Genomic DNA, 41730 nt, shown 5'->3' on the forward strand with positions numbered 1-41730 from the left:
GAATAGGGCTTGGGCATGGCAAATCACCTCCTACAGGAAGTGAATCATGAACCACGCCTCACTGGAATCCCTCGCGATTCAAACTGAACGTCCGACGCTCTAGACCGTCCCTCGTAGAGATCGGCCTCAGGTTCTGCCGTGATCTGCGAGCCCGGGGCAAGCCTGATCACGGCAGGCCCGCCGACAAGGCGTTTCGCGACAGCCTGTACGAGAATGACTGATGTTCATCGACGCCTCGGCCCTGACGGCGCTGATGATCAACGAGCATGATGCGCGCGAACTCCTGGCCGGGACCCGGCGCGGCTGAACGGTGTTGAACCGGACTTTACTTGGCTGCCAGATTGGATCACGTTCAAGAACCTAAAATGCGGCGGGCTTGCTTCGGACGGTTAAGGCCAGGAGCGCCTCCGAAAGCCGTTTCTTCGCCCGCTCCACCCCGTTCTCGTCGATTGCCTCAACATCGAGGAACAAGTCGAGGCCAGTCGCGTGCTCGCTGATGACCTGAGGGCGCTGGGCGAGTTCACCCAGAAGGCCCTCGACTTCGTAGGGGACAACCTCCCGGCTGATCCCCTTCATGGCAATCGGTGCTAATGGACGCGCCCGGACAAGGTCGCGCACGAGCGCGTAAGTCTCATAGCTGAGGCAGATGCCGCCGGGCTCGGCAATCGACTGCAGACGGGCCGCCAAGTTCGCTTCGGCTCCGATGATGGTGTAGTCCATCCGATCATCGGAACCGAAGTTCCCAACATTGCAATAGCCCGTGTTGATGCCCATGCGAGCTCGGAAGGGCCGTTCAACTCCGCGGTCACGCCACACCCTGTTTAACTGCTCCACCCGACGCTGCATGTCGACAGCCATGCGCAAGCAGGCTCTCGCGTCTTCCTCGATGCCTTGCGTCTCGGGGTCTCCGAAGAACACAAGAAGCGCGTCGCCGATGAACTTGTCGACGGTGGCGCCGTGTTTGAGCGCGATCGTCGACATCTCGGTGAAGTACTCGTTGAGGAGAAGCGTCAGGTCCTCGGGCTGGAGCCGTTCCACGATCGCGGTGAAATCCTTGACGTCGGAGAAAAAGATCGTGAGCTTCTTGCGCTCGGTTGCGATGGTGACGTCCTTCTGGCCGCTGAAGATGCTTTTGTAAATTTGAGGCGAAAGGTATTTGGCGATCTTCAATGAAATCGCGGCCAGGAAGTCGTTTGCCTCGGAAAGCTCCTTGTTGATGCCCTGAACCAACGTGGACTGCCGACGCTGCAGGAGAATGAACGTCAGGCCCGCCGCCGCTGCGAAGCCGAAATATAGAAGCAGATACTTGAAGGTCAGCACGTTCGCAGCGATAGGCTGATTGACTGATATCTCCTGGATCCCTCGGACATCCCCTACCTTCCAGTCCGTCTTGGGGCTGTCCGGGTGTGAGTTATGGCAGGTCACGCAGACTTGTCCCATTACAACAGGGGCCGCGGCGCGGACCTGCCGGTCAAACAGTGAACCCGAGACCTCGATGATCGGCTCCTTCGGGTTGGCGCGCAAAGCCAAGATTGCATTCCGCTCGAACGCATCGAGCTGGTGGGGCGCGCGACCTTTGAAGGGCAGATCCGAGACGAACCGATATTTGACCGAGCCGTCATGAGCGCTGATGCGCTTGCCGAGTTCGATCGAGAGGGTTGCTGGAATAGGGATCGCACCTGGCACGTCCCGGTAGTTGTGCGTCGCAGTCACGGCGCCGTTAGCTTGCAGCACGCGTCCCACGACGTCGCTGCCGTAAAATCCGCGCATTTCGTCGATGATGCGGCTGATTTCGCTGGCTTGCCTGCGCAGCATCCGTTCCGACAGGTCTCGGAGGTCGAGCCAGGCTGCGACCGGCAGACCGATAAGGCCGATGACCACTGCCGCCACGAGGAGCGGTCCCATGGTGCGCTGCTGGCGCGCAATCTGTTCACCCAGTCCAGCCATTGTGCAAGCGCCCGGCCGTCATTAGTATCTGAACTATAGCTCATTCCCGGCACGGTACCAGAGTCAGTCTTGGCTCGATGAAAACACGTCAGCCCTGCAATGTCGGAACGACCTTGAGCGGTTGTTGCGAAGCCCCGACCCTCACAGCGGATTTCGCATTCTGGCGCTAGACGGACAGTGAATCAGTGAAGGGATGTCGCAAAGTCGGTTGTGGCCCGGAATCCGCTCCGCGATAACTGCTCAGCGGTCAAGAATTCACCTCTGGCAAGGTTGGGACTTCTGCGCTCGGAGAGCGCGTCGGAGAAGAAAGTGTCCCGCAAAACGTATCCGCGCGTCGGTCGCACTATGGAATGGGACACCGCGGCGGGGTGACGCGCGCTGCTGGCAGCATGACGCGCACCTGAATGGTGCGCCGCTCGCCTGCGGTAAGCGCAACCAGAGCGACGACGAGGATTTCGCCAATTCGCATTTCGTTGCCAGCGGCAAGGCTGCCACAGTCGCTTAGCCACCATGATTGAACTCCGATGCCATCCCGGCTCGTCGCCCGCGCAAATGACGCTGTCGCGTACGCGACGCCTGAGTGAAGCACTTATTTTCAGCCGAACCCTTGTGGCTGGAGTAACCATCCGGTGTGGCTCGTGGCATAGGCGGTTTCGCGTGTCAGACTGCTTGCATGGAGATCGACACCGACAAGATCGACGACGCCGTTCTGGGCCTGCTTTGGCTGACGCTGCATGAAGAGAGGCGCGCCTGGAAGGGTTTGGATTGGAATGCTCTGGATCGCTTGCACGAGAAGGGGCTGATCGCGAATCCGGCAAACAAGGCGAAGTCAGTGGTTCTGACAGATGAAGGACTGCGGCGTGCTGAGGAGCTATTCCGAACCCTGTTCACTCGCCCGGCGCCCTGAGCCAGAGCGCGGGACGGGCGCCTGCGAGCTGATAGCGCACATGGCTGAATTTCGACACCGGCGGCGCGCTGACCGCAGGCGGGACGGCCAGTGCTCTCGCCGTACGGCCAAATTCGTCTACGCCAACGGGCGCATCCAACTGTTAAGGCAGTGGCAGAGAACACCGCAGCCGCGGCCCTCAATGTCAACGGCATTGGCGCGAAGTCCATCCGCAAATGCTTTCTGCCGGCGAATCGGCGTTGCCCGGGCCGAGTTGCAGGCAGGCAGCGGGTCTGCGCCCGCTGCTGGCACATGGGATGTTGAAGAGGCAGATTACCGCAAGCAATGTGTCATCATGGCTGCGGATTTCCGAAGGCAGGTTTCTCAAGCACGAGCACATGACTACCAAGAGGCGATGTGTGAGTGCTCTTCACCTGGAACCCCTCGTCAGAAAGCGTTTCGATGAATTCGCCATCCGTTCCAGGCGGAACGCGGGCAACGACGTTTGAGGTGCGCCTCACAATATTGGAAAGCACCCTTCGCGCCTTGCCTGGGCCGATGTTGCGCTGCATGTGCTGATAGACGGCCAGCAGCAGGACGATATCGTATTTCGGTAGAAGGATATTGCCGAGGCGCCGGCTGCCGAGATTCAGGCGATCGAACCGGGCATGTACCGGGGAGCCGCTCAATAACATTTTTGCAGTCTCGATGTGCGGCTTGGCGATGTCGATCCCGTGGATCGAGCTGGGTTTCAGCTTGGATATCTCATAGGCGACAACACCCATATTGCAGCCAACATCGAGAATGGATTTTCCGGCGTAGTCGACCTTTGCGGAGAATAGTCCGTCAAGTCTGTCGTCCCACGTTCCGGCAAAACCCCTTTTGAATCTTGACCACCACAAATTATCAGCTCCTTTGGGAAGAGCCCCCTTGAGCGCCTCCTACCACGAGAGAATTAATGGTCGATACCCTTTCAACTGGAATTGATCACATTGACGAACCAAGGCAGGGACGTGTGCGGCCGCGTCACAACCCCATCACCTTGAGTGCCGCGGGAACCGCATAGCGGCTGCCGTCATAGCGCATCCGGTAGGTCCGCTTCACAGGCTTGCCAGGATGGGACTGGCATTCGCCATTCTGGTCGGGGGAGGGATTGTCGGTATCCGTCCGCTCGACCGCAATGATGTCATGATAGCCGTGGTGGCGCGCCGGGCTCATCGTCAGCCTGACCTGGCTGGAATGGAAGGATCCGGCGCAACTGGCATCGCCTTCGCCGCCAGTGCCGGCCACCACGAGACCGTCGAGCACCACGCGCAGCGCACCGCCGGCGAGGGCATAGAGCCGCAGGTCGGTTTCAGTGAAGGGATTGGCCTGAGAATGGTTTGCCATTTCGATGCGCAGGCCGAAGGCGGTGACCTCAGGGGCCATTGCATAGCGGCCGGTGTCGAATTCCACCTTACGGATCGCGATGGCATCATCGGTCATCAGTCCAGGCTGGAGCAGGCGCTGGCGCACACGCAGCGTATTCCTGTCGACGACCAGAAGCTCGATATCGCCGACATGCAGGTCGTCGCCGTTAGCGCTGTCAATCAGCGGTACCGCGACCAAAAGCAGGTCGTCATGAGCCGGCCAGATCTTGCAGGCCAGGCCGAATGGCGCATCGCTCTCCGGGAGCGTCGAGGCGATGCTGGTATGGGGTTCAAGCGTGAACGAGGTGCCGTCGGCGCTCTTTCGGGCCTTGGGATAGGCCTGCTGCACCAGCGCGGCGGCATCGCCGCAATCGCCCGCCGCGGCCTTGGCGGGCGACAGGCTGGTCAGGCAGAGGAAGAAGACAGGCAACAGGATTCGCATGAGGTTCTCACGTCACAGCGCGGATGCGGGCAGGCATGTCTACGCGAGATTGCTGGCGGCGCACAGGGGTGCGCGGAAAGTGCGGCTAACGAGGCCTCGATGAACTGCTGAATCGAGAGAGCTCGTTTGAGTCCCCTACGACGCATGCCCCCAGCGCTGAACCCGGTCATCCACGGACCGACTGTACTGGCAGATCAAGATGTGTGGCGGGGTCGGCCGCGGATCGAGCCCTTGTACCGCCCATGAACCGTTTCACATCGGCCTCCCTCCAAAGCCGGGACCAGGCGCATTTGTCGCCAAGATAATCTCGACTAGAGGATTGCCTCTGGCGTCGGCAGCCTGAAAGAAAGCAAAGGCGCTCGCTTCCTTTCGAAGATGTAGGAGCTCGGCCTCCATACCCCCCGACCGAATTCCGTTAACGGGGCCAGTGCGCGGGTGCGGGCTGAGAAATGGGGTGCCGCTAAGGGGTTCGGAGCGACCGCTCGGCACACAAGGCCGGGATACTGGCGACCCTATGGCGCCTTGGAAAAGCAGCACTGCCTCGGCGCGACCCCGGTTTGATCCGTCGTTGTGGCTGGGCTGCTTGGCTCGTGGGTTTCGCGCGCACGACCGAGCGGAGCGACCAACGCGATGACGAGGATTCGCCAACCTGCATTTCATCGCCAGCGGCAAGGCCACCATCCGCGCTTAGCCACCCTGCTGGACCCGCTCCCGGGTCATCGCCCGCGCTATTGACCCAGCCGCATAAAAAGCATCCCGCCGCAGAATAGCTGATACGCAGTGGCGATGATCAGCTCTTTTGCTGGTCAGCCCAATTACCGGGATCCCTATCCCGAATTCAAAAGGCGATCTTCACACCCAGCTTGCCGCTGACGGTTGAACTGTCTTGAGACCACTTACCGCGAATTTCGCTGCTGAGCATTATCGATTGAGACATTTTCAGGTTGAAGCCGGACGACAGTGCAGCCGAAAAGTCCGCGTCATCAAAGTCACTCTCTCTACCGTCGGCGCTTGCCGTGTTGGAATAGCCGAAGCGCTCCTGGATATCCAATCGCGCATAGGGGCTGATCACCATGCCATTGCCGAGCAGAAAATCAGCGTAGACTCCAGGTTCGAATTTGACTGCGCCAAACGACAACCGGCTCTTTCCATAGACAGTGTCAAAGCTGTCTGTGTATCCATCGCCGGTAAAGATGACGCCCAACAATCCGCCGCGGATGTCGAGTCGCACCCGATCGGTCAGGTTGAAGATGCGACCAATTGAGCCTGTCAGTGCATAGCCCTGTGTGTCGTAGCTGCCGAAAGTGCGTGCCGCCCTTTCGATGTCGGTGTTCCCAAGGAACGCAGATGCTGCCACGAGCGCATAACTTGTGCCGCGTCGAATGAGCCCGTAGCCGCCGAACATCCCACTTCTGTTGGTTGCTTCACCCTCCCCGATGAACCCGAATGCGTCGGAATCGACTTTGGCCGAGGCATACCCGGCGAACAGGCCGAGGTTCAGCCCATGCTCGCTGCCGAATCCAAAACGCTTTGCGGCATTGAAGTCGACGCTGATGGCAGCGGAGAATTCATCTACGCGGAAGCTCGGCCCATCAAGGACGCCCAAGCTATTCGAAATCGAGAAGCCGTCATGTTCCGTGCGAGCCAACTGACCGGAAGCGAAAACACCGAACGGCGTCGACTGAGCGAGCGGAACCCCGTTCGCGAGGCCGACGTCCGCTTCGACTACGCTGTCAACTACATCACCAAGCGCCCCCAAAGACGTGTCGACAATTACGCTGTTGGTCGCACCTCCAAGATAGCAGTTCGTGTCCAGAAAGATGCCCTCACTGTCGATAATGCAGGCGCTTGCCTGAGAAGGCGGTAAGATCAATGCAGCGGCAAACGAGAATATGCCCGCTGCGCATAAGCGCCGAGCGAAGCTTTCCTTCATTGTCCTTTCCCCTCTTAACTACAAAGCTAATGTAATAAGGGATGCGATACGCAGAAGATTCTCAATGCAATATCTGGCTGTGGCAGCGTGGGTGCAACATATTGCACCGGCGCTGGCAAGAGTGTAGCAGGTTCTCGCCGCTCGGGATATGGGTTTTGTACATTGCTCGATTTCTGCTTGCTAGAACCTGCGGCGGAGCTTGCCGACCGGATCTGTCGATTGCACGCGCCAGCGCTACTTTGTCGGATGATCACTGCGTCAAGAAAGCGGGCTAGCACCACCCTTGCGCTTTCTTTGAGGTGATTTCTGGTGTAAAAAAACCGCTGCACTCCGAGACATAAGTTTCACGCGCAAGAGTAGCGTGAGCCGGTTCGACACTTCGACGACTCTGAGATTGTCGCATGCTGAAACGAGCCTATTACATGACCCACAGTCCCTTCCTGCGCATCATAATGGTTCTGCTGGTGACACTGGTTGGATCGGTACGCGCTCAAGCGGCGGTCGAAGATGAACCAACGCCACAGTCAAGCAAGCGGCTCGCCATTGTCATCGGCAACTCCGATTACCAAAGTGTTCGTCTCCCACACTTGCCCAATGCGGTGAACGACGCCACAAGGCTTTCCGAAAGCCTGGGAAGGCTGAATTTTGATGTGCTGCTGGGAGTGGATCTCTCCCTTGCCGGTTTCGGCAAGCTCTTTCGCCAGGCCGATGGCAAGCTTGTGGGCGCCAGCGCGGTGCTGATTTTCTACGCCGGGCATGGCGTGCAGCTTCAGGGCGAGAATTACCTGCTGCCGGTCGACACGCCCGATCCTGAAACCATCGGGGAACTGACTGCGAAAGCAATCAAGCTCAACGACCTGATCGCACGATTCTCAAGTCGGGAACGGCAGACCTTCATTTTCCTCGACGCGTGCCGAAACAACCCGATGGGCAAAGGCCCAAGTGTAATGGATGGGCTTGCGCAGGTCGAAGTGGGCGAAAACACGTTTGTTGCCTTTGCAACCCAGCCAGGCAACATCACGGCGGACGGCTCGGGAGACAACAGCCCGTTCACCACAGCCCTTTTGAAGAATGTCGAGATCCCAGGGCTCAGCATTTCGGACATGATGATCCGCGTGCGCAACGAGACTGAAGCACTCACTGTCGGTCGTCAGGTCCCGTGGGATCAGTCCAACCTTCGCGAGCAGTTTTACTTCACCGAGCAGCAAGTGCTCGACCCGGCTCAGTTGAGCGCCAGCTTGTCGCGCATCCTGTCGGATCCTGTCGCGAAGCAAAGACTCCAGGTAGAACTTGCTTCCAACGACTTGCAGACTGCGGTGATTATCGTGGGACAGACTTTACGATCGCTGGAGGCTTCGGCGCCATCCGGCGCGTCAGCCGATGCGGTTGGTACGGAGATTGCCAGCCTCGAAGGGGCCCGGAAAAGTGTGATCTCCGGTCTCGAAACTTTGATCGTTGGCACGCAGGCTGGTGCAACGAAGCCTGAAAAACAAGCCGAGCTCGTACGCAGTGTCCAGACAGAATTGCGCCGCCTAGGTTGTTATCGAATGACCGTCGACGGAGATTGGGGCAAGGGCTCGCTCCATGCTCTCAGCACGTATTACAAGAACACCAAGCGAATAACGTCGGCCACCGAGCCGACCGTTGAACTTCTGGGGGAGCTCTTTTTGCACTCCGGCCGCGTCTGCAAAGACCCTGTGACCGTACCGCAGAGGCCCAGGCGAGCAAGTGTCGCCTCAGATGTTGCGCCCGTGCGGAAAAAGGGTGCTCCCAGCCGAAAAAATCCCAGAAACCCGCAGCCGCAATCCTCGCCTCCCGCAGCTGCTCCTCCCGATATCAATGGCGGAATTGGGATTGGCGGCGTTTTCTAGAGAAGCCATTGTTCCACGCGTACCCTTCTTGTCACGCGACCACAGCATGGCGTGATTTGGGCCCGCCTGCCGCAGCTAAACAACCTGGCTCGTACCGATCGCTGTTCCGGCGATCCGTTCCGCGTATATGAACGCGATTGTCTGGTGAGGTCTTCCGGACCGGAGAAGGTTGGATACGAGTTCCTCCCCCTCCGCCATACACTCGGACCCAACAATCTTGCCTCGGCTCGATGGTGCACGAACCGCGCAGAACCGCCGGGCTTTTCAATTCTAGCTGCCGGGACAATCGTCAAAATGCCGCTTCGCTGGGCAACGGGAACGAGTTTGCTTACGACGGCCGCCGTAGTGCTCAATCCGGTCGACTGTACTAGCCGAGATATGGTTTGGCGCGGGCGCGGGTCCAGCTCTGTGTCGCCGTGAACTGTTCGTGACCCGGATTTGATCCGTCGCTGTGCTTGAACTGGCAGGCTCGTAAGTCGCGCGTGGCCGACCGAGCAGAGCGCCAGGGATCGGAAGAGCACGCCTGGAGGTGTGACAGACGTTGCAGACACTCGGTCCCTGATGTAATTTAGCATTCGATCAAGTGAGGAATATGCCCGCTGTCGCGACGGCTTTTCTCTCTTTCTGTCTCGGCAGATTGCATGCTCTCTGACGGACCTTGCTACCACATGCTGTGTTCTTGTGGGCGAGGCAATAGCGTTCAAGGGAATTGCCATGCTCCGACTTTGCGGAATCATCGCAGCCTTCCTCCTCGCGAGCTTCACGACCTTTGAGGCTAGCGCCGACCGAAGGGTCGCCTTTGTCATCGGCAACTCGGAGTACCGACAATTCCCGGCACTCAAAAACCCGGCCAGGGATGCCGAGGACGTATCGAAAACGTTTCGACTGGCCGGTTTTGAGGTCTTCGTCGCAAGCGATCTGACCAAGCTGCAGTTCGAGGAGCAGTTTCGCAACTATCTGGCCGCAGTCGACGGCGCCGACCTAGCCGTCGTCTACTATTCCGGTCACGGCTTCCAGATCGGCGGCGAAAACTTCCTGATTCCGGTCGATGCCTCCTTGAAGCAGGCGGCAGACATCGAAGTCCAGGCCGTCAAGCTCAACGATGTGCTGGAACAGTTGCGTTCGAAATCGAAGATCCAGGTGATCATCCTCGATGCCTGCCGCAACAATCCGTTCCCACGCAAGAATTACTGGCTGAGGGACCAGCTCATTACTGCCGGCAACGCCGGGCTCGCACAGGTGAGGAGCTCGCTGAACACCCTGATTGCGTTTGCCACCGAACCCGGGGCGGCGGCTTATGACGGCGCCGGCGAACTCAGTCCGTTTTCGGCAGCGTTTTCCCGTCGCGCGCTGGCCCCGAACCAGGAGATCCGCACCGTAATGGCGGCGGTGCGCCGCGATGTGGTGGAAGCCACAAACGGCCTCCAAGTTCCCTGGGAGAACTCGTCGCTGATCGACGAGGTCGTGCTAATGCGCCGCAGCAATCGCCCCTCGCTGCCGCCGGTGCTGGAGAAGGTCGTGCTGTCGGGAGTGGGACCCGTCGGCTTGGGCCTGCCCGAACCGATCGACGTCGACGGCGGCACGATCACATTGAGCATCGAAAGACCGCCTGCCTTGGGGCGCCTGATGCTGGACGGCAAGCCTGTCGAGGTGGGCGTGCCGATCCAAGGCAAGGACCTGCCCCATTTGCAGATGGATGTTCCCAAGGGTGTCGCTACGCAGGAAGAGGTGGATATGCTTGCCTATGCCACGCATGACGACTGGGGAGGCCAAACCCAAGGCATCGTGGTATTTCGGGTCAAGAGCGGCGAAGGCGCGCAAGGCGAAGAGATCATGGCCTCGCTCGAAGCCGAGCAGAAGCAGAACGTGCTGGAGCGCGGCATTCATATCACCGGTGCGGCCGAGGCGCTCGAAAACCGAAATTTCAATGTTCCCGTGGGTGTCGGTCCGGTTGCGCTGAACCTTGACTTCCCGACCGATGATCCCGCCGTCAGCCTGAAAGTTTCGGGTTATCCGGCAACGGGAACGCTCTCGCTGCCGGATCGAACCCTGGCGCCCGACTCGAGCCTGAGGTCCGGTGAAGTCGACCGGCTGCGCTACGAACCCCAGATCGGCGCCGAAGCCACGGTCGAGGTTGGCTTCGAAATCCGGGCGGACAGCAGATCATCCAAGCCCGCCACAATGAAACTGTCGCCGACAGTCGATCCGTGCGATACGGCTGCCGGCGAACCTCTCGACCTGCAAGGCGTCGTCCCCGGCTTGCTGCCGAACGAAATAGGCACCAGCGCGGTAGAGCTTTGCGAGGCCGCCGTGAAGGCTTATCCCGCCGTTCCGCGCTTCCGCTATGAACTGGGGCGCGCGCTCCTTGCGGCAGGCAAGGTCGACGAGGGCAGGACAGCCATCGAGGAAGCCGCAAAGAAGGGACACGTCCGTGCCGTGTTCGAGCTCGGCTACATGTATGCGACGGGAACCGGAATGGCCGTCGACCGCGCACAGGCCAACGCGCTTTATGCGGCGGCGTCGGACAAGGGGGATCCCTATGGCATGACGTCGTGGGGTCGCGCCTTGTTCAATGGGTATGGCGTCAAACCTGATACCAGCAAGGGTTTGGACCTGCTGCTCAAGGCAGCGGCGATGGGGCACACCTATGCAATGAACGATCTTGCCGCAATCTTCACCGAGGGCCGCAACGGCGTGACCGCCGATCCGGCCCGCGCCGTTGCGTTTCTGCAGGCCGGCGTCCAGCGGCAGGATATGTATTCGATGAACCTGCTCGGCCGCAATTACTTGTCTGGGCAGGGCGTGGAGAAGGATCCGAAAGAGGCGCTGGCGCTTTTTCAGAAGGCAATCGATCTCGGCCAGCCCTACGCTCCGGGCAGCCTCGCACGCATGTATCGGGACGGTGTCGACGTGGAACGGAACCTAGCGGAAGCGCAAAGATTGTTCGAAATTGGGATCGCGCGGGGCGATCAGTTCGCAGCTTTCGATCGCGCGGCCCTCGAATTGCAAAAGGGCGACAAGGCGGATCAGGCCGTTGCAGTGCGTTTCCTCGCGTTTGCGGCTGCGCTCGACCTGCGCAAGGAACTGCCGGACGCCCAAAGGACGCTGGCAAAATTCGGATCGAAGCCGAAAACGGCGGCGTTGAAGCAGCTGCGCCAGGAACTGAAATCGAAGATCCCCGGGTCCGGTTCACTCGACACTCAACTGGTTCGCGCGGCCAGACGAGTCTGGGAAGAAGCCAATCCGCGTCGGGACTTGTTTTGATCAAGGAGGAGGCAATGGTGGAAAGGGCATTGAAGCGAGCAATCATCGGAACAACGCTATCCGGCGTCCTGGCGGGCCTCATGGGCTGCAATTCTCTGACACCCAAATTTGAACCGACGGCGCTGGTCGGCACGCCCCCGCCGAAGGTCGTTCGCAGGGTTCCTCCGCCAAAGGTCGTCAAGCCCGCTCCCAAACCCAGGGCCGCCAAGAAAGTGATTATACCGGTTGAAGAGGAGCCTGTTCCTGCGCCTGTCATCATTCCTCCTTCGGGCGGGAGCGGCGGGAGCGGAGGCGGGGGAGGCGGCTGGGGGGGGTGATCAGGTCAGGGTGTGAGGGCCAAAGAAGGATCGCACGACCGTAGCGTTCCGTGGCCTTTGATCGATTCAGGAGGACCAGTAAGGCACCGCCGGACGAAACGGGCGGCAAACAGATATGTTCAACCTACCGCCACCGCGCCACACCTCGACTGTACCAGATGTTCCGGTTCCTGAACCAGGAGGTTGCGCCATTTCCTGACGCCTAAGAAAGAGAGACAAAGTCCGGATCGGCACATATTGTCCTTCGCAATGTCGTCCCGCTGGATGCTTGCCCAGCTGACCTCGACTCGCACGTTGCCAAAGCGCTTCTTTCACCTCACATGTCTATTTCCGCGCTGTCGCCGTTATCATGCCCACCTGAAGCGACATGGAGCCGTCCACCACGAACTGCTGCCATTGCGCAGATGTCCCGCTCGAGCGCATCGCGTTTCACCGGGTCGGCTTGAGCGACCAACACCCGCTTTATGATTGCTTCAAGCTCTGATCGGGCGCGTTGCCCGACCGGCTCGTTGTGCGGGAGGGACTGATTTGACTCTATGGCCCAGCAGGAGCAGTGGCAGCCGGAGGGCAGCGCCGCGGGACTCTACGAGCGCTACCATTATGACGGCAGGAACGAAGAAGCAGTAGTAGTCATGGACCGAAGCTATGCCTTCAATCACGCCCAGCATGGCGCGGACATAGGCGAACTCCCGCGAAAGGTTTGACAGCGCAGATCAGCGCAAGATGTCCGACAGGCTCTCGGGCTTCTTCTCGCCAAGCGTCAGATCAAGGCCCGACAGCAGGTCGACGAGATGGCTTCGCATCAGGTCGGACGCGTCTTTTGCGTCGTGTTTTTCGATGGCATCGACAAGGGCGTGATGGGCCTGGCTTTCGCAGGTGGTGTCGCGGCGGCGCCAGTAGAGCGCGATGATCAGCGACGACCGCGACAGCAGGTCTTTGACGAAGCCGGTTAGGATCGAATGGCCGGCGATTTCGGCGATGCCGACATGGAATTTTGCCGACAGCATGATGGCGTCGCTGTCGCGGCCGGCATGCAGGGCCTCGTGCTCTTTTTCGAGATGAAGCCGCAGTTGCGCGATCTCGGCCGGCTTTGCCAGTTCGGCGGCAAGCGCCGCGACCTTGGGCTCGATCAGCGCCCGCGCTTCGAACACCTCGCGCGCTTCCTGCTTGGTCGGCTGGGCGACGAACGCGCCGCGGTTCGGCTCGAGCCGAGCCAAGCGGTCATGCGACAGCGCCTGCAGCGCCGCGCGTATCACCGCGCGGCTCACCGAATAGATCGAGGCGAGTTCGTCCTCGGGTAGTTTTGTGCCCGGTGCGAGGCGGTGGCTGACGATGGCGTCGCGCAGGCCGGCATAGACCGGAAACCAGCGCATCGTCGGCTTGTCGCCATCCCGTGGCTTTGGCCCAAGCAGGTCCATCGTCTCATTGTCCCGGCGACCGGATCGCATAGCGGCGCGAACACCGCGTTTCCGGCCGGACATCGAACATCCTGTGTGGGAATGTCAACAATTTTGCACGCATCAGGATACACGGCCGGAGGGCGAAAAGGGCGAAAAGATTCCGGCGAAGGATTTTTCGAGTGGAACCTGGTAGCCGCCGCGCTTTGAGGTCGACAGGCCAAGGCCGACGAGGCTCTCGCAGAGTTTTACTGCGCAGGCGACGCCGTCGAGCACGGGAAGGCTATGTTCGCGGCTGAGCGCGGCGGCGAGGTCGGCCATGCCGGCGCATCCCAGCACAATCGCTTCGGCCCGGTCGTCGCGGATGGCGCACTCGATCTCCTCAGAAATTCGATGGCGGGCGTTGGAGCCGGGCACTTCGAGCTCCAGAACGGGAACGTCGCTTGCCCGCACCCTGGCGCAGCGGCTGGCGAGGCCGTAGCGCACCAGATTGTGCTCGATCGCCGGCACCGAACGCGACAGCGTCGTCACCACGCTGAACTTGCCGGCAATCAGGCTCGCCATGTGAAACGCCGCTTCGCCGATGCCGACCACCGGCATCTCGCCGACGCAGCGCGCCGCGTCTAGGCCGGTGTCGTCGAAGCAGGCGATGACGCAGGCGCTCGCCGCCGGATGTTTTTGGATCTCGCCGATCATTCCCGGGATGGCGAAGACCTCGTCGAAATAGCCTTCTATGCTCGGCGGCCCATCCTTCGGATTGGCCGCGATGATCCTGGTGCCGGCCGAAGCCGCGCCGCGTGCCGCCTTGCCGATCTTCTCGGTCATGGACGCGGTGGTGTTGGGATTGACGACGAGTATGTCCATTTGCGCCTTCATATTTCGCCGCCGAGATAGAGTTTCTTGACCCGGTCGTCGCCAAGCAGCTCAGCCGAATGTCCGGCCAGCGCGATCTTTCCGGTCGTCAGTGCGTAGGCGCGCTGCGAGATGCGCAGCGCCATGCGCGAATTCTGCTCGACCAGCAGCACGCTGACCTTTTCGTCGCGGTTGATTGCGACGATCGAGCGGGCGATGTCCTGCACGAGCTTCGGCGCGACGCCGAGCGAGGGTTCATCGAGCAGCAGAAGCTTCGGTTTGGCCATCAGCGCCCGCCCGATCACCAGCATCTGCTGTTCGCCGCCGCTCATCGTGCCCGCCATCTGCGAATAGCGTTCCTTCAGGCGCGGAAAACGCCCGAGCACCATGTCCAGCGTCCTTGCGATGTCGGCCTTGTCGGTGCGGGTGAATGCGCCCATCATTAGATTGTCGCGCACGGTCATATAGGAAAAGACGCGCCGCCCCTCCGGCACCATGGCGATGCCCATCCTGACCAGCTCATCCGGCCGCGTTTTGTCGATGCGACGGCCCTGGAAATGGATCTCGCCGCTGCGGACCTTTTTCAGGCCGGTGATGGCGCGCAGGACTGACGATTTGCCCGCACCGTTCGCGCCGATGAGCGCTACCGTCTCGCCCTCGTTGACGTTGAGCGACACACCCTTCAGTGCATAGACATGGTCGTAGTAGAGTTCGACGTCGGAGACTTTCAGCAGTTCGCTCATGGCTAAAATCCGATCGTCTCATCTTCGGCGCCGAGGTAGGCCTCGATGACCTTTTCGTTCTCCTGGATTTCCTTCGGCGTTCCCTCGGCGATTTTCACACCGAAGTTCAGGACGACGATTCGGTCGGAAATGTTCATCACGGCTGGCATGTCGTGCTCGACGAGCAGCACGGTCACGCCGCGTTTGCGGACGCCGCGCACCATCTCCACCGTACGCGCGGTTTCGTCGTGATTCATGCCGGCAAAGGGTTCGTCGAGCAGGAGCACGGTCGGGTTGGTGGCGAGGCCGATGGCAATCCCCAGCGCGCGCAGATGGCCGTGCGGCAGCGTGCTGGCGATCTCATGCCGTTGCGCGCCGAGATCGAGGAAGTCGATGATCTCGTCGGCGGATCGCCCGAATTCATCCTCGTCGCGCCGCGCTGTAGTCGTGCCGAGATAGAAGCCGGCAAGGGTGGCATTGGAACGCAGGTGATGTGCGATGATGACGTTGTCGCGCACGGTCATGCCCTTGAAGATCGTCGTCTCCTGGAATGTGCGGACGACGCCCTTCCGGGCGACGATATGCGGCGCCAGACCTGAAATCCGCTGTCCGCGAAACAGCACCTCGCCCGAGGTCGGACTGATGAAAGAGGAAATCAGCTTGAACAGCGTCGATTTGCCGGCGCCGTTGGGACCGATCACGGAGAGGATTTCGCGTTCCCGGACGGCGAAGGAAACATTGTTAACCGCGACCAGCCCGCCGAAGCGTTTGGTCACTGCCTTGATCTGGAGAAGCTCGGTCATGGTCCTAGCCCTGCTTCTTGCCGAACAGCCGCAGGCTGAGCAGGCCGTTGGGAAGGAACAGCATCAGCGCGATCAGCACCGACGAGAAGATCAGCAACTGGAACTCGCCGGTCTCGAACAGGAAATCCCAGCCGAAATAGAGCACGAAGGTGCCGATCATCGGCCCGAAGACGTAGCTGAGCCCGCCGAGGAAGCAGTTCAGCATGAAATTCACCGAGTCGGTGACGGTGAAGCTGGACGGATAGATCGACTGCGAGATGGCGACGAACATCGCGCCGCCGAGACCGCCGAGGAACGAGGAGATGGCGTAGGCGATGACGCGCAGATAGGCGATGTTGACGCCGATCGAGGAGGCCAGTTCCTCGTTCTGCTGCAGCGACTGGCAGAGCTTGCCGATGCGCGAATGGACCAGGCGGTAAAGCCCGGCAAAGCACAGCACCATCAGCACCACCGAGACGAGATAGAACGCCGGGCGTGGATTGGCGAGCGTCGCGAAATCGGGAAGGATGGTCAGGCCGACGATCGAAATGCCGCCGGGGAGCGGAATGCTCACCATGCCCTTGGCGCCGTTGGTGATCGGCAGCGCCAGCGCCAGCAGCCGCGCTACTTCGGTCAAAACCAGCGTGACCATGGCGAAATAGACGCCGCGGAGCCTGAGGATGGGCAGTCCGATCAGCACGCTTGCAGCGGCGCAGAACAGCCCGGCCAGCGGCAGTGTCAGCCAGAACGACACACCATACTGGACGACAAGGATGGCCGAAACATAGCCGCCCATAAGCGCGAAGGCACCCTGGCCGATATTGATGCGGCCGATGTAGAAGGTCACCCATACGCCGGCGCTGGCGATACTGAGCAGCGCGACCGAGGTCAGCGTATAGTAGAGGTCGAGCCGACCGGTCGCCTCGATCAGCCAGGGCACGCCGATGAGTACGACCAGCAGGAAGACAGCGACGGCGAGGATGTTGCGTGTACGCTTCATGTCCATCACCCCCACGGCTTGCCCATGAGCCCGTTCGGGCGGATGCTGAGGAAGACCATCAGCGCGGCGAAGATGACGAGATAGGTAACGTCGCCATACTGGCGTAGCACTGTCAGGCCGACCGATTCCATCATGCCGAGGATGAAGCCGCCGGCGATTGCTCCGCTGACGACGCCGGCCCCACCGATCATCACCATCAAGAACGCCTTGATCGAGATCGGTCCGCCGATGCCCGAATTGACGCCGGTGATGGCGACCAGCAGCCCGCCGACTATGCCGGCAAGCATGGCGCCAAGCGCAAAGCCGATCATCGAATAGCGGTCGACCTCGACGCCCATAAGCTGCGCCGCGACCCGGTCCTGCGCCAGCGCCCGCATGGCGCGTCCCGGCTTGCTATACTGCATGAAAAGCACGAAGGATGCGATGAACAGTATGGCGAGAGCGCCGACCAGCAGCCGGTCGTAAGGCATTATGAGGCTGTCGGAGACGAAGACGCCGTTGACGATCTTCGGCACGCCGCGCTGCTTTTCACCGAACAGGAGGAGGATCACGGCGTCGAGGAAGAATGCGACCGCCGCCGCGAGAAGCATCGTACTTTCCTCCCGCACGCTTCGCCTAATCACCGTTCTGAAAAGGAATTTCTCGACCAGCGCTCCAATGACCAGCAGCGTGATCCCGGACGCAACGAGCGCGACGACGAAAGGCATGCCGAGCTGGCCATAGACGGTGTAGGTGATGAAGCCGCCGAGAACGTACATCTGCCCATGGGCAAAGTTAAGCACGTTCATCAGCGCGAAGATCAGGGTCAGACCGAGCGCGATCAAGGCGTATTGCGCGCCAAGATAGAGCCCGTTGGCGATGACTTGTTCCATCAGGATGGTTCCCCGGCCATTCAGAGGCTCAAGACGAATGCAGAGCCTCTGCGGCAATCCGCTTCAGTGCGGTTGCGTCAATCGACTTGAGCGACGAAGAGCGTCTCGAACTTGCCGTCGCGGTATTCCGTGACTACCATCGGGACCGAAAGCTGGCGCTTCTGGCCGAATGACGTCATTCCGACATAGGTCAGCTTGGCATCGTCCTTCAGATAGGGATTGGGCGCCGAGAAAGTGTCGATCGTCTTCTTGAACTCCTCGACTTTGTCGATCGCGGCCGGGTTCGCCTTCAGCGTCTCGATGATGTATTCGAGGGCGTAGACCTTGGTGTTGGACTCGTCATTGTATTCGCCAAACATTTTCGTATAGCGGTCGACGAATTCCTTCATCGTGTCGGACGCGATTTCCGGCGTCGAGGCGCCGCCGACTGAGATGAAGCCGTTGGCCAACTCGCCCGCGCCCTCTTCCAGCACCTTGGCATCCTGCGCCGTTTCGGTGGAGATCAGACCTTCGTAGCCGAGCTCGCGCGCGGCGCGGATCAGCAGCGGCGCATTGCCGGGCGCGACACCCGAAAGCACCAGCAGGTCCGGTTTTTGCAAAACGATCGGCGTCAGTACCGGCGTGAAATCGCGGGTATCGTTTTGGTAGACATCCGTTGCAGCCACAACCTCGAGCCCGAGCGCCTTTGCCGCGGCAACACCGCCATCCCGCTGGCTCAGCGGATCGGATTCGTTGGCGGCGACAAAGGCAACTTTCTTCACGCCCCTGTTTTCCATGAGATATTTGTAGATCGCCGGAGCCGACTGGTAGTTGGCGATCATGCCGAGCACGGCGTTGGACGCCGGCGGGCTGTAGAGTTCCTTCGGGAACGCGTAGGGAAAATAGATGATGCCCTTGGATTCAGCCACAGGACGCACCGCCGCCGCGCCGTCGTCGACATTCGGACCGACGACATAGTGGATGCCCTCCTGGGCCATCTTCTCCATGCCGGCGATCGCCCGCTTCGGGTCCTTCTGGTCGTCGAAGGTGACGATTTTAATGTCGTAGGTCTCGTCACCAATCTTCACACCGCCGGTTTCGTTGATCCAGGCGGCGCGCGTCTGCATCGAGCGGACGTTGGATGTGCCCCACGCAGCGGCCGCGCCACTCGTCACGCCGACAAAGCCGATCTTGAGTTCCTTGTTGGCGGCGTGCACCGTGATTGTGCCGCCGGCCATGATTGCCAGCGCGGAGACGGCGCCGCGCGCCGCGGATGTGATTATTGAACGCCTGTTGATCATTGTTCTTTCCCCTTTGGAGGCCGCGCATTGTTGCGACAGAACTCGACCGATACGCGGACTTTTGTGAGTGAAGGCTCAAATCAACCACCTGTCAACAAAACTTTTTCCGATTGTTGACAATCTTGTGAGCGGTCGTAGATGAAGAGCGCAAAGATTCGAATCGGCGTCGATTCGGGTAGCGCTGGTTGGGGCGTATTCATTCATTCGGCTGCCATTTCCCCCTACGGCTGACTACGGCTGGGAAGCACAATGAACATGCCGATGCCGGGAACGTCGGCGGGAGGATAGGGGCGGGAGCGGGCTCCAGCTCTGCGGTTGGCTGCCAATCCGCTTCCGCCCTGGAGACGTTCCCCGTGTTCGTGGCTGGAGTCCTCCTTGTCCATGCGCTCGGTCGTGAGAGCGGCCTCAGCGAATGGGGAGCTAGTCTCTATTTCTCAGTCAGGCTGGTTTATCTCCCGCCCTACGCAGCGGGGGTTCCCCTGTTTCGTTCCCTCGTCTGGAATGTCGCATTCGTTGGAATTGTGCTGCTTTTGCCTGCGTCACTCTGGCCCGAGCTATAGTGCCCAGAGCGCCATCACACGGCGAGATTCCCTTCCACCTATTCTCTGAAAGATCGACCGGAAAGGATCGTCAGCGGCCCGCTTGGCGCAACGGCCATCGAAGAAGAGCATCAGACGCGCTGTGGAGAACATCCACTCGCTGACTGACCGAAAAGGGTACATGGGAAGAGACCACATTGTTGGTAGCGAAGGTAAACCGGATGCTGCGCGGATGGGCGAACTAGTTCTCGGTAGGAACCACCAGCAAGGCATACCGGGCCCTCGACAGTTACACTGCAGTGCGGTTGCGCCGGTGGCTGCGTTCCAAACACAAGACCAGACGATGCAAGGGCGGGGCCCATCCAGACTCGCATCTTACGAGCACTTCGGGCTCGTACGTCTGACCCGACTTGGACGTGGCGTGTCGTGGGTGAAGGCGTGAGTTTTTGTCCGAGACCCGGATGCGGGAGATCTGCAGGTCCGGTTCGATGAGCGAGGTGTGGAAACGGAGCCAAGGTTGAATCAATAAGGCAGGGCCAGACGAAGGGGCGGCAAACAGATATGTTCAACCTACCGCCACTGCGCCACACCTCGACTCTACCGTTTCTTCGCGTTCACCAAGGGCGAAGAAACGCGGAAGGCTGGCATCTGATTGACGGTCGGAAAAGCGCGGTCGCGCCAGTTGTCGCACCTCATTAGACCGTTTCGAGCCGGCTGAACCGAACCGGGATGAGTTTGCGAGTCTTCAGTTGCCCTGCCGAATCCTTGTCGATGACCGTCAGCAACTGCACATCTTGAGGTCCCACAGGCAGAACCAGGCGTCCCCCCGGCTTGAGCTGCTCAAGCAAGGCCGGCGGCGCCCGCCCAGCCGCGACGGAGACCAGGATCTTGTCGTATGGGGCGTGCTCGGGCCAGCCGCGCGACCCGTCTCCGACACGAATGCCGACATTGGATAAGCCGAGGCCCTGCAGCAGAGCCTCGGCATGGCTTGCGAATTCCTCGATGATTTCTACGCTCCAAACCTGCCCGGCGAGTTCCGCGAGGATTGCGGTTTGATAGCCCAGGCCAGTGCCGATCTCGAGCACCGCCTCGTGCGGTTGGGGAGCAAGGAGATCGGTCATGAGAGCGACGATGAATGGCTGCGAGACGGTTTTATCGAAGCCGATCGGCAGCGGCATGTCCTGGTAGGCATAAGGTGCAACCGAGGCTGGCACGAAGAGATGCCGCGGCACTCGCCGCATCGCTGCCATCACCCGCTCATCGAGCGCCGCCTTGCCGAGTTCTTCGCTTGCAAGGTCGGTATGGATTGCAATCATCTCGACCATGTGCCTGCGTAGGACCGCGAGGTGCTCTTCGTTCATTGGCTTCATGACGGTGGGGCTTTCCTCAACCAGATTGCTGCCGGTGAGCATTATATCCTGTTCGTCACGGTAGCGCCCGCCATCGTTTCCATTACGGGTGCCCAGGGCAAGCGTGGGTGACCGTCTTGGCAGGCTATCGCCGGCGGCGACCCTGGAGATTCTGGGCGCTATATCGCCATAGCGATGTGTCCCGTATGCGGCTATCTCGCGCATCAGCTTCGCCAGCACCGGCCGGGAGGGCGAGGCGCCGGAGCCGTGCTCCTGGTGGACGAGGCGGCAGCCAGCCACCTTGACCTCGTCGACTTGGGCGTCGGTCGCCCGATCCTCGGTCGACGCGGGCATCGCCAATGGGCGACCGATCGGGAGAACTGGACGTTGTGCGTGCATTTGGCCGGTTTCGGGGCCTTTTGTGGGTTTTTGTGCACACAAGGAATGTGCCAGAACACGAACGTGTGAATGCGTCTGGTGAGGCCTCAACGACGTCTCATCCGCCAACCGAGACTTGTAGTCCGTCGCGCAATGCCATATCTTATGCACAAGAAATGTGTTTCTGAATATGGCAAGGGAGACAGGAATGACCCAAGCGTTGAAAGCTCCAGTTCAGAACGAACCGTTGGTGCTGTCCTATATGGATCGGGCTGGGAAGATCGCTGTCGCCCAGGTTGCTGATGGATTCGGTATGTCCAAAGGTCAGCTTGCCGAAACGGCGGGTCTTGCGCGGGAAACCCTCTATAGGGTTGAGCGTAGCCGTGCTGCAAAGACGCAAGGTCGCCTTCGTGAAATGCTTGAGATCATCAGCAGGGTGACCGACTGGGCTGGAGGCAAGGAGCAGGCGATGGCTTGGTATCGGGCGCAGCCGATACCGGCCTTCGGCGGACGGACGGCGGAAGCTCTGGTTAAGGAAGGCAAGGCCAGCGCGGTTCGCGACTACCTGGATCACGTCGCCGTTGGTGGCTTTGCTTGAGGTTTGCCGGAATTTGCTACCGCGCCCATGATCCGCGTTGGTCGTTCCAGCCGATCTCAGGCGACGGAGCGGCTATTCGGGGTGCCAGATTCAACCCGAAAGGTGTGCGTACGCTTTATCTGGCGCTCGACGTCATGACGGCCGTGAAGGAGGCCAATCAGGGTTTTGCACATCGCATTGATCCCTGCGTGCTCTGCTCATACGAGATCGATTGCGATGACATTGTCGATCTGAGGACGGCGCAAGGCCAGGCCGACGCCGGGATCCGGTTCGAAGATATGGCTTGTGCATGGATGGATTTTCTCGCCGATGGCAAACGGCCGCCGTCATGGAGCATCCATGACCGCTTCGTTGCTGAAGGCAAGTTCGGCATTCTCGTGCCCAGCTTCGCGCCAGGTGCCGGCACATCCGATCAGAACCTCGTGCTATGGAGCTGGGGCGAGGTGCTCCCGCACCAGGTCAGGGTGATCGATCCGGGAGGCCGGCTGCCTCGGAACCAATTGTCCTGGAGCTAACGCCGCAAGGGTCGGATCGAATTGCGACTCAGGCGATTATCCGCCCGCCCGCCCGAGTGTGCGTTCCGCGTCATTGTACTAGTTCGAGGCCTGCTGCACGGAGCGATGCTGCGACTGCTGGATGGCTTCGGGCAGCGGAATGGCGCGGCGTGCGGTTTAGGTGAGATAACCGGAGCGCAAGCCATGGGCGGAGAAGGCTTGCGGATCGAGCCCGGCCTCGGCGGTGCGCCGCTTCAGGATCAGATTGACGGCCTGCGGCGTCAGGGCGCGCTTCGAGATTGCCCCAGCGGTCGAGGCCGCCAAACACGGCGCCGTCGCTGATCCCGGCGCGCGCCAGCCAGTCCTTCAAAACCAGCACAGGCCGGCCGACGAGCAGCACGAAAGCGTCGCTGTCGGCTTGCGTCGTCTCTTTGCGGCCGAGCCGTATCGACAGGCATGGCAATTTATCGCCGTCGGAAGCGTTGGGATCGGCCGGAACCGGGTCTTCGTCGACCAGCTGTTCGACGCGAAGAGCAGAAATTTCGCTGCGACGCCGGCCGCCGGAGGCGAAGGCGCTGATGAGAATCGCGCGATCCCTGACGTCGACGAGACGGTTGCCGGCGCATGTTTTCAGGGGGGCGGCCAGAATATCGGCGGTCTTGATCGCGCTCTGCAGCCCGGCGCATTGAATTTTCCGACAAGTTCCGCCCCATTTGGTCAAGATTGACCAGCTCGACAGCCGCCGGCGCACGGTGGACGACGCGTGCGGTTTTTTGTCATCCGTAACAGGCCCTGGGCTACCCACCGACGCCGCTACGTCAGCCGGCATGCCCTGCGCCGGGTCGGCCTCGCGTTTCGAAAAATCCCAAACGTAGTGAGCGACGAATTTGAGGAGCAGGGATTCCGGCGCCGGCCAAGGCAGAGGCTGTCCGGTGGCGGCCAGCGACTAGGCGTCGAGATAGCCGAGGTCGGGCGAGCGCGCGGAGGGAGTTTTTGCCGATGCCTTCCTGGGCCAGATGGCGCAGCATCGCGACGTCGTCGTCGGTCAAAAGTTCGCGGCGGTCGAAGGGCAACACCGAATCCAATGCGAGTCGAGCGCCTCGGCGCGTCGAACACCATTGCCCGATGGCCGACCGACGCGGTCAGTTGCCATTCGCGAGCGGTCCGAGAATTCGGATTCCCTGGCCGCGCGCGGCAACTGCGAGCTTGCGATCGAGGGTGGCCAGCGGCAACGCGGTTTCGATTGCCAGCGCAAGGTAGGCGGCGTCATAGGCGCTAAGACCGTGCGCGATGGCAAGCTCGATGATGGCGCCGTCACGCCCTGCGCCCGCATCCTCAAGCGGCAGCCGGCGAAGTCGCGCCATTGCGGAGATCGATTCGCCGGGAACGATCCGCCCGCGCCGTTCGGCCGTCAGGACAATGCTGCGCGCCTCGTGCCAGAACAAGGAAGGGACTGGAGATTGGCCTCTCAGTCCCGCGATTGTTGTTTCGGCCGCCTCACTGTGCTGCTCCGGCAAGAGCCAGGCAGCGGCAAAGGAGGCGTCGAGGACCAAGATCATCAGTAGCGATGCCCTTCGTGACGCCAGGCCAGGATCTCTTCAGTGGTCACGGGCTTCGCCTTGGCGCGCGCGGCGCGAACCTCGTCGATCAAGGCGTCCAGCCGGTTATCCTTGTGGATTCGGGAGAGTTTTGCGATCGGATCGTTGCCACGCGAAATAATCACTTCCTCGCCGGCCTCGACTTTCGCCAGCAGTTCGGAGAGATGGGTCTTGGCCTCGCCGACCTTCACTGTGATGGTCATTTTTCCGTCCTCGTGTGGCGTTGTACGCTGTGGCGTCCTTGTTCCGCCACGGCCACTCTCGTCGCGCTGAGCGCAGCCTTGCACGACAAAGTTTGCGCGACCATAGCGTCGATTCCGTCGGTTGGTCAAGGCTTGGTCAAGTCACCGATAAGAGGTCATTATCGATAGTGTTCTTTGGCCTCACATCATCCTCGGTGACTGTGGCTTTCACTTCCCGATTTCAATTAAAGCCCTAAGCTGAAAAGTCAGACGATGGTTTTTGCCTTCTCGCTTCAATCGAAGGCGAGCGACGGGCCTTTTCCGAGGCTGTTGGCCCCAGTCCAGATGAACTCAAGAGGGTCGCGGCGGTGCCGAGTTCCGAAGGTCAGCGGCAAAGGATCTGCGGACTCACGGCTAACGGCTCAGGGCAACTCCCGATACTTGAATCCATCGCGCGGAGGTAATACCATATTTCGAGGTGTCCTTACCGAGGCTGCAATGACAACGACCGTAACCGCAAAAGGTCAAGTGACCATTCCCAAGCCCGTGCGCGATCTCTTGGGCATCGCACCGGGCAGCCAAGTGGATTTTCGCCGCGCCGCCGACGGCAGCGTGGTGTTGGTTCGTGCGGACGAAAAACGGCCGGCGAGCCGCTTTGCCAAGCTGCGCGGCCATGCCGGCAAGGGGCTGAGCACCGAGGCGATCATGACCTTGACGCGCGACGAAGCGTGACGCTGGTCGACACCAACGTTCTGCTCGACCTCGTCACCGACGATCAGGACTGGGCGGAGTGGTCGATCGAACAGTTGGAGGCCGCCTGGCTGCGCGGACCGTTGCTGATCAACGACGTCGTCTATGCAGAGCTCTCGGTCCGTACAGCCGGATCGAGGATCTCGACGCCTTTCTTGACGCGGCCGGCCTCGAGATCGTGACGATGCCGCGGCCGGTGCTATTCCTGGCCGGAAAGGTGTTCACCCAGTATCGCAAATCGGGCGGATCGCGCACCGGGGTGCTGCCGGATTTCTTCATCGGCGCCCACGCGGCGGTCGGTGAGCTGCCGCTGCTCACCCGCGACGTCGGCCGTTATCGCACCTATTTTCCATCGCTGATGTTGATCACCCCAGCCTGCTGAGCGCGCCTGGCGAGGCCTCGAACCGCGCCGGCAGGGGAGGGTGCTTTTTAGAGCCCGGACGCTTTGGTCAGGTTGACTCGGTAACGATCGCGGCCGCGTTGGTATTTGCGGGTGTCGGTTTTATTTCCCGATTTCAATTGAAGTCGTAAGCTGAAATGCGGAACCGCCGTTTACACCTTACGGCTTCAAGCGCGAGGAGGGGACCGTCAGAGCCTTTGGTGAGGTCGACGCGGAACCGTCGCGCGCGGCAGCTCGTAAGGGCGGGACGTGCCGGAGTCATGCTCCGAAGTCAGTTCGCAGCCGGCCGAATGCTGCTCGACCCGCGCGCTTCTGTAGCTCGTCCGTCTACGCGCGCATGACCGCTCAGGCGTCACTGTGGTCGACGGAAGGACGATTGTGAGCCTCGCGAGCCATTTGCAGTGCCCGAGTCTCGCAGCTTGTGCCCATCCACGAATTGACTATTTTGCATGACTATGAGCGAGCATCTGGCCTTGGTTCTGACGACAGTTAACGCGCCCTACAGCGAACAGCTCGACGGGGTGGCGCTGGCTCATTGTCTTTCGGATCTAGATCTGGCGAAGCAGTATCCTGGGCAGGTCAGTGCCTTCCTTGCAGAAGTGCCGGTCGAGCAGCAGATGGAGTTCGCCGCCGCGCACCAGATAGCGGTCGATGATCTGAAGGCTTTCGCGGCCCATTTCTCTGCTTGGTCCGGCGAGACCTATTAACTCGCTGCTTGATGATCGAGGTCCATAGCCGTCGTCCGTCCGAATGGCGGCGGCTTTTCGCCATTGCTGCCGATCTGATCGATCAGCTCCGGAAGAAGGCCGGAGGTTTTGAATCCGAATGGTCGTTTGGCGGCGGCACGGCGATGATGATCCAGATCAACCATCGCGAAAGCCACGACGTCGATATCTTCCTCGACGACCCTCAGCTACTCGGCTTCATTGACCAAGAGCCAACAGGGAGGGCATTGCCGGTCGCCGGCAGAGCAACTTGGCCATATTAGGCGTTAGGCGGCGACAGTTCCATGTCTCGCCTTCTCGACCGTGACGGTCACCTTTCGGTCAAGCCGGTTCAGCACCCGCACAAGCCGATCGATGGTAAACTTGCCAAGATGGGCGTTGCGGATGTTCGAAATATCCGACGGCCTAACGCCGGTCACCTCCGCCGCAGCTCTGACCGTGAGGTGCCGCCGATTCAGCGCAGCGATGATCTCGGCCGCCAGGAAGGCCTTCATCTGCTTGGTATCGGCGTCGGGATCCCCCATGTCCGCGTAGACATTGCCGCTGCCTCTGACGATCTCGATTTTTTCTCTGTCATGACTGGATCTTCCGTATTTGCTTCAGCCGCGCCTTGATGAGGTCGATCGCCTCCTTAGGCGTGGCGATGCCCGTGGTCGACTTCTTCTGGAATGCACGCACGACCCAGATGGAATCGCGGAGCTGGACGGCATAGATGACCCTGTAGGCGTCGGAGGGGTAGGGCAAGGCGATTTCCATCACGCCTGACCCCGGTGCTTCATCGGCTTTGCCAGATCGGCCTTCTGCCCGAAGCTTGCGACCGCCAGCGCGTCCAACATTCTATCCTGCACGGCTTTTGGCTTGCCGGCCGCAAGGCGGTGAAGCGGCGCTGAGGGCGGCGATGGTGCGGCTGCTCGACAGCCGCCTGAGCGCACCGACGGGGCGCTGACCGTCGCCAACCTGGCGCGCGAGGCCGGCGTCAGCCGGGCTACAGCGAACGCGCCGTCGCACTTCTCGCGGAGTTCCGTGCGGCCGAGGCCCGCCAGCGGTGGTCGTCTCCAAGGCCCTCAAGGAACGCGTCCCTGCACGCCCGGCAGCTCCAGCCCGCCGAGGGCCCCGTCGTGACGGGGTTGATCCGGCCGAAGAAAACCAGTGCTGCAGCGAACGTTCCTCGTAATATTGCGTTTAGCCATGAAAGACGACGATTCGCCCAAAGCATGCAAAAGGGGCCCAAAGCCTTACGTCAGATCAGTTTGTGAAAAGTCATTGCCCTTGTAAAGCAGGGCAAGCCGGTGAGCCTTCGCGCAAGCATAGGCAAAACAATCGCCGAAATTGAGATCGGCTTTGTGCCCGACTGCTTTGCCGTATTTCATGCTGGCTTCGATCGCCCGGTCGCCGATGTCGCCGGATATCATGATTTCTTTGCCGGCGATCTCGATCAAAAAGGCGTCGACGGTATCACGGGCTTGCGCCAGCATGTCGGCCGTGGGCTTGGCGTTCTTTTTGATGGCTTCGGCCGATGCTCGCGCGAGACCCTGGGCTGCCTCGAACCGGACGAGCGGGGAGATATACAGCGGCTTGGTCGCGGCCGCGAGCCGCTTTTCCAGTTCTTCCGCGCCAGGTTCCTCGTTCAGGATGGCAACGATCACCGAGGCATCGACGAACATCAGTCGTCGCCCCACATTTCGTCGGTGAATTTCTTCATATCGAAATCAGGGTTGGCCGGCCCGATCCGCCGCGCCATTTCCTTGACTTTGGCAAGTCTCTCGCGCAGCGGGACGCTGCCGCGGTTGCGCTCGATCTCATGGCGCAAGGCGGTTCTGACGGCCTCGGTCTTGCTGCGCGCGTTGGTAATCTGCTGCAGCTCGACGGCCATGGCATCGACGTCGGGATCGCGAATGAAGAGCGGCATTTGTATATCTTCCGAGTGATATATGTATATCACATCGGAGATATACTCGCCAGCGAATTCGCGAGCGGCGGTTTTGGTAAGGAGGGGAGGGAGGAATGCAGCTCGCGAAAATCCGTCGGGAGGGTCGGTTCTGGTGCTCAGTCGGGCGGATTGCCAGGACGCCTGACGCAGCCGAACCTTCTTTCGATCTCGTCCCGCCGGTCAGCATGAGCTTTTTGCTGCAGCCTGATATGCAGCTTCGATATCACGATCGTGTGCCGAAACATCGCAGACAGCGTGCTGCGGGGAAGGGGCCATTTATGAAAACCTGGATGGTTGATTTGGGGTCGTACCAAAGGCCAAGCCCGCTGCCCCGGGAAGGTGCAGCGGGCCCTTCAAAATAATGGTCCTGCGATGGCTTCAGCCGATCGTCACGGCCACGTCGATCGAGCTCCTCGCTAGACTGAGACTAGGTGTTCTGAGCGCGGAGATGGCGACCAGCAGCAGCGGTCCTCCGCAAAATCGACCTCGGCCGTTCAAGGAGGGCGGAGCGAAACGACTATTCTTGCACTGCACCCGGCTGACGGCATCACCGTCAACCGAATATCTTTGCGCTCGGACGACTCCGGTCTGTGGAGCAGCACTCGGCGCAGCCGGTCTGCTTGGGAAGATAGAGTCGCGCATCCGCCTGACACTGAAGATGCTCCGGTGAGATGGCCTCGTCGGCCGCCTGAACCGCAACTACGATGCTGACAGTGACGCGGTGCGACACGCCAGGTGCAGGGCTCGGAAAAGCGGCGACCTCAATGTTCCCGCGAATTTGCTCTGCCACAGCTTCCTTGTCCAACCCGGGCAGGACTACGAGGATCGCCATAGAGCGCCACATGATCGCGATCGCGCCTCACATTGTTTCGGATAGTGCCGGCGGTCTCGACCAGACAGCGATCGCCGCTCCAGACCGCGGCGCGTGCCCTCGAATTATGGCCGAACCGTGCTTCTCGCGTGTGCGTCGGAACCCGAGGCAGGACAAGTGGGCTTTCCGAATTTTTCAGTAGCAGCACGGCAAATCTCACTTGCGCACAGCGGGTCGAAGGTCAACCACCGCAATTCACCTCGGCGATGGATCGACAGCCGTGACGTCCTCGATGACGAAGAAGCGGTTCGATTATGAGGTGCTCTTTCCTCCCGGCTCAAAGATCGTCGTCACCGGTGGGCTCGACTTTGACGATCACCGGCTGATTTGGGCCAAGCTCGACCAGGTCCATGAAAAGCACTCCGGCTGATTAACTGCCAAGCGGCAAAACTGACGCTCCGCACTGGCCTCTCATGCGCTTCAACGGTCACGTTTTAGATCAGCGACCAAACTTCTTCTATCCCGTCGATTTCTGATTTGCTCTGTTTGGAGCTCTTGGCCCCGAATGACCGATTTGGGTATTTTCAATCACAACGAAGACCCTGCGCGCGCCAATGGGAAGGTCTTCCGAGCCGTAGTGGCCTACGATCTCAATCGACTGGTATCGAGCGTTCGAGGCGGACGCCAAGAAGAAAATGCGGCACAAGCGGATCAGACGCCCATGCTTTATCTGCGCGGCGACGCGGACGGCCGCGGAATCGAGGACTATGTTGCTGGGATCGAGGCAATTGGTGCCGAGGCCTTGACAGGTAAGGTCATCAGCGGAGCTGGCGAGTTCATTGCCCCTCGAAAGACCGGAGGCATTCGTGCAGGTCGTGCGCGACTTTGCGAAGAGCGCTGTGTCGGCTAGGGCCAAGGCAGCGTAGCGTTGTACTACCCGACAAGCCACAGCGATGTCGTCAGCGCGAGGATTCACTCATGGCGCATAGAAGGGCCGAGGTTCGCTTGTGGCGAAGCTGACGATCCGTGGTTCCATTATCATCATTATTCATGGTCTTTTTCCGAGAGCAGCCGATATCAGGCCGCTCAGTTTCCGGCGGCCAATCGTCACCCGTCGCAACTGGCTTAGGTGCTTTTGAGCATGCCGTTCATCCCTTCCGGATAGAAGCCACCCTTGCTCACTCCGTCCTTGTCGGTGAGATAGACGATCCGGAGCACCTGTTGCGGTGTTCTGGTGAAGGCGATTGCGTCCGGCGTTGAAGGAACGATGTTGGCTTTCCCGTCCACCTGGATCCCCTGGTCCTTATCGTCCGATCCGTCGATTTTGTCTCGGGCATCTGAGACAGCGTTGGCGGCCTTCCAGGCTTCCTCTCCCTTCCGGTATAGCGTAGATCGCGCCATTCCCATGTGGTAGGCCTCGACCGCCAAAATGCCTGCGGCGGCGGCGAGGAAGTCTTTGTTTTTCAGAACTGTCGCCGCACCCGCATAGGCGGTGACGCCGACATCCTCGAACAGCATGCCGCCGAGAACGAAGTTCGTTTCGTTACCGAAGGGATCGAAGTCCCGCCCGAGGCCAGCTGCCTCCGTAACCGCCTTGAACCCCGCATCGAAATCTATGGCCGGCCTGTCGACGGCGTTCTTTGCAAGCGTCTTGCGGTAGAATCGGACGTGCGCGAGTTCGTTTTCAGCAACTTCCTGCATGAATTGGCCGATGGCAGGTGTTTCGAAGGACACTTTCTTTCCGCCGACGACATCGCCCGGTTTCGAGCCGGCATCGGCGTCGTCGATACCCTTTCCGGTGGTGCCGCGGAGGTAGTATTCAGCCTCCATATATTCGAGATTGAGCGCAAAACGGAAAATGTCCTCGTCCGATATGTCCTGTGCCAATACCGGAGAAGGCCGCGCGATTCCGCCGAGTGCCGCTCCGGCACCGAGTACGACAAGTCCCTGAAGCGACTGACGCCGGGATAGGTGAAGTGCGCCCTGCATGGCGGTCTCCTATGTTTGTTGATTCAACACCGCTGTCAGCACCGCGGCGCCGAATGCATTTGCCCGACGATTGGATGGTCCGGGGCGCCAAAATATTCCCGCGTCCCGCTACAAAAGCCCTGCGAAGGGAGCCGGCGTAAGCTCGACGTGGACTGCGTCTACGTGCGCTCGCTCGCCACGTTCAACTGATGAGTATTTTTTCGAACCAGGCTGATTGCGAGCCGATCTAAGACTGATTGCGCGAGGCGGTCACAACGGGCGCCAGCGAAGAGAAACGTATCCGTGAACACGGTGGCGAGCTTGTCCCGCAGCGCCTCGCGAAGCAGCCGGCGTGCGCGATAAAGGCGGGTGCTCACTGTCTGAGGTCGCAATGCCAAAAGAAAAGCCGTTTCCTCAATGCTCATTTCCTCGACGTCCCGCATGACAAAGACGATCCGAAAGGGCTCTGGCAAGCCACCGACGGCTCGCTCCACGCCCGAGCCTTCGTTTCCACCGGACCCAGACCAAGCTTGTCGTTGAGCGGCGTGTCTATCGGGCCCGGGCTGATCACATTGGCGCGGTTGCCGCGCCCTATCAGCTCACCGGAGAGCGTTCGCGCGATAGCAGAATGACGGCGAAGACGCCGAACCGCCGACACGTGAAGCAATCAGCACTTCCGTGGCAGAAGGATCAATCCACGACCAGGAAAAGCACACCGTCAGTATGGAACCTCAGACATGGGCGGCTCAGAAGCGGTATGTTATGCCGAGAACCGGACCGGACAGGGTTGCATCAAACACATAGCCTTCGTCATCGTAGTCGATCGGCAAGTGCTTATAGCCGGCGGAAACCGAGAAGTGGTCGGTAAGCAGGTAATTCACGGTTCCCAGCACCTGCCAGGTGAAATCGGCGCCCACCCCGGGGCCCGCCTATATCCGCCTGCGCCATCACGGAAAGCCTGTCGGTGATGTTGTAGAAGGCGCGCGCCCCGATCACCGGATCGACCCAGCCGAAATCCTCCTCGCGCGACAGGAGAACCCAGCATATTGCACTGTCACATCATTCGAGATGTACCAGACGCGGGCGCCGGCAAGCGCGTCGAACGTGAACTGCGGAGTGTCCAGGACACGATCTGTAAGGAGAACGCAAAGTTCACCGAACCTGCTCATTCTACAGATCAGCAGTTGCTCTCGTTGTGGCTAGCTGTTTAGTCCCGGCATTTAATGGGTTGGATTCCGCCAGGCGCGTCAGGCAATACAATGTCGACACGCCTGAGGACAGCTAGGAAAGAAGCTGAACAGGATGTCCTTGCGCTGACAGCAGTTTAACCGCCTTGCGGTCGAAGGAGAGGAATGTCTCCCCGCCCAGCCAGTCGCCGTCGAAGGCAATCACGCCGTCCGCAAAATCACCGCCGGCCTCAAGCACTGCAAGCCCTGCCACGACAGCTGGCCGGTTGACGACGACATTTGCGGTATTCGCCAAGGCTCGGATTGCCGCCACGATATCTGCGCGTGCGGTTTGATACTGTCGGCCCAAAACCCATGCGAACTCGCACAAGGCCTGAAGGCTAACGGCCACGATGTCTGCCTTCGCCAAGAGATCGACGGCCGCTTCCGCCTGTCGTTCATCGTCGGCGACATAGGCACGCAGCAGAACGTTGGTATCGGCCGTGACTTTCATTCCTTGCTCGATCCCGCTGCAGTACCCGCTTCCGCGATTGCCTCGTTGATCTCTTCAATGCTCAACACCCGGCCATTCGTCTTGCCCTTGAGAAAACCGTAGAGCTCCCGGAATGATCCCTTTGCCCGCGCCGCCTTCAATTCCGCCCGGCCGTCGGGGAGCAGATCAAGTTCGATCTTCTCGCCCGGCCTGATGCCCAGATGCTGCAGAACGTCCTTGCGGAAGGTCACCTGTCCCCGTGCCGTCACCGTCAATGTAGTCATTTTCGCAGCTCCAACTCATCCACACGATTAGATAATGCAAATCTGCATTATCATCAATAGCAAAGGCGCGTTGTCGAGCAGTTGCGCTCTGGCGGGTCCACAATCACAACGGCCGGAGGCATCCTGTGCGCGTAACGAATCGCGACATCGGCATCGCCGGCGCGCAGGTACAGCTATTAGCAGCGTGCTCGCCGAGTGCGGCCGCCGGAGCTCGTGCCGGCCGCCCAAGGAGCGCACCTGTCAAATGGAGTGAAATCCTTAGTCGTTCCTTCATTCATCCTGGCTTAAATATTTCCATGGAATGGGGTGCCCGTATCTTGAAGCGGTTTGTTAGCCGTCTGCGACAAACAGGCGAGAGCGGCAACGTTGCTACTATTTTTGCCCTGTCTTTGCCGATTGTCGTCGGCGCAGCGGGTCTCGGTATCGAGACCTCCTACTGGTATTTTAGCAGCCTGAAATTACAGGCGGTGGCGGATGCGGCGGCCTATGCTGGCGCTTTGGAAAACATTTCGGGATCCGACACGCCAAAGATTGTCTCCGCAGCGACACTGTCAGCGACCACGAACGGCTGGGACCCGTCAACAGGCACAATCGAAATCTTCACGCCTCCGTCTTCCGGCCCGAATGTCGCCCAAAAGGCCGTCGAGGTCATCGTTCATCAGACCCTCGATCGGTTTTTCACATCGATATTCACGCAAAACCCGGTCGGCGCACGGGCAAGAGCGGTGGCTCTTATCACGGATTCTTCAAAGGCCTGCCTTATGGCGCGCAATCCTTCCGCTCCGAAAGCGGCGCTGTTTTCCGGCAGTTCGAACCTCAAACTGACCGGCTGCGTCGTGATGTCGAATTCGATAGCCGCGGACGCCATCAAGCTTCAGGGATCGGCAAACCTTCAGGTCGATTGCCTAATATCGGCAGGCGGTGTTTCGTTGAGCAACCCCGTGACGACCGTCTGCGCCAGTCCGATAACCCAGGCGTTGCCCGCTGCCGATCCTTTTGCCGACTTGCCGGCGCCACCGGCCACGAACCCCTGTCAAAACAGCAATCAGTCGACGTTGCAACCTGGAACATACTGCAGGGGGCTCAGCTTGAGCGGCAATGTGACGCTCTCGCCCGGGGTATACGTCATTCAGGGAGGAGATTTCAAAGCGAACTCGAATGCAAATATTTCAGGCGATGGAGTCATTATCTATCTGGCCGGCAGCTCGGGCGTCAGCATGAACGGCACGGCCATTGTCAAGCTCAGCGCACCGACGTTAGGCACCTATTCGGGGGTGCTGTTTTACGGAGACAAAGCTAACCAGACGGGATCGAACACGTTTAATGGCACGGCAGATTCGCTTTTGACCGGCGCTTTGTATTTTCCAACACAGGATGTCAATTACCTCGGCAATTTCTCGGGCAAAGGTGGTTGCACTCAGGTCGTCGCCAGTACCGTGCAGTGGTCCGGCAATGCGAACGTCAATCAGGATTGCACGAGCCTTGGGATGCGAGACATTCCGGCCACGCAATCGATAAAGCTTGTCGAGTAATCTTCGTGGCACGGTTACCAGCCCGGATGTTCGGGAGCGATTCGGGTATTGCCGCGGTGGAGTTTGCGCTGGTTGTGCCGATCCTTTGCCTGGTACTTCTTGGCATCATTGACGGCTGGTCTTTTGTATCAAGCGCGTTGTCGATGCGTGCGGGCGTGAAAACGGCGGCCAATCTCGTGATGCAAGGCGCAGCCGACGACGCGGCTACCCAGACCGTCGCCCTTTCGAGCTGGGAAAATCATCCCGATGACGCGCAGGTGACGCTGAGCCGGAAACATATGTGCGGGATCATCGTGGTCGATCCATCTGTGCTGTGCGACAGTTTGAAAGCTTCCGCGGTTTTCGTTGAAATACAGGCGACGGCCACCTGGTCCCCGCCCTTCAGTTTCGGCGAGTTTTCCCTCTCGCGCGAGCTCAGCCACAAACAGGTGATACGTGTTCGCTAGAGGGAGAGCCTTCATACGTGAGGCATCAGGCGGAGCCGCACTGGAGTTCGCGCTGATCGCGCCTATTCTGATAATGCTTTTGATCGGCATCTTCGCATTCGGCTGGGCTCTGAATGCCATGTCAAGTGTTCGCTATACTCTGGAAACGTCCTCACGAGCGCTGCAAATGAAGAATTCGCTGACCGAAGCCGAGATAAAAGCGATGGCCACGGCAAAATTGCTGAGTTTGGGATTAACCGATGTCGACATAACAATAGCAATCGACGCCCCCAGCGGCGGCTTTCGAATGGCCCATCTGACCGCCAAATATGCGTTCGCGATCGAGTTTCCGTACTTCGACCGATACTCGATAAATTATGCGACAACTGTCACAGTTCCGTTGGTTGCGTCATGAGCGCACCCAATAGTCTCTTTACGCAACATGCGCAGTGATCGGCTTGTTCTTCTTTGCTTGCGTTCAGGTCTGCTTCACCGCCACCGGCGCAGAACGTAGACTTCGGGCGCGGGCCTTCATCCTGGCTATAGATCGGGGACGGCATGTATGATCACGGCCTTTGCCCGGCAATGCGCGGCTTGCCGTCCCTCACCTCGGCCGCTATTCCCTGCCTAACGCCATCGCCCGCGCGCTGCACAGCGCGGACCGACGGCAGAGACTCCCTGACGGACATAATGCCGGCCGCCGGCTCCGCGCTCGCTCACGATCTCGCCAGTGCGGAAGTCCATGCACAGCGGGCGCTATCGCTTAACGGCGATCGGCGCCGGCCTGGCGACGAAGAGCACATATTCCGGCAGTTATTCCCTCGCACAGCGCACCTGCGGGTGCCGCGGACAAATTCGCCGATATCATTCAGGCGCCTGTCGAACATCGGGAGGAGCCGCTTGGTCCGGGCACAAGCCTGGACGATCATCTCTCCGAAAAAAACTGGCGACGCCACGCGAGGACAATTTCGAGCATGCCGTTGGCGAGACGCTTCTGGTCGCGATTGCGCGGCGTCTTGAGAAAGCAATCAGACGTGGTGGCTTGGTTGCGAGATTGGTGGAGATGAATTCGCACTGCTGATGTCCGGCCCTGCGATGGGACCGGCGACCTTAGCCTCCCGACGCGGCTCATGAAGAACTTGGCGCAACGGCTGAAGGCGGACGTTGGCACCCCCTCCGGGCGGACCCATCGGCTACCCGGAATGGTAGTTCAAGAATCCTGACAGGGCGCTGTATCAGGCCGAGGCAAGGGGCCGAGGCATATGGAAACACCCTTTTGACCCGACTGGACAGCGATCGCAGCTCGACGCGGGTAACAACGCTCCGCGATTCAATCCGGCTCGCGCGTGGGCGGTTCTGATATACAAGTGGGGCGCCTAACGGAGGTCACAATGGTTGAAGAAGGGGACAACCGCCGCGAACGGAGACAGCGCGTCCTGAAGGGTGCCGCGATCATTAACGGCATCAACAACTCCGAAATCAGCTGCACCATTCGAAACCAGAACGTCGGCGGAGCCGAACTCAAGGTGCCGGTCGAAGCCCTGGTGCCGGAGCATTTCCTTCTCTACGTGCCGACCGATGGCGTTGCCTATCGGTCTGTGTTGCGCTGGCGCAGGAACGACCGTGTCGGTGTGCAGTTCACCGAAACAGTGCCCAAACCGCGCCTTCACTATGGCTGAAGTTCTCGTCGCACCAGCCGAGCACCACCGGTAGCAACAGTTGGCACTGACCTTCAACACAGCAAGAGAAGCCGCCGCACGGCCATGGGCAAAGGCTCAACTCACACAAGCCGTCGATTGTCTCGTCGACCTTCAGGTTCTGACGCTCAGCGCGGCATCGCGCCAAAATGTCGCCGCATCACGTTGATCAGGAAGCGGACGATGATTGGAACCGAACTCGCCAGCGCGGCCTCGCGGCGGTAGACGACCGAGAGGCTCTGCCGCCCCAGGATTTCCCCGGTCAACCGCCGCAACCCCGGCTCGCTATCTCCGATGATGCGGGGCAGCACCGCGAGGCCGAGCCCCGCCACGGCCGCCGCGGCCATGTCGGCCATCTCGCGATTGACCAGCACAATGCTGGCCTGCTAGAGGCCGCTTCTCCAGGTGGTTGCGGTTTCCGGTTGATTGGGAAACTCGTCCAACATTGCGAGCATATCTCCGCGGGTATCGCTCTCGGCGTCCGCCATATCAACTTTGACATTTGGGCTCTCGCCCTGGCGGCAGCCATTCCGGCAAGGACCTGTTCACGGCGCGCGATGATCGTAGGGTCTTTCGTGAAATCCGTCTTCTTGCCGGGCTTGCGGCCACGCTTCACATGGCCGTTGCTCTGACTTCCATCGGGAATGCCGAACATGTGGTTCGTCTGACCAGTGTGCGTCGCGGCCCACGCCGGCTCCGCTGAAGGTCGCGGCCAATCTGCAATCTGGGGACGAGTTCCAGGGCGGCATCGAGCCGCTTGTTCTCGATAACCTCCGATCTGTGGACTGAACGCAGCTTGTCGAATGTTCTGTAGGCAGGGTGATGCCGACGATGCTTTTTGTCAGGTTCGTGCCCAACCAAGAGCAGGGCTTTCGGTCGCAAATGCTACGGAGGCAGTAGGTTTCCCTCTTCCTTGGCCGCTTCGAGAAACGCCCTGCGGACCACTTCGGGTTTCACCTGATCGATCATGGCATCCATGCAGAGCTGCACTGCGCTATGGCACTTGGGGCCACGCTTGGTCCACTGCAACAGCTGCTCGGCGGCCCCTTCTCGACGTTGTTGCACTGATAGGCAATGCCAGCGCGGCTGGTCCTTACGGACACTGGCGGGGAGAACCAATGGAGCGACATTCGTACATAAGTGACGGCTTAACTAAGAGTTCCCTCAACCAAGCCCGGTTCGAGCAAGGATCGGGTAAACCGGCTCGGGACCCTACTCCTCCGGCCAGCTCTGTTGCGGAACCTATTCAGCGGCACCAAAGTTGGGGTGGAGGTCAGGAGTGTGCGATGAGTTCCAAAACCGGGGATGGTCGGCTCTCTTTCATTGAGTTTCAGTCGCCCACGCTGGTCGAGAACGCGCCTGAGGGCAGCGACTGGCTTCATGAGATCAAGTACGATGGCTACCGCACCGAACTGATCATTGAGGGCGGCAAAGCGCGAGCCTTCACGCGCCGTGGCTACGACTGGTCGCACCGATACCGACGAATGGTTCAAGCGGCGGCGGGCTTGCCGGTGAAGGCGGCGATCATCGACGGGGAGGCTGTCGTTCTCGGCGACAGCGGCCTGCCGGATTACCAAGCCCTGGAACGGGAGTTGGTCAATCCAAACTCGGCAAGGCTCATCTTCTACGCGTTCGACCTGCTGCACCTCAACGGGCGCGATCTACGACAGCAGCCGCTGGTAAAGCGCAAGGCAGCCCTGGAGAAACTGTTGAAGAATACGGCGCCGACACTGACCTATGCCGAGCATCTGGAGGTGAGCGGCACGGACGTGTTTGAACATGCCTGCCGAATGGGCTTGGAGGGGATTGTGTCTAAGCGCACCGATGCCACGTACCGCTCGGGTATCCAGACGAGTTGGCTCAAGGTGAAGTGCATTAAGAGCGACACTTTCCCCATCGTGGCATTTGTCGAGAAGCTCGGCGCTTACCCGCGCCGCATCGCATCGCTTTACATCGGCCGACGCGAGGGCGACCGACTGCTCTATGCCGGGAAGGCTCGCAGCGGCTATACATTGAGCGCTGCGCAACGGGTTCGAGAGCGGCTTGACCCGCTGATCATCAGCAAGTCACCTTTGTCAGAGCCCATCGTGAAACCGAAGGCGACCTGGGTCAGACCAGAGGTGCTGGCCGAGGTACAGTTCAGCGGCGTCACTGATCGCGGCGTGTTGCGCGAGGCAGTATTCAAGGGTCTGCGAGAAGACCTCGTGGCGATCCCGGCCAAGCCTCCGGCGCCATCAAAGCGACGTGGGCCAGCCCAGGAACATGGCGTTCCCAGCGAGAACATCCTGCAACTGCTGCCCGACGCGGTCTCGCCCTCCAAGGAAGAGCTTGCGCGTTATTGGCAGAGGGTTGCCGATCACGCACTCGTCCATCTCGGCCACCGACCGCTGAAGCTGGTCCGCCATGCTCTCGGGGCAACCTTCTACCACAAAGGCGCGCTGCCGAAGATCCCAGCAGCAGTGCATCAGTTGCGCGTTCAGAAGCGCGGGGGTGGCGAAGGTGTGCGCGTGTGGGTGGACGACCTTGCCGGCTTGCTGGGGCTGGTCGAGATGGATGCGGTAGAGCTGCATCCTTGGAATGCCACCGTTGACGACATCGAGCATGCCGACCGCAGCGTTCTGGACCTTGATCCGGGCGAGGGGATCGAGTGGGATAAAGTGATCGAGACCGCGCTAACGCTCCGCGACATCATGGAAGCGGAAGGTCTGGAGAGCTGGCCGAAGGTGACGGGCGGCAAGGGAATTCACCTGATGGCCCCACTTGAGACGAAGATCACGCACGACAATGCCCGGCTCCTTGCCCGATCGTTCGCCAAGCGCCTCGCTGAAGCTCATCCTGATCGCTATCTGCTCTCCGCCGCGCCGGCAGCCCGAAAGGGCCGCATCTTCATCGACTACCTTCGCAATGGGCGCGGTAACACGGCGGTCGGCGCCTTCTCCCCACGGGCGCGACCTGGCTTCCCAATCGCCCGTCCCGTGACCTGGAGCCAGGTTGAGGCAGCCATCCGTCCAGATGCCTTTACCATTGACCGTCCGTTCAGGGCGGCCGCCAGAAAGGCAGCGTGAGCATCAAGGACAGGGGACGAACTTCCCATAAGGCATCTGTTAGCAGTGGGCGAAGACGCCCGCCGAACAATGGATGACTCAACTCGTTGCCGAGAGGTCGAGCTCTATCCAGGCAGGCACATGATCGCTCGGCTTTTCCCAACTTCGCAGGTCAGCGTCCACGCCCGCGTCACGTAACCTGTTCGAAAGTGATGGGCTGACGAGGAGATGATCCATCCGCAGGCCGGAGCTCCGATCATAGCCGCCCCGGTAGGAGAAGTTCCAATACGTGTAGATGCCTTTTTCCGGATGGATGGTACGGACGGCATCCATCCAGCCATTGTCTAGCATTTCGGCGTAGGCCTGCCTGCTCTCCGGAAAGTAGACTGCGTCGCCCGTCCAACGTCTCGGCACCACGGCATCGAGCGGCGTTGGCACGACGTTGTAGTCGCCGCACAGAACGCTTGTGATCCCCTCCTTGAGCAGTAGCTGGCCGTAGCTGATCAGACGGTCGAACCAGCGGAGCTTATAGTCGAATTTCGGGCCGGGCGCTGGATTGCCGTTGGGCAGGTAGATGCACCCCACCACGATCCCATCCACCTCTGCCTCGATATACCGGCTGTGAGTATCGTCAGGGTCACCCGGCAGGCCGCGTCGACGCTCCAGGGGCTCCTTTCCCCGTGCGAGTATAGCTACACCGTTGTAGGACTTTTGCCCGTGCCAGATCGCGCCATAACCGGCGTTCCTGACGGCTTCCGCGGGAAATTTCTCATCCGAAGTCTTCAATTCTTGAAGGCACACGATGTCATAGTCGGTCTGACCCAGCCACTTGATGAGCAAGGGCAGGCGACCGTTCACGCCGTTCAAGTTGAAGGTCGCGATGCGGGTCACTCGGAGTTCTCAACAAACATTTGCCCATTGGCAATGGAAGGCTCAGGTGCTGATCCTCGCATCATGCCGGCAATGGGGGAGTTGTCAGTCGTCTTTGTAGGACTTGGCTGCCTCGCCAATCTTTCGCCAGTCGTTTCCGTACCGACGCACCAATTCCCGCGCCTGAGTTGGCGACAGATCCTGTGTCTCGAGGGCATGTTTCACCTCTGCGTCCGCCCCTTTTATGGGACGCGAACGAGCCTTTTTCGGCCGCACGGCCGCAGCCGCTCTCATCTGATTTAGACATCATTCGTCCTCTCGGCACTCCTTAACCGACGAGTGTGGGGAAAGTTTCACTGCGCGCGTCCTGAGCATTGGGCATCAGGGTTCAGGCGCAATATTCCCGCGGGGCTTGTCCGGCTGGTGAACCTTTAGGGCCGGCGCTGCGTTCAGTGCAGCGAACTCGACTGATGCACTACGATGGAATCCGACGCTCGTCCCCCGCCGCAGAAACGCGAGGCACCTGGTGCCGAAGCCCGCTTTTCGTTCGATCGAATGGCGGTGGAGCGGTTTCAGCAAGCTTTTCCGCGTGCCAGATGGAGCGACGAGCGCAGGAGCTGGTTTGTCCCCGGCAACACAGCAGCCCGGCGGATCGACCGCTGGCTGGCGAAATAGGCAGCGTTACGGGCGCCCCATGACGATAGCAAGGGACGCGATGCCTTCGCCTTCGACCCAATTTCGAGCCTGTATCTGGAAATTGCGGACGACCTCCGTATTCGCACGCCGTATTCGAGGACGGTGCTTGAAGAATTGCGTGCGGTTCCGTGGGCGAGTTGGGACGATGAGTTGCGGGCCTGGAGAGTTCCATGCCGCTCATATGAAGAGCTCCGGCGCCGATGGCCAAACATCGAAAGGCTGCGCAGCTTGCCGAACCGGAGGAAAGGAAACTGCGACGTGCGGCTGCCAGGAACACCGAAGCATATAAGGCCGCACAAAAGCGGGCTGCTGAACGCCGGCGCCATCGCTACCCGTTGCCAGTTCAAGATCTACCTACCCTGGGCCGCGCAGTCGCAACGGAACAGTACGGGATTGTCGTCTTCGATGAAATTTCCGGTTGAGCTATCCGACGCAGCCATCTTCTATCCCCACGCAATGCCTCCGAACGGCGACTTCATTTGGGGCAGGTGGCGTTGGGCTACGCTGGCGGAGCTTGTGAGCACATGGCCCGCTCGGGACGGGCCAACCGAACGCTTCAGGGGCTGGTGGAGGCCAACGCTTGCCGAACTGTACCCATCCGGTGAAGACCGCAGACGTGTATCCGGCGGCCATGAGGACCTGAGCACCGCGGTGCCGGCGTCAAGTTTTTGATGGGGAGACGCGATGATATTCTTCGAGGAGGAGTTCGACCTCCTCGATGCCTTCATCGGTGAAGGCCAAGATCCCGTCGTCATCGTTGGCGCCGTAGACCCAGATGACGCCGTCCTCGGGCTCGAGACCGAGGGTCAGTTCCTGGATGAGCGCTT

General features: G+C 60.2%; 41 protein-coding genes and 7 pseudogenes. 20 read left to right on the forward strand and 28 right to left on the reverse strand.

The window, feature by feature from the left end; genetic code table 11:
* Nucleotides 1-360: 360 nt before the first annotated feature.
* On the reverse strand, nt 361-1947 hold the full coding sequence (locus NKI59_RS30650; protein WP_352624032.1) for an adenylate/guanylate cyclase domain-containing protein: 1587 nt from the start codon (nt 1945-1947) through the stop codon (nt 361-363).
* Between the two features lie 324 nt (nt 1948-2271).
* Between NKI59_RS30650 and NKI59_RS30655 the strand changes: the two are divergent.
* Together NKI59_RS30655 and NKI59_RS30660 are read left to right on the forward strand one after the other, a co-directional pair.
* Nucleotides 2272-2452: pseudogene (locus NKI59_RS30655) on the forward strand (3'(2'),5'-bisphosphate nucleotidase CysQ); the annotation flags it as partial.
* A gap of 168 nt (nt 2453-2620) precedes the next feature.
* Nucleotides 2621-2854 carry a DUF6429 family protein gene (locus tag NKI59_RS30660; RefSeq protein ID WP_352592943.1) on the forward strand — a complete coding sequence of 78 codons (234 nt, stop codon included), beginning with the start codon at nt 2621-2623 and terminating at the stop codon, nt 2852-2854.
* A gap of 332 nt (nt 2855-3186) precedes the next feature.
* Here the strand turns inward: NKI59_RS30660 and NKI59_RS30665 are convergent, their stop codons facing one another.
* The 3 genes from NKI59_RS30665 to NKI59_RS30675 all read right to left on the reverse strand — a co-directional run bounded on the left by NKI59_RS30665 (nt 3187) and on the right by NKI59_RS30675 (nt 6617).
* Nucleotides 3187-3735: a class I SAM-dependent methyltransferase gene (locus tag NKI59_RS30665; RefSeq protein ID WP_156948240.1), complete on the reverse strand. Its 549-nt coding sequence runs from the start codon at nt 3733-3735 to the stop codon at nt 3187-3189.
* Nucleotides 3736-3859: 124 nt separating this feature from the next.
* Nucleotides 3860-4684 carry a PA3715 family protein gene (locus tag NKI59_RS30670; RefSeq protein WP_352624033.1) on the reverse strand — a complete coding sequence of 275 codons (825 nt, stop codon included), beginning with the start codon at nt 4682-4684 and terminating at the stop codon, nt 3860-3862.
* An 838-nt stretch (nt 4685-5522) separates the two neighbouring features.
* Complete coding sequence (locus NKI59_RS30675) at nt 5523-6617, reverse strand: autotransporter domain-containing protein (protein ID WP_352708376.1); 1095 nt, start codon at nt 6615-6617, stop codon at nt 5523-5525.
* 401 nt (nt 6618-7018) lie between these two features.
* Here NKI59_RS30675 and NKI59_RS30680 point away from each other — a divergent pair, with 401 nt between their 5' ends.
* Together NKI59_RS30680 and NKI59_RS30685 are read left to right on the forward strand one after the other, a co-directional pair.
* Nucleotides 7019-8488: a caspase family protein gene (locus NKI59_RS30680; RefSeq protein WP_352708378.1), complete on the forward strand. Its 1470-nt coding sequence runs from the start codon at nt 7019-7021 to the stop codon at nt 8486-8488.
* 714 nt (nt 8489-9202) lie between these two features.
* Nucleotides 9203-11752 (forward strand): caspase family protein, encoded by a 2550-nt coding sequence (locus tag NKI59_RS30685; RefSeq protein ID WP_352708380.1) that lies wholly within the window; start codon nt 9203-9205, stop codon nt 11750-11752.
* 1030 nt (nt 11753-12782) lie between these two features.
* Here NKI59_RS30685 and NKI59_RS30690 read toward each other — a convergent pair.
* From NKI59_RS30690 to NKI59_RS30720, 7 genes are all read right to left on the reverse strand, one after another.
* On the reverse strand, nt 12783-13487 hold the full coding sequence (locus tag NKI59_RS30690) for a GntR family transcriptional regulator (RefSeq protein ID WP_352592978.1): 705 nt from the start codon (nt 13485-13487) through the stop codon (nt 12783-12785).
* Nucleotides 13488-13589: 102 nt separating this feature from the next.
* A complete protein-coding gene (locus NKI59_RS30695) occupies nt 13590-14330 on the reverse strand; it encodes an aspartate/glutamate racemase family protein (protein ID WP_352708382.1) in 741 nt (246 codons plus the stop codon).
* 8 nt (nt 14331-14338) lie between these two features.
* Nucleotides 14339-15061, reverse strand: coding sequence for an ABC transporter ATP-binding protein (locus NKI59_RS30700; protein WP_352592925.1), 723 nt, complete (start codon nt 15059-15061; stop codon nt 14339-14341).
* Nucleotides 15062-15063: 2 nt separating this feature from the next.
* On the reverse strand, nt 15064-15843 hold the full coding sequence (locus tag NKI59_RS30705) for an ABC transporter ATP-binding protein (protein ID WP_352708383.1): 780 nt from the start codon (nt 15841-15843) through the stop codon (nt 15064-15066).
* A gap of 4 nt (nt 15844-15847) precedes the next feature.
* Nucleotides 15848-16822, reverse strand: coding sequence for a branched-chain amino acid ABC transporter permease (locus tag NKI59_RS30710; protein WP_352708385.1), 975 nt, complete (start codon nt 16820-16822; stop codon nt 15848-15850).
* Between the two features lie 5 nt (nt 16823-16827).
* The gene (locus NKI59_RS30715; protein ID WP_352478406.1) at nt 16828-17694 is read right to left on the reverse strand and encodes a branched-chain amino acid ABC transporter permease; all 867 of its coding nucleotides are present in this window, start codon (nt 17692-17694) and stop codon (nt 16828-16830) included.
* A 77-nt stretch (nt 17695-17771) separates the two neighbouring features.
* A complete protein-coding gene (locus tag NKI59_RS30720) occupies nt 17772-18974 on the reverse strand; it encodes an ABC transporter substrate-binding protein (protein ID WP_352708386.1) in 1203 nt (400 codons plus the stop codon).
* A 185-nt stretch (nt 18975-19159) separates the two neighbouring features.
* Between NKI59_RS30720 and NKI59_RS30725 the strand changes: the two genes are divergently transcribed.
* Nucleotides 19160-19534, forward strand: coding sequence for an MAPEG family protein (locus NKI59_RS30725; RefSeq protein WP_352592912.1), 375 nt, complete (start codon nt 19160-19162; stop codon nt 19532-19534).
* A 236-nt stretch (nt 19535-19770) separates the two neighbouring features.
* Nucleotides 19771-19917 (forward strand): annotated as a pseudogene (locus tag NKI59_RS30730) (hypothetical protein); the annotation flags it as partial.
* Between the two features lie 291 nt (nt 19918-20208).
* Here NKI59_RS30730 and NKI59_RS30735 read toward each other — a convergent pair.
* Nucleotides 20209-20883: a protein-L-isoaspartate(D-aspartate) O-methyltransferase gene (locus NKI59_RS30735; RefSeq protein ID WP_352592975.1), complete on the reverse strand. Its 675-nt coding sequence runs from the start codon at nt 20881-20883 to the stop codon at nt 20209-20211.
* A 565-nt stretch (nt 20884-21448) separates the two neighbouring features.
* On the opposite strand from NKI59_RS30735, the gene NKI59_RS30740 reads away from it, so the two are divergent.
* Together NKI59_RS30740 and NKI59_RS30745 are read left to right on the forward strand one after the other, a co-directional pair.
* A complete protein-coding gene (locus tag NKI59_RS30740) occupies nt 21449-21838 on the forward strand; it encodes an antitoxin Xre/MbcA/ParS toxin-binding domain-containing protein (RefSeq protein WP_352708388.1) in 390 nt (129 codons plus the stop codon).
* Complete coding sequence (locus NKI59_RS30745) at nt 21835-22353, forward strand: RES family NAD+ phosphorylase (RefSeq protein WP_352592907.1); 519 nt, start codon at nt 21835-21837, stop codon at nt 22351-22353. Before NKI59_RS30740 ends, NKI59_RS30745 begins: the two co-directional genes overlap by 4 nt.
* A 78-nt stretch (nt 22354-22431) precedes the next feature.
* Here the strand turns inward: NKI59_RS30745 and NKI59_RS30750 are convergent.
* The 3 genes and pseudogenes from NKI59_RS30750 to NKI59_RS30760 all read right to left on the reverse strand — a co-directional run bounded on the left by NKI59_RS30750 (nt 22432) and on the right by NKI59_RS30760 (nt 24133).
* Nucleotides 22432-23485, reverse strand: a pseudogene (locus tag NKI59_RS30750) (site-specific integrase).
* Entirely contained in the window at nt 23475-23894 is a 420-nt protein-coding gene (locus NKI59_RS30755; protein WP_502896993.1) for a type II toxin-antitoxin system VapC family toxin, read from the reverse strand. The pseudogene NKI59_RS30750 and the gene NKI59_RS30755 overlap by 11 nt, the downstream one beginning before the upstream one ends.
* Entirely contained in the window at nt 23891-24133 is a 243-nt protein-coding gene (locus tag NKI59_RS30760) for a type II toxin-antitoxin system Phd/YefM family antitoxin (protein WP_352592901.1), read from the reverse strand. The genes NKI59_RS30755 and NKI59_RS30760 overlap by 4 nt, the downstream gene beginning before the upstream one ends.
* Nucleotides 24134-24610: 477 nt before the next feature.
* Between NKI59_RS30760 and NKI59_RS30765 the strand changes: the two genes are divergently transcribed.
* The 4 genes and pseudogenes from NKI59_RS30765 to NKI59_RS30780 all read left to right on the forward strand — a co-directional run bounded on the left by NKI59_RS30765 (nt 24611) and on the right by NKI59_RS30780 (nt 26250).
* Nucleotides 24611-24844 carry an AbrB/MazE/SpoVT family DNA-binding domain-containing protein gene (locus tag NKI59_RS30765; protein WP_352592898.1) on the forward strand — a complete coding sequence of 78 codons (234 nt, stop codon included), beginning with the start codon at nt 24611-24613 and terminating at the stop codon, nt 24842-24844.
* A pseudogene (locus NKI59_RS30770) lies at nt 24841-25244 on the forward strand (type II toxin-antitoxin system VapC family toxin). Before NKI59_RS30765 ends, NKI59_RS30770 begins: the two are co-directional and overlap by 4 nt.
* Before the next feature lie 473 nt (nt 25245-25717).
* Nucleotides 25718-25969, forward strand: a complete 252-nt coding sequence (locus NKI59_RS30775) for a hypothetical protein (RefSeq protein ID WP_352708389.1) — start codon at nt 25718-25720, stop codon at nt 25967-25969.
* Nucleotides 25970-25980: 11 nt separating this feature from the next.
* Nucleotides 25981-26250, forward strand: a complete 270-nt coding sequence (locus NKI59_RS30780; protein WP_352708402.1) for a nucleotidyl transferase AbiEii/AbiGii toxin family protein — start codon at nt 25981-25983, stop codon at nt 26248-26250.
* Nucleotides 26251-26253: 3 nt separating this feature from the next.
* Here the strand turns inward: NKI59_RS30780 and NKI59_RS30785 are convergent, their stop codons facing one another.
* The 4 genes from NKI59_RS30785 to NKI59_RS30800 form a co-directional block, all read right to left on the reverse strand.
* Nucleotides 26254-26511, reverse strand: a complete 258-nt coding sequence (locus NKI59_RS30785; RefSeq protein WP_352708391.1) for a helix-turn-helix domain-containing protein — start codon at nt 26509-26511, stop codon at nt 26254-26256.
* A 49-nt stretch (nt 26512-26560) separates the two neighbouring features.
* On the reverse strand, nt 26561-26743 hold the full coding sequence (locus tag NKI59_RS30790; RefSeq protein ID WP_502901130.1) for a type II toxin-antitoxin system RelE/ParE family toxin: 183 nt from the start codon (nt 26741-26743) through the stop codon (nt 26561-26563).
* A gap of 479 nt (nt 26744-27222) precedes the next feature.
* The gene (locus NKI59_RS30795; RefSeq protein ID WP_352708392.1) at nt 27223-27651 is read right to left on the reverse strand and encodes a type II toxin-antitoxin system VapC family toxin; all 429 of its coding nucleotides are present in this window, start codon (nt 27649-27651) and stop codon (nt 27223-27225) included.
* A complete protein-coding gene (locus NKI59_RS30800) occupies nt 27651-27896 on the reverse strand; it encodes a type II toxin-antitoxin system VapB family antitoxin (RefSeq protein WP_352592888.1) in 246 nt (81 codons plus the stop codon). Before NKI59_RS30800 ends, NKI59_RS30795 begins: the two co-directional genes overlap by 1 nt.
* 1060 nt (nt 27897-28956) lie before the next feature.
* Between NKI59_RS30800 and NKI59_RS30805 the strand changes: the two are divergent.
* Nucleotides 28957-29149: pseudogene (locus NKI59_RS30805) on the forward strand (SLOG family protein); the annotation flags it as partial.
* A gap of 144 nt (nt 29150-29293) precedes the next feature.
* Entirely contained in the window at nt 29294-29638 is a 345-nt protein-coding gene (locus NKI59_RS30810; protein ID WP_352708394.1) for a hypothetical protein, read from the forward strand.
* Between the two features lie 215 nt (nt 29639-29853).
* On the opposite strand, the gene NKI59_RS30815 is transcribed toward NKI59_RS30810, so the two are convergent.
* The 5 genes from NKI59_RS30815 to NKI59_RS30840 form a co-directional block, all read right to left on the reverse strand.
* Nucleotides 29854-30717 (reverse strand): ferritin-like domain-containing protein, encoded by an 864-nt coding sequence (locus NKI59_RS30815; RefSeq protein ID WP_502901128.1) that lies wholly within the window; start codon nt 30715-30717, stop codon nt 29854-29856.
* 158 nt (nt 30718-30875) lie between these two features.
* The gene (locus NKI59_RS30820; RefSeq protein ID WP_502901129.1) at nt 30876-31139 is read right to left on the reverse strand and encodes a sigma factor-like helix-turn-helix DNA-binding protein; all 264 of its coding nucleotides are present in this window, start codon (nt 31137-31139) and stop codon (nt 30876-30878) included.
* Between the two features lie 303 nt (nt 31140-31442).
* Nucleotides 31443-31613 (reverse strand): porin family protein, encoded by a 171-nt coding sequence (locus NKI59_RS30830; protein WP_352592882.1) that lies wholly within the window; start codon nt 31611-31613, stop codon nt 31443-31445.
* Between the two features lie 364 nt (nt 31614-31977).
* The gene (locus NKI59_RS30835; protein ID WP_352592880.1) at nt 31978-32376 is read right to left on the reverse strand and encodes a type II toxin-antitoxin system VapC family toxin; all 399 of its coding nucleotides are present in this window, start codon (nt 32374-32376) and stop codon (nt 31978-31980) included.
* Nucleotides 32373-32639, reverse strand: a complete 267-nt coding sequence (locus NKI59_RS30840) for an AbrB/MazE/SpoVT family DNA-binding domain-containing protein (RefSeq protein WP_059186960.1) — start codon at nt 32637-32639, stop codon at nt 32373-32375. Before NKI59_RS30840 ends, NKI59_RS30835 begins: the two co-directional genes overlap by 4 nt.
* A 125-nt stretch (nt 32640-32764) precedes the next feature.
* Between NKI59_RS30840 and NKI59_RS30845 the strand changes: the two genes are divergently transcribed.
* The 4 genes from NKI59_RS30845 to NKI59_RS30860 all read left to right on the forward strand — a co-directional run bounded on the left by NKI59_RS30845 (nt 32765) and on the right by NKI59_RS30860 (nt 36275).
* Nucleotides 32765-34171 (forward strand): pilus assembly protein TadG-related protein, encoded by a 1407-nt coding sequence (locus NKI59_RS30845; protein WP_352708398.1) that lies wholly within the window; start codon nt 32765-32767, stop codon nt 34169-34171.
* A gap of 26 nt (nt 34172-34197) precedes the next feature.
* Nucleotides 34198-34617, forward strand: coding sequence for a TadE/TadG family type IV pilus assembly protein (locus NKI59_RS30850; RefSeq protein WP_352592874.1), 420 nt, complete (start codon nt 34198-34200; stop codon nt 34615-34617).
* Nucleotides 34607-35011: a TadE/TadG family type IV pilus assembly protein gene (locus NKI59_RS30855; protein ID WP_352592871.1), complete on the forward strand. Its 405-nt coding sequence runs from the start codon at nt 34607-34609 to the stop codon at nt 35009-35011. The genes NKI59_RS30850 and NKI59_RS30855 overlap by 11 nt, the downstream gene beginning before the upstream one ends.
* A gap of 976 nt (nt 35012-35987) precedes the next feature.
* Nucleotides 35988-36275 (forward strand): PilZ domain-containing protein, encoded by a 288-nt coding sequence (locus NKI59_RS30860; RefSeq protein ID WP_352592868.1) that lies wholly within the window; start codon nt 35988-35990, stop codon nt 36273-36275.
* Nucleotides 36276-36421: 146 nt separating this feature from the next.
* Here the strand turns inward: NKI59_RS30860 and NKI59_RS30865 are convergent, their stop codons facing one another.
* The 3 genes and pseudogenes from NKI59_RS30865 to NKI59_RS30875 all read right to left on the reverse strand — a co-directional run bounded on the left by NKI59_RS30865 (nt 36422) and on the right by NKI59_RS30875 (nt 37358).
* Complete coding sequence (locus NKI59_RS30865) at nt 36422-36667, reverse strand: hypothetical protein (RefSeq protein ID WP_352592985.1); 246 nt, start codon at nt 36665-36667, stop codon at nt 36422-36424.
* Between the two features lie 143 nt (nt 36668-36810).
* Nucleotides 36811-37106: pseudogene (locus NKI59_RS30870) on the reverse strand (ISNCY family transposase); the annotation flags it as partial.
* 72 nt (nt 37107-37178) lie between these two features.
* Nucleotides 37179-37358 carry a DUF982 domain-containing protein gene (locus NKI59_RS30875; RefSeq protein ID WP_352708400.1) on the reverse strand — a complete coding sequence of 60 codons (180 nt, stop codon included), beginning with the start codon at nt 37356-37358 and terminating at the stop codon, nt 37179-37181.
* Nucleotides 37359-37579: 221 nt separating this feature from the next.
* On the opposite strand from NKI59_RS30875, the gene ligD reads away from it, so the two are divergent.
* Entirely contained in the window at nt 37580-39358 is a 1779-nt protein-coding gene (ligD, locus tag NKI59_RS30880; RefSeq protein WP_352708401.1) for a DNA ligase D, read from the forward strand.
* A gap of 78 nt (nt 39359-39436) precedes the next feature.
* Here ligD and xth read toward each other — a convergent pair whose 3' ends face one another.
* On the reverse strand, nt 39437-40228 hold the full coding sequence (gene xth, locus NKI59_RS30885) for an exodeoxyribonuclease III (RefSeq protein ID WP_352624050.1): 792 nt from the start codon (nt 40226-40228) through the stop codon (nt 39437-39439).
* 459 nt (nt 40229-40687) lie between these two features.
* Between xth and NKI59_RS30890 the strand changes: the two are divergent.
* Nucleotides 40688-41575, forward strand: a pseudogene (locus NKI59_RS30890) (hypothetical protein).
* Nucleotides 41576-41730 lie beyond the last annotated feature (155 nt).

The organism is Mesorhizobium sp. M0598, assembly GCF_040320865.1.
GTDB lineage: Bacteria > Pseudomonadota > Alphaproteobacteria > Rhizobiales > Rhizobiaceae > Mesorhizobium.

Bases quoted from the DNA above. Each gene is read 5' to 3' on its own strand.
- NKI59_RS30650 (WP_352624032.1), bottom strand. From the start codon at position 1,947: ATGGCTGGACTGGGTGAACAGATTGCGCGCCAGCAGCGCACCATGGGA.
- NKI59_RS30660 (WP_352592943.1), top strand. From the start codon at position 2,621: ATGGAGATCGACACCGACAAGATCGACGACGCCGTTCTGGGCCTGCTT.
- NKI59_RS30670 (WP_352624033.1), bottom strand. From the start codon at position 4,684: ATGCGAATCCTGTTGCCTGTCTTCTTCCTCTGCCTGACCAGCCTGTCG.
- NKI59_RS30675 (WP_352708376.1), bottom strand. From the start codon at position 6,617: ATGAAGGAAAGCTTCGCTCGGCGCTTATGCGCAGCGGGCATATTCTCG.
- NKI59_RS30680 (WP_352708378.1), top strand. From the start codon at position 7,019: ATGCTGAAACGAGCCTATTACATGACCCACAGTCCCTTCCTGCGCATC.
- NKI59_RS30685 (WP_352708380.1), top strand. From the start codon at position 9,203: ATGCTCCGACTTTGCGGAATCATCGCAGCCTTCCTCCTCGCGAGCTTC.
- NKI59_RS30690 (WP_352592978.1), bottom strand. From the start codon at position 13,487: ATGGACCTGCTTGGGCCAAAGCCACGGGATGGCGACAAGCCGACGATG.
- NKI59_RS30695 (WP_352708382.1), bottom strand. From the start codon at position 14,330: ATGGACATACTCGTCGTCAATCCCAACACCACCGCGTCCATGACCGAG.
- NKI59_RS30700 (WP_352592925.1), bottom strand. From the start codon at position 15,061: ATGAGCGAACTGCTGAAAGTCTCCGACGTCGAACTCTACTACGACCAT.
- NKI59_RS30705 (WP_352708383.1), bottom strand. From the start codon at position 15,843: ATGACCGAGCTTCTCCAGATCAAGGCAGTGACCAAACGCTTCGGCGGG.
- NKI59_RS30710 (WP_352708385.1), bottom strand. From the start codon at position 16,822: ATGAAGCGTACACGCAACATCCTCGCCGTCGCTGTCTTCCTGCTGGTC.
- NKI59_RS30715 (WP_352478406.1), bottom strand. From the start codon at position 17,694: ATGGAACAAGTCATCGCCAACGGGCTCTATCTTGGCGCGCAATACGCC.
- NKI59_RS30720 (WP_352708386.1), bottom strand. From the start codon at position 18,974: ATGATCAACAGGCGTTCAATAATCACATCCGCGGCGCGCGGCGCCGTC.
- NKI59_RS30735 (WP_352592975.1), bottom strand. From the start codon at position 20,883: ATGAAGCCAATGAACGAAGAGCACCTCGCGGTCCTACGCAGGCACATG.
- NKI59_RS30740 (WP_352708388.1), top strand. From the start codon at position 21,449: ATGACCCAAGCGTTGAAAGCTCCAGTTCAGAACGAACCGTTGGTGCTG.
- NKI59_RS30760 (WP_352592901.1), bottom strand. From the start codon at position 24,133: ATGACCATCACAGTGAAGGTCGGCGAGGCCAAGACCCATCTCTCCGAA.
- NKI59_RS30765 (WP_352592898.1), top strand. From the start codon at position 24,611: ATGACAACGACCGTAACCGCAAAAGGTCAAGTGACCATTCCCAAGCCC.
- NKI59_RS30775 (WP_352708389.1), top strand. From the start codon at position 25,718: ATGAGCGAGCATCTGGCCTTGGTTCTGACGACAGTTAACGCGCCCTAC.
- NKI59_RS30780 (WP_352708402.1), top strand. From the start codon at position 25,981: ATGATCGAGGTCCATAGCCGTCGTCCGTCCGAATGGCGGCGGCTTTTC.
- NKI59_RS30785 (WP_352708391.1), bottom strand. From the start codon at position 26,511: ATGGGGGATCCCGACGCCGATACCAAGCAGATGAAGGCCTTCCTGGCG.
- NKI59_RS30790 (WP_502901130.1), bottom strand. From the start codon at position 26,743: ATGGAAATCGCCTTGCCCTACCCCTCCGACGCCTACAGGGTCATCTAT.
- NKI59_RS30795 (WP_352708392.1), bottom strand. From the start codon at position 27,651: ATGTTCGTCGATGCCTCGGTGATCGTTGCCATCCTGAACGAGGAACCT.
- NKI59_RS30800 (WP_352592888.1), bottom strand. From the start codon at position 27,896: ATGCCGCTCTTCATTCGCGATCCCGACGTCGATGCCATGGCCGTCGAG.
- NKI59_RS30810 (WP_352708394.1), top strand. From the start codon at position 29,294: ATGACCGATTTGGGTATTTTCAATCACAACGAAGACCCTGCGCGCGCC.
- NKI59_RS30815 (WP_502901128.1), bottom strand. From the start codon at position 30,717: ATGCAGGGCGCACTTCACCTATCCCGGCGTCAGTCGCTTCAGGGACTT.
- NKI59_RS30820 (WP_502901129.1), bottom strand. From the start codon at position 31,139: ATGCGGGACGTCGAGGAAATGAGCATTGAGGAAACGGCTTTTCTTTTG.
- NKI59_RS30835 (WP_352592880.1), bottom strand. From the start codon at position 32,376: ATGAAAGTCACGGCCGATACCAACGTTCTGCTGCGTGCCTATGTCGCC.
- NKI59_RS30840 (WP_059186960.1), bottom strand. From the start codon at position 32,639: ATGACTACATTGACGGTGACGGCACGGGGACAGGTGACCTTCCGCAAG.
- NKI59_RS30850 (WP_352592874.1), top strand. From the start codon at position 34,198: ATGTTCGGGAGCGATTCGGGTATTGCCGCGGTGGAGTTTGCGCTGGTT.
- NKI59_RS30860 (WP_352592868.1), top strand. From the start codon at position 35,988: ATGGTTGAAGAAGGGGACAACCGCCGCGAACGGAGACAGCGCGTCCTG.
- ligD (WP_352708401.1), top strand. From the start codon at position 37,580: ATGAGTTCCAAAACCGGGGATGGTCGGCTCTCTTTCATTGAGTTTCAG.